A 57671-nucleotide genomic window follows, 5' to 3' on the forward strand; every position below is an offset into this window, starting at 1 on the left:
ACCAACAAGGTAAAGAAATCGGTCATACCTCTGTTTATCAAAATTTAGAAGCTTTATCTAGTCAAGGTATTATTGAGTGTATTGAACGTTGCGACGGTCGTTTGTACGGTAATATTAGTGACTCTCATAGTCATGTTAACTGTCTAGATACTAACCAGATTCTTGATGTGCATATAGAGCTACCAGAAGATTTTGTTCGCCAAGTTGAACAGCAGACTGGAGTACGGATTACTGATTACAGCATCAACTTTTATGGTTATCGTAACCCGCAAGCAAGCTGAGTGGATATAGATCAATGGGACAGGGGAACAGGGAATAGAGACGAAAGTTGACTGTAATTGACTAAACGAAGTATTAGCTTAGTAGTCTAGAAAACTTTGACAGTTACGTAGTTAGCATTTTAGTTATTAAATCAAAGCTGCAGCTGTTGCTTGTAGTAACTATGATGCTGGGTGCGAAAACAAGTCACAATGGGTAGGACTAACCAAAATACCAATGCTGTTTTCTAGCTAAGGTAAAACAGCCTATCTGTTGTTGAACAGACTATGAGCGATCGCCCTTTAAAATTCTTGTTAATTGACCAAGACCCTATCTTCCGATTAGGACTGCGGGTAGCGTTGGCAGAAATTCCGAATTTGCAAATAGTATCGGAAGTTGAAACAGATACGGCTGCTTTGCAAGTTTTGGCAGAATTAGCCCAGCAAGACCCTAATTATGTCAATTTGGTGGTTTTGGAATTAGGTAATCCTCGCTTTCCTCAGCTTCAGCAGCAGGGATTACAATTTTGTAGACAACTAAAAGTTTTATACCCCAATCTTCCTGTATTACTCCTTAGTTCGGTTACAGAACCGGAATTACTTTTAGCAGCCAAAGCTGCTGGTGTAAATGGCTATTGTCCTAAAGGAACTGCTGTGTCTGAGTTGGTTACAGCTATGCAAGCAGTAGCACAAGGTGGTTCCTTTTGGTTTACAGTTGGGCTAGCTCAAAACTCAGCACTCCCAACTCAGAACTCAGTACTTACTCAAAATTCCCCACTTCCTTTTGCTAGGCTGCGAAATAATTGGCGTTTGTCAGGGATTGCTTACATTGAAGCTAGCCTCAACTCAGTAACAGCACAATTGCAAGTGCCAGGATTACCAGTGATGGATCAAGCGATTCTAGCAGGACGGCGACGAGAACTATTAGCAGCGCGTTGGTTGCTGAATCACTTGCTAGCTGCACCACAAGAAAGACAACCAGAACCGCAAGTCATACCTGATGCTATGCAATTACCGTCTCCTATGACTTCGCTGAATAATGCGATCGCTCCATCAAATACATCAAATTTAATACAACTACAAGATTCTTTACCTTTACTTAGCCCTAGAACACTGCAATCTAATTTATTTGCAGCTTGTATCACCAAATTACAATTACCTTTAGAAAATGTTACAGATATTCCTTTAGAGATTGATATTCTGCGTGTTGATAAAAAGCGAGAATTGCTTTATTTAATTTTGCAGAAACTAGCTAAACAGTTAGATGAACTGCGCGTTGCTGAGATATCAATCAATCAATTATATGATTTAAAAAATTCTCTGATATATGATTTGTGGCAATCCACAGTCGCAGATTTTTTTGGCAGATTTTCTCGTTTGCAAGTAGGCGATCGCAAATTAGAAATCGTCAATATATTGCTACAAAATCCGCAACCAATACAAACAGCAATTCTGCAAAAAATTCCTTTATTAATGGAGTTATTTACGTATTTGCTCTTTCAAAGAGATTTACAAATAGATAATACTTCTTACCCAGCAGATAGCCCAGAAGCACAGTCACAAGCATTAATGATTTTAGAAAACTTCTTAATTCAATTAGCAAATGGGGTAGTACAACCGCTACTTAATTATTTTGCTGATGTAGAAGTGATTAAACAAGATTTTTATGACCGCAGATTAATTTCCACGAGGGAGATTGAACGTTTTAGAAATGATTTGTCTTGGAAATATCGTTTAAATAATTATATTAATGAGCCAACGGCAATTTTTGAAAGCCGCTATGAGCTATTTGTATTCGCGCCACGTGGAATTGCGAAAACCTCAATTTACGCACCTCGTAATCAGGAATTAACCCAACTATCTGGGATGCCACTAGCGGTAACATTACTGTTAGAATTTAGGGATGCGATCGCACCTCGCTTAAAATCACTATTAGCGATTTTTGGTAGTGGTATTGTCTTCATTCTCACCCAAGTAATTGGTCGGGGTTTGGGTTTAATTGGTCGCGGAATTTTACAAGGAATTGGTAATGTTTCGTTAACAGACAAAAACCTGAGGCGTAATAGCGAAAAAAGACAGAGGGGATAAATAATTCAAAATTAAAAATTATGTTTTGTTCTCTGTTAGCTATTACAAACAGCAAACGCTAAATGACAAATGACCAACAATGATTTTATCGGATTAGCAGCATCTTATAGTTATGCGATCGCACTGCTTCTCTTTGGTGAGGGATTAGGGAGGCTATTTCATGTCCCACCAAATCTGACTCGGAAAATTATCCATGTGGGTGCAGGAATGTGGGTATTTGGGATACTGCTACTATTTCACAGTTGGGAAATAGGCATTGTACCGTTTGCTAGCTTTATTGTCGTTAATTACTTGCTTTATCGTTACCGAATTTTTAAAGCAATGGATACCGATGACAGTTCACCAGGTACAGTTTATTTTGCAATTTCCGTAACGCTGTTGTTTGGATTGCTGTGGCGACCATCTGGGCCAGTAGATAATGTTGCGATCGCGGTGGCTGGAGTCATGGCGATGACTTGGGGAGATGCGCTAGCAGCATTAATTGGTAGGCGTTTCGGACAGCATAAATATCAGGTGGGAAGTTCTATCCGTTCTTGGGAGGGTTCAGTAACGATGTTGCTTGTGAGTACGATAGTAATTTTTTTAGTATTGCTGTTACTACCAAGTTCATTACTGAGTCCTTTAGCAGTAACTTATAGTTTTGAAAAAGCTTTTTTAGCTGCTGTTATTAGCGGTGCTTTTGCAACCTTAGCTGAAGGTGTTTCACCTCACGGTACAGATAACCTCAGCGTTCCCTTAGTTACAGCAGGTGTTGTTTGGTTATTTAACTATTTTTATGTATAGCTTTAAGCTTCATCATTACCAAAAGTGACACAAGGACTGTCAATTTCTTGTGCTGGATTAAAGGAACTACAAAACATAACTCTAGCGCAATTAATACCTGATTCTTCGGGATGAATGCATTCGATAAAATCTTCTACTTTTATATGAAAAGCGCAGTCATGACAGATACTTTGAGATGGCGGTGTTTGCAGAGATTCTTCATTCATATTGGTCAAGTATTTGAAGATAAAAAATACTCCAAAACAGCAAATAATATAGAAAAATATTTTATAAATTCCAATCGCGACGAACAGCAAAGAAACTTTCGATAAATTCTTGCCAAGCAATGTTACTATTGGATTTTTGTTGAAGCCAATCTCTGGTACATTGCTCAATAATTTCTGTAAAACTGGGATACAAGGGAGACAAATTTTCTAAATGCTGAATTTTAGTATTTTGAGACATTGCTAAAGCGATGAAATTAATTAACTCTCCTGCTGTTGAGCCAAATATTTCGGCTCCTAAAATTTCTCCGTTGCGTAAAACAATTAATTTACAAATACCTGTAGTTTCACCACGAATTTGGGCTGATGCTAATGATTTAAAATATTGACGTAAAACTAAAATCTCATTGGGATTATATTGCCGTCTTGCTTGTGTCTCTGTTAAACCTATTTTTGCTAACATCGGTTGCAAAAATATTCCTAAAGGAATGCACCGATAATTAACTTGTAATTTTGAGAAAAAGAGGGCATTTTTGATGGCGATTCTCGCTTCATAATTAGCAACATTAGCAAAGTCATAACCACCAATCACATCACCACAAGCATAAATGCGGGGGTTGGTAGTTTGCAGTTTATTATTTACTACTAAATGCCGTTTATACCATTTCACATCTACTGCTGCTAAATTGAGAGATTCAACATTTGGTTGCTGTCCCGTTGCCACTATAATTTCATCAGTTTCTATTGCCTTATCTCCAGCTTGAATCCACTTTTTATTATCAATTCGCATGACTTGAGTGACGGGTGTATCTGTCAAGACACGCACACCATCAATTTCTAACTGTGCTTGCAATAGTTGGGCAATTTCTGGATCGATATCCGGTAGAATTTGCGGACGTTTGACAACCAGTGTCACATGACAACCCAAGCGTACTAAGGTTTGCGCTACTTCTATACTTTGGGGAACACCGCCAAGAATAATCCATTCTTTGGGCAATAATGTCTTGGATTTGCAGCGTTCATCAAGGAATTGCCAAATATTCCCTAAAGTAAGGTAATCGGTAGTTGATAATCCTTCAATTTCGGGTATAGCTGGACGAGAACCACTAGCTAGTAAATAAGTGCGTGCGCGTAGTAGGCGTTGGCTAACAGCAAATACGAGATGAGGGGAAGATTGAAATTGACCATTCTCACAAATAACATCAACTCCCATAGCCGCCAGGTGAGGAAGAGAATGTTGTGCTTCTAAATTAGCGATCGCATTTTTTGCATATAGTATCGCCTCTGGCAATGCCACAGATATTGGTGTTTGTTGTGGAGTTTCAACTTGTGAAGAATGAATATTCAGCCCAACTTGATTATTGAGATGCTGTGCTAAGTTGCCGATTTCGCTAATCGTTTGGTGATACACAAACCCATAATTAACTTTGGGTTCTACCAAAGCAACTTTAGCACGTAGTTGGGTAGCAACTAGGGCAGCGTAGCGTCCAGCCAGACTACCACCAATAATTACAACATCGTAGTCAATAGTCATTAGCTAAGTAGTTGTGCAAGATACATTTATGGAGAGGTAACAAGGAACAGAAGAACAATCTGTGTACTTAATTCTATGGAGATACTTAATATTTATTAATAATAATCAGGACTTATGCAACTGGCACAGTGATCCTCTGGCATAAGAGTCAAGGGTCAAAAATTTAGGTTTTTTGGACTTTTGACATTTGAACGCCAGTTCACTCAACGCAGGGAACCTCCGCACGTGACTGGCTCCCCTTGACAAACCTAAACGAAAAAAACATGACACTTGCGTAATTCCTAATAATGATTTAGTGAGTGGCCAGTTGAAAATCAAAAATCACTGGCCACTAAAAACTGACAACAGAACTCAGCACTCACTACTCATAACTGAGTGTAACGCCGTGAGTAAGCGTTGATTATCGACTTGAGTACGTACAGCAACTCTAAAAAAGCGATCGCCTAGTTCTTTAAAACTCAGGCAATCACGAATTAAAACCTGATGATGCTTGAGTAATTGCTGCTGTAAATGAGAAACAGACTCTTTTGACTCTACCAGTAAAAAGTTAGCAGCACCTTTTCCTGGTGTTAATCCTGGAATGGCTTCTAAACCCCCCAAGAGTTGATTTCTTGCAGGGGGTAACCATAACCAAGTTTGCTGTTGAAATTCCCTATCTTGAAGTGCCGCAATTGCCGCCGCAGCCGCTAACGTGTTTACTGGCCAGGGGTCACGCCACAATTGCCATCTTGATAGGCGGTGAGGATGAGCGATCGCATATCCCAGTCTCAGCCCTGGGAGACTGTAAAATTTTGTGAGCGATCGCAACACTACTAAATTCTCGTATTCCTGTATCAGCGAAATCAGACTTTGTTCCTCTTCGGGAGGTAAAAAGTCCATAAACGCTTCATCTACCACTACCAAACCAAACTGATCCAGGTAGGGAAGAATTGATTGCCGCAAAAAAAGTTTTCCTGTTGGGTTATGGGGATTATTGAGGAGTAGCCCTACTTCTTTTAAGTTTTGTGCTTTGTCAAGAAACAATGACAAATCTGCCTCAGATTCCCAATTAACAGGGAACTCCAGTAATTGAGCGTTATATGCCGATAGAGTTCGGTAGTAGTCGCCAAAAGCTGGAGTCATAACAACTGTTGCGGCTAATTCTGCCAATTCCCGACCTACTAAAGTAAGTAATTCTGCCGAGCCGTTACCTGGCAGAATAAACTCAGAAGGCAGTTCATGAAAGTGACTGAGAGCTAATCTCAGTTCACTGTAACTGGGATCTGGATAGTGCCGAAGATTACCAATATGGGACTGAATAGCCGCGATCGCGCTATCAGGTGGCCCCAAAGGGCTAATACTGGCAGAAAAATCCAGAATGGCATCAGGGGGACAGCCAGCCAGCGCTGCTGCCCAAGCTAAATTCCCCCCGTGTGCAGGTTGCCGCATCAAATCTAGGTTCCTAAGCAGAAAACCTATGATTTTGGGGGTGCAACCTTTTCCCTAAACAACTTCCCAGCAGAGAAAGCTGGAACTTTAGTGGCGGGAATTTCCATCTTTTCATTGGTTTTGGGGTTACGACCTTCACGGGCTTTACGTTCCCGTGATTCAAAGGAACCAAAACCAACTAGGGTTACCTTATCGCCAGAGGAAACAGCTTCGATAATTGTTTCCAAAGCAGCAGTTAAAACTGCGTCTGCTTGCTTCTTGGTAACGCTAGCCTTTTCAGCTACTGCATCAACTAATTCACCTTTGTTCATATAAACTCCTTGAGGTTTACTTGAGATTCTCTACAGATGCACCCTGATGCATCTTTACCAAAATCTCTGTTTTGGGGGATACAAAAGTCTGCCTTTGGGAGCATTTTTACTCAAAATGCCTGCAAATCCCATTGGCTCGACTTTTCAATGAATCATTCTAAGGTGAACAAGCCAGATGTGGATATATGAAACCATTAATTTATATAGATTTCAGGATTTTTTGTGATTTTAGGGTCAATGTTGCCCTCGAAACCAGCATTTTGGTAGGAAAAAATACTTAGTGAAAACTCTGGTGTCGGGGACTGGGGATTGGGGACTGGGGATTGGGGACTGGGGATTGGGGACTGGGGATTGGGGACTGGGGATTGGGGATTGGGGATTGGGGATTGGGGATTTGGGATGAGGGATGAGGGAGATGAGGGAGATGAGGGAGAATATAAATCTCTATTACCCATTACCCATTACCAATTACCCCATGCCCCATGCCCCATGCCCCATGCCCATTTCCTATTTACACCCTAAAGACTCGCGGGTATCTATGCCAGTTTTGGAATTTACGCCGCTGGCTTTGGCACAAAGTTTTTTAACTTGGACTCCGTCTAAGACGGCATTGGTAAAATCTGCGCCTGTGATGTCCACATCATCGAAGGTGGAACGCAACATCATGGCATCTGTTAACACCGCATCGCTTAAATTAGCGCTTCTGAATTTTGCTAAGTAGGCAATTCCGTTACTAAAATCAACACCATGAAAATTTACTCCCTGTAAGACGGTACCGTTAAAAACGCCGCCTCGGAGGTCAGCATTACTGAAATTGGCGTTTTCTAAATCAACGTTGGTAAATTCGCTGCCAATCAGGCTTTGCCCTGAGTAATCTTTGCCTTTGAGTTCATCGCCAGCAGAACGGGTAATACTGGAGGAACTTGCAGCTTCGGCTGATAGAGGAAACAAAAAAAGAACCAAAGCTAAGACAAAGCTAGCTAATAGTTGCCAATATTTCATAATTTCTGCTTAATAAATCTCAACATTTACATCTTTCAATATTAAACAGCACTGGAATGAAGGATGAAGTGTGAAATTTTCAGCCCACCCTCAAAGAATTCCCAGAGTCAAATCCTTTAGCTTTTAGCCTTCAGCCGTCATCCTTCAGCCTTTCTCGTAGGATATATACAATGTGAAAGTGCGATCGCAAAAGCAAAAGTACCTGTGGCTAATCAAAAAATAGAAATTGTTCCATCTTTGCTGCGAACCCCTTTATACCAGTTGGGGTTAAAACTCAAAGCCCGCTTTACTAACTTTAGTGGTTGGGAAATGCCAGTGCAGTATTCTGGCATTACTCGCGAACATGAAGCTGTAAGAAATGAAGCAGGAATGTTCGATATTTCCCACATGGGTAAATTTACTCTTCAAGGTAAAAACCCTATTGAGCAGTTACAAAAGCTAGTTCCATCAGACTTAAACCGCTTAAAGCCAGGTCAAGCGCAATACACTGTATTATTAAATCCCCAGGGTGGAATTATTGATGACATCATTATTTATTACCAAGGAGAAGACAGTACTGGTAAACAGCAAGTAGCAATTATTGTTAACGCCGGAACTACAGATAAAGATAAAGCCTGGTTATTACAACACCTAGATTTAAATGCCGTAGAATTCCAAGATTTGTCACAAGACAAAGCTTTAATTGCTGTACAAGGGCCAAAAGCTGTTCAATATCTTCAACCTTTTGTAGAAGCGGATTTAAATCCAATTAAAGCCTTTGGTCACCTGCAAGCGCCTGTACTAGGAAAAACTGCCTTCCTCGCCCGCACAGGTTATACGGGAGAAGATGGATTTGAGGTCATGGTCGATCCAGAGGTGGGTATAGAATTGTGGCAACATCTTGCTGATGCTGGGGTAATTCCCTGTGGGTTGGGTGCGAGAGACACTCTGCGCCTAGAAGCAGCAATGGCACTTTATGGGCAAGATATCGACGACACCACCACCCCCCTAGAAGCGGGTTTGGGTTGGTTAGTTCATTTAGATACTAAAGGTGATTTTATTGGTCGTGCTGTTTTAGAAGAACAGAAAGCCAATAAATTAAAGCGCCGTTTGGTAGGTTTACAGATGCAAGGCAGGAATATTGCCCGTCATGGTTACCAAGTATTATCTTCAGGTAAAGTAGTAGGGGAAGTTACCAGTGGCACACTGTCGCCTACACTCGGTTATCCTGTTGCCTTAGCTTATGTACCTTCCCAGCTTGCAACTATTGGTCAGCAACTGGAAGTAGAAATTCGCGGTAAAGCTTATCCAGCAGATGTAGTTAAACGTCCTTTTTATCGCTCAAAAAATCGGGGGTGAAAGGGCATAGGGCATAGGGCATGGGGCATTGGTAATAGGTAATGGGTAATAGGTAATGGGTAATGGGTAATAGGTAATGGGTAATCTGAAATATCCCCCTTATCCTCCTCATCTACCTCATCCCCCAATCACCAGTCCCCAATCCCTTTTTCAAAAATAATCTGTTGTGAATTAGTAAATCTACAGTATGGTTAATTACCAGATATGCCTTGGAATCATGTATTAGCCATAATGTTTTTGATGTGGAGGGGTCAGTAAATATGTCTTTTGAATATCCTCAGGATTTAAAATACCTGGATACTCATGAATACGTACGCTTAGAGGGCGAAATTGCTACCATTGGTATTACTGAGTTTGCTGTCGATCAATTAGGTGATGTCGTATTCTTGGAATTGCCAGAAGTTGGCGATGCTATTACCAAAGGTGATACCTTTGGCTCGATTGAATCAGTCAAAGCTGTAGAAGACCTGAATGCACCAGTTACCGGCACAGTTATAGAACGCAATGATGATTTGATTGATTCTCCAGAACAGGTGGCTGAAGACCCTTACGGCGAGGCTTGGTTAGTCAAAGTTCGGGTCAACGATCCTGATGAGGTTCATGATGCTTTAAATGCAGATGAATATCGCGCCCAGGTAGAAGGGGAATAGTGGGGATTGGGGATTGGGGAACTCGGGGCCCCCTCTGGGGATAAGGGGTAATGGGGATTGGGGATGAGGAAGATGAGGGGGATAAGGGGATATTTCCGATTACCCATTATCAATTACCTATTACCAATGCCCAATTCCCCATGCCCCATGCCCAATTCCCAATTCCCCCAACTTATTTACATTAGTTATTGCAAAATATTAAATAGTAATATCGGGAGAGCAATTTAGTGGTAAGCTACGCCCCTATTCCTAAGTCTAGCGATCGCCAAATCGCGACTGAAGGGAAACAAAATTTAGATAATTTTAGAAAAAGGCATATTGGGCCTAACTCTGATGATATCGAGCAAATGCTTGGTGTCTTAGGCCTTCCCAGTCTAGATGTGCTGATAAACAAAACTGTGCCCCAAGCTATTCGTTTGCAAGGGGCATTAAATTTACCAGAGGCGCAGACTGAGTACGCAGCCCTGGCAAAATTAAAACAAATTGCTGAGAAAAATCAGGTTTTTCGCTCATTTATTGGGATGGGATATTACGATTGCATCACGCCTGCGGTGATTGCGCGTAATATTCTGGAAAATCCTGGTTGGTATACTGCCTATACTCCCTATCAGCCAGAAATTGCCCAAGGGCGCTTGGAAGCGCTGCTGAATTTCCAAACGATGATTATTGATTTAACGGGTTTGGAAATTGCTAATGCTTCGTTACTCGATGAAGCTACAGCCGCAGCAGAGGCAATGAGTTTGAGCTACGGTGTTTGTAAAAATAAGGCAAATACCTATTTTGTCTCCCGTGATTGTCATCCTCAAACTATCGATGTGCTGCAAACACGGGCTGAACCTTTGGGGATAAATATTATTATTGGCGATCATCAAACCTTTGATTTTGAAAAACCAATTTTTGGGGCGATTCTCCAATACCCGGCTAGCGATGGCACAATTTACGACTACCGCGCTTTTATCGAAAAAGCCCATGCTAACGGTGCATTGGTGACGGTAGCAGCTGATCCTCTCAGCTTAACTTTGCTGACACCTCCGGGTGAATTTGGTGCTGATATTGCTATTGGTAGTACTCAGCGTTTTGGTATTCCTTTGGGATTTGGCGGGCCTCATGCGGCTTACATGGCAACCAAAGAAGAGTATAAGCGGCAGGTGCCAGGGCGAATAGTTGGTGTATCCAAAGATGCCCAAGGAAAGCCTGCATTGCGCCTGGCTTTACAAACCCGCGAACAACATATTCGCCGGGAAAAAGCTACGAGTAATATTTGTACTGCCCAAGTTCTGTTAGCTGTGATGGCGAGTATGTACGCAGTCTATCACGGGCCAGATGGACTGAAGGCGATCGCAGAAAATATCCACAACCTCACGGGAATTTTGGCAGATGGCTTAAAACGTCTGGGTTACAAAATTAGTTCTGAATCTTTCTTTGATACCTTGCAGGTAGAGTTAGGAACACACAGCCTAGAAAAAATTCTGGAAGGTTGCCAAGAACATAATATTAACCTGCGAATTTTTGATGAGACTGCTGTGGGTATCTCTTTAGATGAGACAACTACAGTAGATGACGTTCAAGATTTGTTAGAAATCTTTGCTTTGGGTAAAGAACTATCTTTTACCATCGCCGAACTAACTGCTGCGCCGCTTCCTCTATCCCGCAGTAGCAGTTACCTCACTCATCCTGTATTTAACCGCTATCACTCGGAAACTGAGTTATTACGTTATCTACACAAACTAGAAAGTAAGGATTTGTCTTTAACGACATCGATGATTCCCTTGGGGTCATGCACGATGAAGTTAAATGCCACATCAGAGATGATACCAGTCACCTGGGCAGAATTTGGCAAGATTCATCCTTTTGCACCACCCTCGCAAACACGGGGTTATCAAATCCTCTTCCAGCAACTTGAAGCTTGGTTAGCAGAAATTACTGGATTTGCAGGAATTTCGCTGCAACCAAATGCAGGTTCCCAAGGCGAATACGCGGGGCTGTTGGTGATTCGTCACTATCACGCCAGCCGCAACGAAGGACACCGCAATGTCTGCTTAATTCCTACCTCCGCACATGGCACAAACCCTGCTAGTGCGGTGATGTGTGGCATGAAAGTTGTCGCCGTCGCTTGCGACGCAGACGGTAATATTGATATTGCTGACCTCAAGGCAAAAGCAGAGAAGCATAGTCATGAACTCGCTGCTTTGATGGTGACATATCCCTCAACTCATGGGGTGTTCGAGGAAGCAATTCAAGAAATCTGTGAGATTGTCCATAAGCATGGCGGACAAGTTTACATGGATGGCGCGAATATGAACGCCCAAGTTGGAATTTGCCGTCCGGGTGATATTGGCGCTGATGTCTGTCACCTAAACTTACACAAAACCTTCTGTATCCCTCATGGTGGCGGCGGCCCAGGTATGGGGCCCATTGGGGTAGCTTCCCATCTTGTCCCCTTCCTTCCTGGACATCCTGTTATCTCCCTCAATAAAACTCAGCACTCTCAGGGTGCTGTGGCGGCTGCGCCTTGGGGAAGTGCCAGTATTTTGGTGATTTCCTGGATGTATATTGCGATGATGGGAGCAGATGGATTGACAGAAGCCACCAAAGTGGCAATTCTCAACGCTAACTATATAGCCAAGAGACTTGAGGAATATTATCCCGTTTTATACAAAGGGAAAAATGGCCTAGTTGCCCATGAATGTATTTTAGATTTGCGATCGCTCAAAAAATCTGCGGCTATCGAAATTGATGATGTTGCCAAACGGCTAATGGACTACGGCTTCCATGCGCCGACTGTCTCCTGGCCTGTGGCAGGTACAATCATGGTGGAACCCACAGAAAGCGAATCAAAAGCAGAATTGGATCGTTTTTGTGAGGCTTTGATTTCTATTCGCCAAGAAATTGCCGAAATTGAAAATGGCAAGATGGATGCTCAAGATAATCTCTTGAAAAATGCACCCCATACTGTTGAAAGTTTAATTACTGGAGAATGGCATCATTCTTATTCTCGAGAACAAGCAGCCTACCCTGCACCTTGGACAAGAGAACATAAATTCTGGCCTGCTGTTGGGCGCATTGACGCTGCATTTGGCGACAGAAATTTTGTTTGTTCTTGTCTGCCAATGGATGCTTATTCCTAGCAATCGCTGCTGTTAAAAATTAATCATTAAATCTCACGCAAAGGCGCAAAGTCTTTGCGTGATTTTTTATTTTTGCATGAATACCAATTTGAAAAAAGAACGCGACAGATGAGTAGGGGCACGGCACCAGTAAGATATTTTATATGCCAAAAGATTGCGAATGCCGTGCCCTTACAGAGAATTTATCTGTCGCAAATATTATTTGAATTAGTATTACCCTTTCACTTTTAAAACTACTATTCTTTGTATTATTAATAATTATGTTATAATTTCACACTAAAGGTAGAAGAATTTGAAAATTTGACCCCTGCCCGACTACACTAGAAACGTTAATTTGTCCTCCATGAGCTACTACTATTTGTTGAGCGATCGCTAATCCTAATCCAAACCCACCAGTTTTACGGGAACGCTCCTTACTCACGCGGTAAAATCGCTCAAATATATGGGCTAAATCACTTTGTGAAATACCAATACCATTATCTGCAATTGCAATCACAGCTAGATGATGTTGTGTAAACAACTGTAATTTAACTTCACCACCAGCAGGAGTATATTTACAAGCATTATTCATTAAATTAGTTATAGCTTGACGCAGTAATTCAGCATTTCCATAAATATTTACACGCTCTCTATTTAGTTCGCTTTTAAAATTTAGATGCTGTGCAATCTCATGTTTCGCATAATCATCAATTAACTGCTGTACTAAATTTTTTAAATCAAATTTTTGTAAATTTTCTTCAGATAATCTACCTTCATGACGGGCTAAAAATAGTAAATTATCTACCAAGTTACTCATTGACTTGGCAATATCAACTATTTTTTGAAAGCGTTGCCGTTGTGCTTCTAAATTATGAGTAGTAGACAATGAACCATACTGAGCATTACTAATTAGTGCAGCTAAAGGAGAACGCAGTTCATGGGAAGCATCTGCAGTAAATCGCATCAGTTGCGAGTAACTGTGGAGAATTGGTTGCATGGCTAATCCTCCCAACCACCAACCTGTTAGTGCAATGACTCCTAAAGTTGTTGGTACTGCAATAGATAAAACTAACCGTAACTGAGCCAGATTCTCTTCCATTGCTGTCATTGGTATTGCTGCTTGTAAATAACCAATTAACAATCCATTTTGGTAAACAGGCAAAGTTACTTGACGCAGCCAAATGTGAGCATTTTCAGTTTCTAATGTATGGAAACCATTCGCGATCGGTATTTGTTGTTTTGGCAGATCTCCAAAAAATTGTACTAATTGCTTTTGCTCATCATACCAACGCACATAAACAAATTGGCTATCTGGTGGTAGTTGTGCCCGACTTCCTAATAAGGGGACATTTTCTAAATCTACTTTCTGTTGCTGATTATTAAATTTATATTTAACATTAGCTGCCATTACTGTGGTTTTTTTATAAATTAATCTATCAAGTTCCTCTAGTTCATCTTTAACCTCCATAGAATAAACTATCGCCGCAAATGCTATTAAAATACTCCCCATCGCCAGGGTAAACCAAGTTGCAATATTGCGACGGCTACGATTAAACATAATTGAAATTGGGCATTAGCGAAAAGGCAGATAATAATATTTTTTTAACCTATTACTGTTTCAGGCGATTTTAAACTGTATCCCATACCGTAAACAGTTTTAATCCAATCTCCTGCACCAATGATTTGTAACCTATGCCGCAATTTACGTACTAGCACAGTTAAAGCATTACTTTCTGGCTCTGCACCCCATTCCCATAATGCTTGTTCAAGTTGATCACGGGTTAAAATTTGATTGGGATGTCGCATTAAATATTCTAGTAATTGGGCTTCGCGGTGAGATAATTCCACTGTCTTAGAACCGCGCTCCAGAATTAAGCTATTTAAATGTAATTGTAAATCTGACACAGATAGCGAATCTCCTTGCCAAGAAGGAATTCTTCTTCCTAATGCACGTACTCGCGCCAATAACTCGATTAAATCTGCTGGTTTAACCAAATAATCATCGGCTCCTGCATCTAAACCCATGACTTTATCAACTGTAGTATCCTTAGCTGTAAGCATGAGTACAGGTGCATTTTTACCAGCACGCCGATACTGTTGGCAAAGACTCAAACCGCTAACATTTGGTAACATCCAATCTAAAATTAATAAGTCATAATCTTTGTTCGCTAATAACCACTGAGCTGTTTCGCCATCTTCAACACCATCAACGGTATATCCAGCTTCGGTTAAAATCCCTTGTAATGGTTCTAACTGTTCAAGGTCATCTTCTACAAGTAAGATTCGCATATATCCGTCGGTTGAAATCTATTTATGTCAATTTCTTCTCAGAAAATCTTAAAAAAGTCTCGGGCTATTCACATCTTCCGATGGTGATAAAGTAGATTCATTCTTAATGTTGATATTTAATGTTAAGGACACTGATGCTTTACGCTGTCGCTAACGCATCCTACTAAGTCAAATTCAAAAATAAAATATGAGTTCCAATATTGCTCGGTTAAGGATTTTCAAATTGGAATTTGGTAAGGGTAAAAGGTGAAAGGTTTTTTCTTGGCCTTTTTCCTTACCCTTTTACCCTTAAGAAACAAGTATTGATATGAGTTCTATATACGCAATATAAAGTGGCTGAGAAAAATTAGATTTGGTGTTGATTCAATTTAATTTTTAAATGTAAAAATGCCTAGATTTAAAGTCAGATATTTACTAGTTATACTAACTTTGGTCATGATTGGTATTGCTTTTTGGTTGTTTAGTGGTGTAACAACCAAACAATTATTGCGGCGCAGCTATGGAACAGTAGATCAACTAGAAGCTGATACTAGACCACAAGTGGATTTAAAGTTAAATTTAACAGTAGTTGCGACAGAAATTGACAAAGAGCCAAGTTTTACTCAGGTTGAAGTCAAAACAGAATCCTCTAATTATAAAAAATTAGAATTTGAATTTTCACATCAAGCATTAACGCCAGAAGAAGCCATAATTGCACAAGAACTGGGTTTAGCTAATTCATCAGCTAAAAAGTTTAACGGTAAGAAGCAAATTTTGATAGAACTACCAGTTATTTTGCGAGTTATGAAAGCTGAAATTGATCGAGCGAACAATTTAACTGAGATTGAAGTCAGTACTACTAATTCTATCCTTACCAAATTTAACTTAGAGTTTAACTCTATAGATATTGACCAAGTAGAGGCAATGATTGCCCAAGAATTAGGATTATCTTTAGCAGAAGTTAAAAAATTGATCCGCTATCGAATTAAAAAATAAATACCGACAAAGATGAAACAGCAGAGTTGTCTGTGTTCCCCTGCAAAAGATATTCCCCAAAGTTTTATGATGAATAAAACCAGTGCGATCGCTCATGATGAATATTTTGATGTTGGATGACCTGCAACTGAATTTATCTACCAATTGGCAAGAATGGGTAACTGTCTTTGGATACTTAGGTTTAACAGCCGTTGTGATCTGGGGTGTGTTTACCGCACAGAAGAAATGAAAACTACTTCTTGAAGAAATTGCATATCAGATTACCAGGGTCTTGAGGCGCAAATGGTACAGTATCTCCATCTTGTAAAATTTTAACTTGAGTGCGGCAGTTATAAACTGTCATAGGCTTTTTCACACCATCCACACTAATGGCTGCTCTATATTCCCAGTAATTTTTAGCGCTTCGTTGAATACTGAGAACGCAAATTTGATGTCCGTTGTAGTTTCTACATACAGATGCAGCGGCTGGAAAGGCTATTGACAAAGAAAGTATCAATACCGCCAAAAGAGTTATGGATCTGCTCATGCTGATCTCAAATGTTATTTGCGGGCAATCATATCACTTACCCAATACCTCGCCAAAAAGTCTTGAGATTGAACAAGGCATATGTTTTGAAACTATGAGAATTCACGGTGATTTTTGTATCAAAACTAACATATTTTGCCTTGTATTGCAATTTACGCATTGAAAAAATGTATTTATTGAATAGTAGAGTGTTAATATGACCCTAAAAAATGCGATCCTCGTGAGTGGGAATAAAGATGAACGCCCCCGGTAATTACCGGGGGCTTTTTGTTTGCTTGTGCAAAAGCGCTACATTGAACCCAATTTAAGCTTTAAAAGTCAATATAGGACTCAACCTTGCAACGACATCCACCATATTTGCTTCTACCTGCACATCAATTACAGACTGAATAGGTTTGTAAGCGGCTGGTGCTTCCTCAATGCGGCGTTCTTCCCGTAAGGTAATGCAATCAACTCCAGTTAATCCTAATTCGGCTTCAGTGTGGGATGCGCCTTTGCGGTTCAATTCAAAACGCGATCGCACTCTTCCTGCGCCATGTGATGCAGAATGGCAAAATGCGGGATTACCTTTACCCACCATCAGGTAGGAATAAGCACCCATAGAACCAGGGATAATGACTGGTTGTCCTACATAGGCTGGACAAGCGCCTTTGCGTGTTACCCACCTAGCGATTTTAGATTGGGAATTGGCTTTGTCTCCCGAGTCTGCTGAAGGCAAGGTGATGTTGTGTGGTAAGTCGTAAACTAATGGTGCTTCTATATCGCCATAGACTTCTCGCAAACGCAGACGTAACAGTTCTGCTAACAATAGGCGGTTAATAAAACCATAGTTAGCAGCCGTTGCTTCCGCTGCTAAATAACTGGCGACTAGTTCCGGGTGAGAATGAGCAGAAAGGGGAAATATATGAGATTCAGGGTATTTTAAACCTTGAGGCCAAGCAGCCTTGGCTCTATCTCGCCACATTCCGCCAATGTACTTACCTACATTCCGCGAACCAGAGTGAATCATAAAGGCTAATTGTCCTTCGCGTACACCCCAAGCGTGAGCAAGGGCGCGATTTTCGACTTTATCCACTCGTTGCACTTCGACAAAGTGATTTCCCGAACCGATGGTTCCTAGTCCGCCATCGCGCACCAATCCATCATCGGGAACCAATTCTGCCGGTGCAAGTTTCCAGTTACCATTCATTGAACCATCTAAGAAAATGCGATCGCACTCTTGGGATAGCTGTTGTAAATCAGACTTAACTACACTCCCCGTAGCGTTATCTAGCATCGCATCCAACCAACCGGGAACGCCATACTGAAATAATGCACGCATTGTATGAGCAGTCATGGTGACATCGCGAGTACCAAAAAAGTAATCGCCTTTCATGCGTTCTACAAATAAATCACGCTTTTTGAGGAATTCATCGATTGTTAAATCAGCAACATGGAGGCGCATCCCACAATTAATGTCAGAACCAACAGCACCAGGAATAACTTGATCAACAGTTTCCACCACCGAACCAATAGCAACCCCAGCATCACCAGGGTGAAAATCAGGGGTAGCACAAGCACGACAGACACATCCACCTGCGGGATGGCGCACGTTAGCAAGATTTGCTAATTGTTTGAGTGCTTTAGCTTCCACAGGAAAGCCTTCCGGTAACAGAACTTCTGCTGCTGGGGTATCAGGAGAATTAGCAAGCCGAACAGAATAGGTGCGTAGGCGTAGCCCGTCGTAGACATCGCTATAAGTAACATCTAAACCTTGCCGTCCTAAAGCACGCAAGAGACGTTGAAGATTTTTTGGCTGCATGAAAAGCTTACGGGAGTCTTGAACAAGACTCTTGAGATTGAAGAGATTAAGAGACTGGGGTTCAGCAGCCGCGTCTCAAGTGTAGTAGGAGGTTTTTCCCAGGCTTTTGAGGAAAATTATATTTTAATTCTTTCTAGAGTTGAGGTCAATCAGCATAGGGCGCAGTGGTTCAAGCTCCCCTCGTTATCGCAGTGAATTTATATTTATTCTTCCTTGGGAGGGATGCATGAAATCTTACCTTACCTACCTTATAAGATTAGCGATCGCACCCCAATATCCCAAATTTCAGCCTGTGATTTTTCATGGTTTCACAAAGTAAATAAGGATTTTATGATGACAACTGAAACCAACAAATTAACGGCATATCACTTTATATATGCAACATTTTATATTCTCCTTGTACCAGGATTAGTAATCTTGATTTCTGGTGATTGGCTTTGGATTGAAGGATGGATTTTTGCAATTTGGTTTCTGGTGCTATCGTTAACGACAATGATTTATCTGTATCGTCAAGACCCAGGATTATTGCTAGAAAGATTTAAACCTCCTGGTTCAGATAATCAAAAAACATGGGATAAATATTTTTTGTATGCGATTCAAATATTATTTTGGGTTTGGCTGGTAGTTATGCCTTTGGATGCTAAAAGATATGCATGGAGTGCCAACTTTCCATCATGGTTAAAAGTTGTAGGGGGAATCGAACTGCTAATATCTTTATTCTTTTTATATCGCTCGTTTACCGATAACAGTTTTTTATCACCTCTAGTCAGAATCCAAAGTGAGAGAGAACATAGAGTAGTATCAACAGGAGTTTACGGCTTTGTCCGACATCCTATGTATCTGGGTGCAATTTTCCTATTTATCGGCACGCCTCTGTTACTCGGTTCTTTATATGGGGTCTTAATTGGTGTAATTTTCTCTTTGGTTTTAGTAGCCAGAATATTTGGTGAAGAAAAAATGCTAGTTGAAGAATTACCAGGTTACGAAGATTATCAACAGAAAGTAAAATATCGGCTGATACCATTTATTTGGTAATAATTAACAAATAGTAGGATGCGTTAGCGATGGCGTAACGCATCCGTGTTAACTGTTGATTTTCATCATTTTTCATATAAAGTCCATTAAAAATAAAAAGACCTGGAAATTATTTAATTCCAAGTCTCAAACCTAAATTTATTTTTTTAAAGAATCTCTGTTACATAGTCAAAGATTGTGGATTTGTCTCAATTAACTTAGCTAAATCTTGCAAGAATGCAGCAGCATGAGCACCGTAAATAATGCGATGGTCGGAGGTAATATTTACCTGCATTTGTTGACGTACACCAAATAAACCATCAGAGGTTGCTACAACTTGCGGGCGAGATGCGCCAATCGCTAAAATCGAACCTTGTCCAGGGGGTAAAATTGCGTCAAATGTATCTACGCCAAACATCCCCAAGTTGGACAAAGTAAAAGTACCACTGTTGTATTCGTCTGGTTGCAGTTGTTTGGCTCTAGCACGTTCTACCAAAGACTTCCAACTGCGGGATAGGGAATAAAGATCTACTATGTCTGCATTCTTTAATACAGGTGTAATCAATCCGCCATCATCCATTGCTACAGCTACGGAAATGTTGATGTCAGAATGATAAACAATTCCTTGATCGGAATAGCTAGCATTGATTAGTGGGTGTTTTTGCAACGTTACTGCTACGGCTTTTGCCAATAGCGCTGTCATTGTTACCCCTTTGGACTTAACCTGCTTATACAGCTTGTCTAGTGCATCGGTGGTAATTGTATAACCCACACGGAAAACAGGTACAGATAAGGTAGCTACCATGTTCCGTACCACTGCATTTTGGAAGGTAGTTAGAGGTACTACCTGGCCAGGAACAGCGCTAGCTGCTGCGGGAACAGGTGCAGGTGCGGGTGCAACTTTTGGAGATGGTGGTGCAACTGGGGCGGTTGTTGGTACAGATGGTGGCGGTGTAACTGGTGCGCTAGCGGCTGGCTTACCTTTATTTGCAGCAGCTTCCACATCTTCAGCCACAATGCGACCGTAGGGGCCACTACCTTGAAGCGTCTTTAAATCGATTTTTAACTCTTTTGCCAATTTACGAGCCCGTGGAGAAACTACGAGCCGTCCTTCTTGATGGTTTGAGCCGTTTTGAGACGCTAAGGCTGGTGTTCCACCAGAAACAGAAGCGGCGACTGGCTGAGGCGCAGCAGGAGCCGGGCTAGCAGCACCACTAGAACTAGCAGTCGCCTTAGCAGCTTCGATTTCAGCTTCTGTTTCTACAATAAAAGCGATCGCATTTCCTACAGCCGCAGATTCACCAGCTTCCACTAAAATGTGAGCCAGATATCCTTCATAGAAGGATTCCACATCCATATCTGCCTTATCTGACTCGACAACCACCACTGTTTCGCCTTTTTCCACTTTATCGCCTGGAGACTTCACCCAAGAGACAATTTTGCCTTCGGTCATGGTGGAACTCAGCGCCGGCATAAATACTTCGTAAATGCTCATAGGGTGGTTTCAGAATCAATGAATTTTATGGACTTTAACAGCTTTCACCAGATCGAATTGTATCTTGGTGTGAGAATTTTCGGTTCAGGATTTTTGGGGATTGGGGATCGGGGATTGGTGACTGTGGGGACTGGGGACTGGGGACTGGGGACTAGGGAAATGAGAGAGAAGCTAATTACCCATTACCCATTACCCATCCCCAGGAACTTAAAGCCAAGATAAAGGTCTACATATAAATGCAATTCTCAAGGGGTTCCTGTATGATGCAATTGCGATCGCCTAATTTGGTGATATATCTTAATTTTCTGCGCGATCGCTCAGGGGAGCAAGAAGGCTGCCCATAATCTCAAGATAGAAGCTTAGTAGTTAGGCTTCCATTTACAATTCAAAATTGATAATTTACTGTTTGAAATTTTTGTTTGATTTTATGTCAGTAAAGTGGAAATTGTTCTTGATTTTGATACTCAGTATGTTTGCCACTGCTGGCGCTGGAGTTTATCTCTCCCAAAACCAGCCATTTGCAACCAGTATTGATATAAGTCATGGTCAAACTCAGCAGGTAGCAGCAACTCAAATATCTCAGAATATTGCAACTGAATCAGAGCGTATCCACTATAAAACTATACCCCTGGAAAGTATTAACTCTAATCTTCAAGGTAGCGATCCGGCTACATTGGCTCTGAATGCATTTGAGGACACAGCATCAGATATCGGAACACGTAAAGTAGAGGTGGTATATCCGCAACGCAATCAGGCTTTAGTAACCGTTACGCAAATTTCCCATAGTAATAATTTAGTTGGTGCAGTTAAATACCGATTTGAGATGACTACCTTTGGGCGATCGCTATTAGTCACTTCGCCCCCTGTATGGCAAATTGTCTGGGCTGGTTCTCAAGTGCAATGTTTAAGTGGAAATCGTTCCAGAAAGAATTTCACCCAAAATTGTCAACCATCTTATCGAGAAATCAGCAACTAGTAGTTAGTCGCAAAAATTGCGCCCAGCCTCTATATTTTTGTGATTAGAAATTAATTTTGCAAAAATTGCTAAATCGGTGCAATTAGAGCGATATAGTTTTATTTTTGTAAAATCTATGAAATCATATAATTTTTTCAGGTATTTGTTGACTTTGCATGTTTTTTTGTTGTGTACGTTTACCTGAAAAAATTAGCAGGTTGATTCATTACTGAACTAAAATCCAAAATTGATTGACTCTACAACATCTTTAACATTTAATTATCAAGTTCAGTATCAATCTGCATTTGAATAGTCAGCTAGACATCAAAAGAATTGGCTAAACTATTCATTCAAGCTAAAAAGTCACATTTCTATGTCTGCTCAACTTCAATTTAAGCGATCGGCTCCTTTGTTAGCCCTAATTGCTGTTTCGTTGAGTATTTCTTCCTGCGCTGCTGATTCTAAAAGCGTCAAGGCTGTTTCTGTTGTGGGTGCTGGGGCAAGTTTTCCTGCACCTTTATATCAGCGCTGGATTGCAGATTACCACCAACGAAATCCCCATGTAGAAATTAACTATCAGTCTTTAGGAAGCAGTGTAGGAATACAACAACTCATCCAAGGTACTGTAGACTTTGCCGCCAGTGATGTAGGAATTACACATGAACAAGCCGCTCAAGTCAAAAGAGAAGTGGTTGCTTTACCCATGACTGCCAGTTCAATAGTGTTAGCTTACAATATTCCGAATTTGCCAACTCAGATGAAGCTATCACGTTCAGTCTACACAGATATCTTTTTAGGAAAAATTACCAATTGGAACGATCCAAAAATAGCAATAGCTAATCCAGGAGTAAATTTGCCGAATCTGCCAATTCAAGTTATCCACCGAACCGATGGTAGCGGTACAACTAGCGTCTTAACACAACATCTCAGCGCTATTAGCCCAGAATGGAAAAACAAAGTTGGGGCTGGTAAATCTATACAATGGCCAGTAGGGATTGCAGCTAGGGGGAATGAAGGCGTTACTGCTCAGATACAACAAACCCCAGGAGCTTTTGGTTATGTCGAGTATGTCTATGCCATACAAAATAAATTATCTGTAGCGACTTTAGAAAATAAATCTGGGAATTACATTCAGCCCACACCTGAGTCAGTAGCTAAAACTTTAGAATCGGTAAAATTGCCCAGTGATACATTAATTGCTTTTATCGCCGATCCAAGAAATCCTCAGTCTTATCCAATTGTCACTTATACTTGGCTGTTAACTTATAAACATTATGAAGACTCAGCCAAAGCCCAAGCAATGAAAAATTTTGTTGACTGGGCTGTGACTGAAGGGCAAAAGTCTAGTGGAAAACTGGGATATATTCCTCTGTCTCAAAAAGTTGTAATTCAGGTGAAGTTAGCAGCAAAGAAAATATCTCATTGAAGATATTATTTTGCTAGCTTTTGATGACGCACTTCCACTACTGTATGCACATTCCCACGGGGAGTAAAATCTGCTTTTACTGTAGCTTCTAAAGGGTCACAAGCTGCCACAAAATCATCAAGAATTTGATTAGCAGATTCTTCGTGGGAAATATAGCGATCGCGGTAACTGTTAATGTAAAGCTTGAGTGCTTTCAATTCCACTACACGCTCATCAGGTACGTAGCTAATATAAATTGTGGCAAAATCCGGATACCCTGAAAACGGACATTTACAAGTAAATTCCGGTAACGTAATACTAATGTCATATCTTCTACCCACACGCGGATTTGGAAATGTAATCAGCTGTCCTTCCGCAATCTCGCGTTCGCCGTATTTAATTTCTGTAGTGTTATTTGTCATTTGTTATTTGTCATGTGGTAATGGGTAATGGGTAATGGGTAATTGGGTGTTTAGCGTTTGTCATTAATTATTTCTCCCCCTGCTCCCTGCCCCCTGCCCCCTTGCTTTTCCCTGTCTCCCTCATCCCCCTCATCTTCATTACTGTTCCCAGTCTGGACAATTATTATCATCCCAGCCGTGAGGGTGCATGGCACAGACTAATAAGTTACCACCATAAACTTGACCGTGGTAGTTAGTGCAACCAATACAGGCGGGATTTTTTTCGGGTGTGGGTTCTACTGGATAAGGAAAACCTGGATCTACATCAGCCATGACATCTTCTAATTCCCAATAAACTTCCATCATGGGTTCAGTCAAGTCATGTAAATACTGGTCAACTTCAGTGGCAATTGTAGTCTGTACTTGTTCTGTAATTTCTTCTGTCATTTCCAGAAAAGCGTCTACCATTTCACTCATTCCTAGGAAAAAGTGCTCTACTTCAACAGCCACAGTTTCAATGATGTCAATTAAATCTTTTTGCCACTGATCCATAAACTTTATATCTTTTCTGGCTATAAATAGAGCATTTAGTACAGCTTTACTGGCAGCAATAGGCTATACCCTAGGCCAAGTATATTCAAAAAATTGCTATGTTTTGCTTTATTAATCAACTGCTTACGAGTTATTTTTACTCGTCACGTTGCAGTCGTTTTAACTCTTCTTGTAATTCTAGGACTTGAGCGCGCAATCCATCTACATCATTAGTTGCAGAGGTTGCGGTATTTTTCACCGTTGGCTCTTCATCATCTTCTAAAATTTCTATGCGGCGGGGTTCAGCAGGTGGTTTTTGCTCTGCATCTGCACCAGATGTAGGCGGCTGTTGAGCTTGCTTCATCATATCTTCGACAAAGCGACGGGCTTCATCTGTCGTCATTTCGCCCTTTGCCACCATTTCATCTGCCAGTTTTTGGACTTGCGATCGCAGTTCCGCTAATTTTCCTCCTGCTTTCTCACCTGCGTAAGAAGCTAACCCAACACCGAGGTAAAAAGCTTTTTGAACAATATCTCCAAAACCAGGCATTGCTGCTGAACGCTCCTAAAAATAGGGCGACCCGGAGACTACGCCTACCACAAGCATCCCGTATTGCTGCTACCTTCCGGTCCTGACAAGATTTGGGCGTTGAAGTCGCATAGATCCAGGTCTATAAATCATCATAACATCAAAATTTAGTAATTTAATGTTATTCCATAACAATTCGCCATTCGTGTAACTGATATTTCACACAGCCGTTTTTTACCAAGGGATCAAGGGCTACAATCGCTTGGGCTTCCGCCATCGATTCTGCCTCAAACACCATCATTCCCCCTCCCAATTCTGCCCAATAACCGGTCTTGGCTTTGTGTCCTTTGGCAATTAAATCCTGAACATAAGCTTTATGGGCAGGAACGTATTGATCAAAGGTAGGTTTATCAACTGTACCTTCTTCAATCTTCACAAAAGTTGGCATTTGCTTGCGACCTCTAGAATTTTCTGTATCGTAATCTAGTAGGGATTGGGGATTGGGGACAAGGGATGAGGGGGACTGGAAAAAGCAAGGGGGCAGGGAGCAGGTGAACCAGCCCCCGTCTTGGCGGTCTCCGTCACGATGGGGGACTGGTGAACCCGAAGGGGAGCAGGGGGAGAAATAATTAATGACAAACACCCAATTACCCATTACCCCATGCCCGATGCCCGATAACCTTTGACTTTTGACTTTTGTAAATGAATCTCTTTTTTATTGCATTGCTACCACCGCAAGATATTCAAGATTACGCAAACCAAATCAAGCAATATTTTGCTGATAATTATGCTAGCCGACACGCGCAAAAGTCGCCCCCACATATTACTTTGCAACCACCCTTTAAATGGGCTAATAGCGATGTGTCACGCTTAGAAGCATCTGTGGCAGAATTGGCGATGAGAAAACAGGCAGTATCGATTAACCTCAAGGGGTTTGCTGCCTTTGCGCCCAGTGTCATATATATAAATGTATTGAGAACGCCAGAACTGTTGAATTTGCAAGCCGATTTAATGGCTCATGTCGAAGCAACATTAGGTATTGTGGATGAGGTTGGTAAAACTCACCCCTTTGCACCCCACATGACAGTTGCATTTCGGGACTTAACAAGACAAAACTTTAAAGCAGCTTGGCCAGAATTTGAAAATCGTCAATTGCATTTTGAATTTATTGCCGACAAGTTAACACTATTAATGCATGACGGTAGAAGATGGAATATTAAATCTGAGTTTGCTTTATTAACAGATTAAATACCAAAGTTAATCGGCTAATATGAGCCTATATAAAATATTTTCGTGATTTCTTGAGTGTAAAATTTTGCTGGCGATCGCATTTTAAATTCAGTTACATAATCTGCTGTAAATGCAACACAAATCCAGGTAAAACATCTTCGCCTGATAAACTTTCAGGGTTATCTAATATCTCTACATCTTTTCCTGGACGATAAATTTCTACACGCTGATTTTTGCGATCAATTAACCAGCCTAAGCGAGCGCCATTTTCAATATATTCCCGCATTTTTTCCTGCAAATCCTTTAAAGAATCGCTAGGGGAACGTAACTCGACAACAAAATCAGGACAAATAGGGGCAAACTTTTCTTGTTGTTCTGGGGTTAAAGCATTCCAGAGATCAATTTTTACCCAAGAAGCATCAGGGGAACGTTCTGCACCATTGGGTAATTTAAAGCCACCATTAGAGTCAAAAGCGATTCCTAAATCATTGGTATCTACCCAATTAAACAGCTTTTGAGTAAGTCTGCCGTTACGATTACTAGTTTCTCCACCAGTTGGTGCCATAATTAGTACTTCCCCTGATGCCGTACGCTCAAATCGATAATTGCGGTTTTTCTGACACATCTGGAAAAACTGCTCATCAGTCAAGTCGATTTCTAATTTTAGGGTAGAAGGCAAAGTGATTGTCGCTGTGTCCATAAACTTAGCCCAACATCTTACTTTCTATTTTAGTAGAGTTTGGGGAGCGATCGCATAAAAGTAAGCTTACTTATACTAAGCGATCGCGCTTTGCAAACCAACATAAAGGCGATCGCTAAATATTATTCGCACCTTTTAGTATATGCAAATATGTCTTAGGGGCTAAACTGAGCTAGATTCTCACTAATTATCTTTTCTATTTTTACAAAGTCATCTTTGATAAAATTGTCCCAAGAGTTATGAATCTTTTGCATTAAATCCTCAACGTTTGCATCTTTATAATCTGTACTATTTAAAATATCTTTTTGATAAATAGTTATCCACCTCTCAGACCATCTAGTATTTTTCTTAAAAATTGTCTGGCTACTTAGGGAAAATTTATGTAGCTTTTCACGTATAGATGTCTCACCAGCACTAATTCCTAACTGTATTCCAAAATATTCTAAATTATTATCCAAATAAAAGTATAGTGGTAAATTGCTATTTTTCCATTCTTTGACATCAACTCCTATAGATTTACTTTTAAATAAAATTACCGTGAATTTTTGCTTTTCAATATCTCTACTTAATAAGTCATAAACCTTGGTGACTATTTCGGATTGTAAATCCGGACGATGTTCAAAGATTAAATCAAGGGCTTTTTTATGCTTAAAATATATTTTACGGCAGAGTTCAGCAACTTCTGAATTATTCATAATCTGTCTCCTAATTAATGTAGAATAATGAGTTATCAATGTATAAACATCTGTACCAAGGGTCGATTTATAATTATTGGAAATACTATCAAGTATTTCAACCACATTAGAGTACTTATATATTCTCCAATTTTCGTCAGATGGTTGCTCACCTTTTGGCGTTAAATAAATCAATATTTTTCGATAATGTCTATATTCATTCTCAATAATTTCGCGATATCTTTCTAGTTGATTTGAATGTTCTCCAGAATCAACCTTGTTTTCTATCGCACAAACTAATTGATGACGCGGTGATTGTATTAAAATATCAATATTTTGCCACTCTCGTCTAACCTCAGCATCTTTTAAATCAGCTATATCAATATCAACAGCGCTAATATTTGCATACTTTTCATCTTTAGGCTTCTCTGTCTCTAGCAATACTCGCTTGAGAAATCGCTTCAGAAAAATATCATCTAGTCTGTGATTTTGAGATGGGTTTAACAAGAATGCTAAAAAGTTTGAGTGACGTATTTCCTGGCGCACTACGCCAATTGCTTCAAAAATATTGAACTGTGCGAGCTTTGATTCCAGTTCTTCTAATTCTTCATTATCAACAATAAATTTTTCTAGTAATGCTCGGTCTTTTGTTGTTATTGTCATTACTAATGAATTTTCTGATGAACAACAGTTGTATTGTTCCCAGAAATTAAGCAAAGATAACCTTGATACCAAAAATCAGGTTTTTACCGAATTTTCAACAGAATAGTTCCGTAAATAATGACAAAACGCTTTTTTTGATTTATAGTCTCCGCTCAGGGGAAAAAGTGTCAGAATCGAGGAAGCGATCGCAATTTTCTATGATCGCACTGTTCCTCAAGGCAAACTCTGGAGGGTAACTTGCCTAAATCGATTCAATCTGTTCAACCACCACTCAAATTTATCCCCCAACGCTTGAACCGCATTGTCCTCCAGATTTCTCAGTGGTTGTTACCATTTTTTCTACGGTTTCGCACTCGCCCCTGGTTAGTGGCGGGTATTGTTGAGATTGAAGCTAAAAATGCTGAGGTGTTAGCCCAGCTTTATCAACAGTTTCAATCTGGTAAAGTTCGCTTTTTGTTGGCGTTTCGACATCCAGAGGTGGACGATCCTCTGTGTATGTTCTATTTACTGTCTCGGATTGTACCCAAGGTTGCGAAGGAAAAAGGAATAGCCTTGCAATACCCCGTTCACTCCCATTTTCTTTATGATCGCGGTATGACTTTGTGGGCTGGGGACTGGCTGGGGTGGTTTTTCTCGCGCATGGGAGGTTTGCCAATCCGTCGCGGTAGGCGATTAGATAGACAAGCTATCCAAACAGCAAGGGAGTTATTTGCTAATAGCGGTATACCGATCGCAGTAGCACCGGAAGGTGGAAATAATGGTCATAGCCAGATTGTTAGTCCCTTAGAACCTGGTGTGGCTCAATTGGGGTTTTGGTGTGTAGAAGATTTACTCAAAGCCCAACGTTCTGAGACTGTTTTTATTGTCCCGGTTTCTGTTCAGTATCGCTTCGTTAATCCACCTTGGGCAAAGTTACATCGGCTGTTGAGGAAATTGGAAATTGATAGTGGTTTATCAGTACAATCATCCGATCAATTAAGTGGCGATCAACCGCAAGAAATTGATTATCAACGCCTCTGTCGGCTAGCAGAATATGTGATTTCTGAGATGGAGGAGTTTTATCGCCGTTTCTATCATCAACATTTACCAGATACACCCGAACTGGAAATTATTGAGCGACTACATCGCCTCATGGATACTGGTTTGAAAGTAACTGAGCAATATTTTAATATCCAGTCGCAGGGAAATTTTATTGATCGCTGTCGCCGCTTGGAAGAAGTAGGCTGGAGTTATATTTACCGTGAAGATATAGCTGATATTCATGCTTTACCACCCTTCAAACGGGGATTAGCTGATTGGATTGCGGAAGAAGCAGATTTGCGGATGCGACATATGCGCTTGGTGGAAAGTTTTGTTGCTGTTACTGCTAGCTATATTCAAGAACAGGCAACTGCTGAACGATTTGCCGAAACATTATTAATCATCTTCGATATGCTATCTCGAATTGGCGATCGCCAAAAAATGCCCGCCCGTCCCCGCTTAGGATGGCGAAAAGCCCAAATCACTATCGGCGAACCAATTTCGGTAAGCGATCGCTATTTTAAGTCCCAAGGCGATCGCCAAGCATCTAGACAAGCTGTCAGTCAGTTAACTAAGAATTTAAAAACTGAATTAGACCAATTGATTGAATAGTTGGGGTTTGGTAATTGGTAATTGGTAATTGGTAATTGGTAATTGGTAATTGGTAATTGGTAATTGGTGATTGGTAATGGGAAATCGGTGATGAGAAATTCTTCTTATATCGCTCATCTACCAGTCCCCATTACCCCTTATCCCTTGCTGTTTTTCTAGCCACCAATCAAGCTGTTAGCTTCAGAAAATAGAATGAGGAGGAAAGCAACTAATAATACAAAACCGATCAAACTTAAGCTAGTAGTCCAGTTAGCACGGGCGATGAAAACTGAGAGACTAAAACGCTCAGATTGGGCAAACATACCCGTAGGAATCGTAAAGTAGGAACGGGGAAGCTTGTCTCGGTAATCTGTACCATAACGCGCCATCCGCGCAAAAGGTAATTCACCTTGTGTGCGTTGTGGTAGGATGCGGCGGCGTTGATAGGGAACAGTATCATACCCAAAGTTGCTGAGGTATTCTTCGGTGTTGAGTAACTCATCAATTAAGCCTTGCAATCCTTTAGTTGCTAGCACAATCGACCAAGCATGTTTTTCGCGATCGCTATAAACATTACGACCGAGAATCCGCTGAATGCAAATCTCCGCAAAGCGATAGTTATTGTTACTGTCGTAGATCAGTCTTCTAAAGGAATCTGACATTAGCAATCCGCGAATAAAGTCTCTGACAGTAATTTGACCTGCGCGTAATTGAGACTCTAAAAATCGCTGGCGATAGCTATCTAACATTTGTTGCTCGTTAAAAATCTGGCGATAGGCTGCGGCGATTAATACATCCATTTCAGTAGCAGCAAGGATGTTGTCGGTTGTATAAATCCTGGGCTGCTCATCACTGGGAACTTCAAACCCTTTTACTCGATGATTTTGAGATAAGGGTGCATACTCTAACAGAGGAATCGACATCAGGGTTCTCCAATCAAATTGGTTGATTAAATTTCCTTGAAAAACTTGTGTATTTAATCCAAATATTGTGTTTAGCCACGGTGAGCAGTTTGCAGGCCGATGGGAGAATTAATACCAATTCAAAGTTAAGCAAGGTAGATTTCACTAGTACAGAGGCTGCGTAAATCCTGAGACCTTTTAAAATGGCGCAAAAGCCCAAATACAATTGTTGAGTACAGACGTGATTAATCGCGTTTTTACTTCCAAAGCAGCGTTACTAGAGTTTCTCTGTGAAGATGGGTTTTCCGCTTTTAGAGAATTGATATCACTTCGTCATCAACGCCTCTGACACTGGATGATCGCATACCAGCAGTAAGGAAAATGGTTTGGAAACGGTAAAGAAATCGGAAAGAATTACTAATAGTAATAAATATTGATAGATTGTTATATTTATTTGAGAAAAATAGTCACGTTATATGATAGAAATTTTTCAATTAAAAAGAACTAAATTTACAGGAAATTTGCAGGACAATTTCTCGTAAAATTTATGTAGGGAATCTCAGATTTAAAGATGCAAATTTGTTAAACATATTGCAATTTATTATGAGGATTCTCCTAGTTGAAGATGATGTGCTGCTAGCAGAAACTTTGGCAGAGGCCCTAACTAACCAGCTTTATGTGGTTGATGTAGTCCATGATGGCGAAGCTGGTTGGTATCAAGCAAAAACCTTAGATTATGATTTGCTATTGTTGGATGTGATGTTACCAGAATTGGATGGCATCAGTCTTTGTCATCGCTTGCGATCGCATAGTTATCATTTGCCTATCCTCATGCTCTCAGCTTGTGACACAATCAACGAGGAGATTAATGGGCTGGATGTGGGAGCAGATGACTATGTAGTGAAACCTGTAGAGTTACAAAAACTCTTTGCGCGGATTCGCGCCTTGCTGCGGCGAGGATCTATGACTTCATCACCAATCCTTCAATGGGGAGATTTACGTCTCAATCCCAGCACTTATGAAGTCAGCTATGGAGAAACACCCATCCATTTGACACCCAAAGAGTACGGAATTTTAGAACTGCTGTTGCGAAATGGTCGCCGGGTTCTGAGTCGCCGCGTCATGATTGAACATATTTGGGGATTAGAATCACCACCAGACGAACATGTTGTGAAAGTTCATATCCGGGGACTACGCCGAAAACTGAAAGCAGCTGGTGCTGCTGAAAACCTAATTGAAACAGTTCACAGCATGGGTTATCGTTTGAATCAACAGAATGATTAATTCGTAATACCCTTCGGGAAGCCGCTACGCGTCTACGTAATTCGTAATATCATTTACGCCTGCAGCTTGTCGTATTACAAGTGAGAGCTTGATAGTTTCCTATTTAGCTCAATTCTCAACTATTTTGTCTTTTCCAGGCGAAGTAAGAATTTAAATCTCTATTGGTGACTATATAAATCAGGATGATGATACTCAGAACAGCCATAATCAAACTTCCGATGCTAAGAAAAAGGGAAAGTTTGCCACTCAGTAAAATAACCATTGTGACTAGAATGACAGCCAGGAAACTACAAAGACTCATCATCACCCATTTTGCCCATTTATGCCCTTGCAGCACAAAGTACATGACTACAATTGTGAGTAAAATCCGTCCAATAGCCCATCTATCTCGTGCAGCGATCACCAGCGTAGTATCTAAAATACAAAGCAAGATAAACATAGCCAGTAATGTATTTCGAGCTTTTAAGGCAGCTTGATCTATCTGGAGCATGGCTTTTTTATGGTAGTAGGATATTGATAGTTATTTTGTCATAACTATATGAATCTGATTTAATTTCTGAAAAAATCTCAGTCAGCCGTAATGTACTAAAAGCTTTGGGGCTGATGCGTTACGCTATCGCTAACGCATCCTACATGAACTTCAAAAATCAAATATGAGTCTTATATATAGGCAGATAAACAATTCTTCATTATGTTATTTTCTGCCCATATCCGAATTAATTAAATATCAATTTTGCGCTGCAAATCGATGCAAAACAGAAAACAAATTATCGCCGCATTTCTACTATGCTCATCAGCGAATTGCTTTCAAAGCTTGCATTAATTAACTTGAAAAAACTAGCTTTAGCTAATATCGTTTCATATTATGACAGATTGTATACAAACAGCCTGTTAATTGATATTAGAATGCTTAACATCTGCAAAATTCGGGATGTTGCCCATCAAATTTGAAATTTTAGATTTTGGATTGAACATTCACAACTTAAGATTTAAAAAAGTCTGGTTGCTTGATAACAGTATGAAAGCAAGCAAGATTATTTGCGAAATAAATCCAAAATCCAAAATTGATTGGTTGAGTTATCACCATTCTTCTGTAAAAGAATATTCTCCTGAACTGAAAACTGGAATCGGTTGTGGTTCCTGTTTTACGGGAGTTGGTGGTTTAATCTCACAACTTTCACTAGAGTGGTTCTGTTCTTGATGGTGAAGCGATGAAAAGGGAGATTCAGCGTAATGTGCTGAAGTTGGGACATGGCTTTCAACAATGTCAGATTGTGGTTGCAGTAACTCAATATGTGCGACTTGAGTATGGGAAGGTGATAAGGTAACGCGGGTAATCTTACCACCGAGGCGATTAATACCCTGAATAGTTTGAGACAGACAACTATAAGGAATTGTCTTGATGTACTTAGCCTTCCGCATTAATGCTCGATGACAGCCCCCTGTCACTTCAATTGTCACTTGGCGATCGCTATAGTCACTAAAATCGCCAGGATCAATTATTGTGGTCGCCATACAAATCACCTTGAATTTCGATGCTGTTAGCAACTTATCATCAACCTGAATCGATGGACAACCGAAGTATTAAGTAAATGAATTACACACTGTAATTAAATGGGAACAGAGAAATATCCCTAATCAAAATTAGGCTGTAATTAAATACGGATTCTAATACTGCTCGGTTAAGGATTGTCAACTCTTAATTTGGTTTGGGGAAAAGGTTAAAGGGGAAGGGTTAAAGGTTTGTTCTTACCCTTTTTCCCCTTTCCCTTTTGCCCTTAACCGACAAGTATTGGTACGGGTTCTTGATTTTTCTTAATAAGGTGTGCCGTCTTTATGGGTAAACTGCCACTTACCTTCTACAAGTAAAGCTTGAATATCATCATCGGGATATGTTCCTTCATCCCCTGGTGTGCGATCGCCTATTTCTAAATATAAAACTTCCTCTGAGGTTTCGTTGATCAGGTTGTGGGCGTTTCCAGTTCCCGCTTTGAAGCCTGCACACATCCCTGGTGAGAGCTGAGTTCGACCTTCATCGGTTTGTAGGGTAGGATTCCCCTTTAAAATGTAGATAAACTCGTCTTGCTTGGAGTGAGCATGACGCAGGGCGGAAATTGCGTGAGGAGCTAATCTTGTGAGGTTGACACCAAAGTTCGTCAGACCGAACAAATCGCCCAGTGGATGTTTCTCTCTACCCGCTATGCGAGAAGCAAAAGGCTCTGGATAGTTTGTCAGCTTAGTGCGTGGCGGTGCTTCAGTTACGTGGATGGCGATGGGATTGATTGGTGATGCCATAGAAGCGCTCTGAGAACATAAGACAAGGGTTAATTATAATTATTATGCGTAAACAAGCAACCTCGAAAGCGATCGCCATGATTGACTGTCTGATTTTTCAATTTGAGAGGTTTTGGTTAACAAGCTATCCAAACTGACTACACCCAAAAACCATTCTTCATTGGTAGCCGCATCCATGAAAATCTTGCTTGTAGAAGATGATGACGTATTAATTAAAGTTCTGTCCAAAAATTTGACAACCCATCACTACATTGTAGATGTTGTAAAAGATGGGGAAATGGGCTGGACTTACGGCTCTACCTTTGAGTATGACTTGATCATACTGGATATCATGCTGCCAAAGTTGGATGGCATCAGCTTATGCAAGCGTTTTCGGGCACAAGGTTACACAGTGCCAATTCTGTTACTAACGGCTCAAGATAATATTACTGCCAAAGTACAAGGATTAGATGCAGGTGCAGATGACTATGTTGTCAAACCCTTCGATCCCATAGAATTAATTGCTAGGATTCGGGCATTACTGAGGCGTGGCAGTAACAATCCTTTTCCCTTACTGACTTGGGGAGATTTGCTGCTTAATCCTAGTACTTGTGAAGTCACTTACAATGGCCGTTCCCTGAACCTGACAACGATGGAATATGATTTACTAGAACTTTTGCTGCGAAACTGTCAGCATGTGTTCAGTAGCGAGGAACTTTTAGATAAATTATGGTCTTCAGAAGATTTTCCCTCTGAAGCAACAGTACGTTCTCATATTCGTCGCCTGCGGCACAAACTTGTAACTGCTGGTGCGCCCCATGATTTTATTGCTACCATGCATGGAAGGGGTTACTACTTAAAAGCACCAAGTACAGAAGAAGCGAATGATTTATCAGCAACCCCAGAGAATAATTCTCATAGTGCTGCTGTTATAGCTAAATCTAAAGAAACCGAGAGCGATCGCCCACAGCATTTAATACCATCGGATTCGCAACAGCAATACTTGGCATTTCTCAACGAGACTTGGACGAGGACTAAACCACAAAGCCTCGACCAAATGGGGATTTTATTACAAATCATCAGAGACTTACAAACCAATCAACTCACACCCCAGCAACAAACACAGGCGCAACAGGTGGCTCACAAACTCGCAGGAACTCTGGGAATTTTTGGGTTAACCAAGACAATGCATATTGCACGGCAACTAGAGTATTGGTTAGGCGGTAGGGAGCGACTGCAACCAAAACACGCACCATTAATGAAAACTCTGGTAACGGCTCTCCAGCAAGATATAGATCATACTACACTGATCCAAATGTCCCAGATTCCGGCTGGCCAGTCACCGCTATTGCTGATTATCAGTCCAGACAATGAATTCAACCAGTCAATCGTAGCTGTAGCAGCCAGTCGGGGGATTCGCATTCAAATTGCGCCTGCGCCGGATGTAGCGCAAGCAATGCTTACCAATGAATCTGTCTTGGATGCTTTCGGTGAAGATCCTGATGTTATCCTGATGCGGTTACCCTCAATTCCATCGAGAGCAGAAGTCATCGATCAGCCTAATTCAGAGTTAAGTAACTTTTGGGAGACATTGCAGACATTCGCCGAACGTTACCCGAAATTACCTATTGTTGTGATAGGCGATCGCGGTGAGATGAGCGATCGCTTAGAAGCAATGCGGCGGGGTGGCAAACTATTTTTGGTAACGCCGACTCCACCAGAACAAATAGTTGACACTGTCGTGAATTTGCTGCGCGATCCAGAGATTCCCAACAAGATAATGATCCTGGATGACGATCAAGATTGGTTACGCACTCTCCCCACCTTGCTGAAACCTTGGGGATTTAAAGTAACTACCCTTGCCGATCCGCAACAATTTTGGGCAGTACTCCAAGCAGTTACTCCCGATGCTCTGGTATTAGATGTAAATATGCCACAAATCAATGGATTTGAACTCTGCCAAATTCTCCGCAGCGATCCGCATTGGCAGCGGTTGCCAGTATTATTTTTGAGTGTACTCACAGATCCTACTACTCAGAATCAAGCTTTTGCTGTTGGCGGTGATGATTATCTATGTAAACCCGTGAAAGGGGTGGAATTAGCTAACCGGATTCTGCGGCGTTTACAAAGAGTTAGAGCTTGGGCGAATTGATGATAGGGCATAGGGCATGGGGCATGGGGCATTGGGCATTGGGCATTGGGCATGGGGTAATTGGTAAGTGGAATTTTATCTCCTGATCCCCTAATCCCCAATCCCTAATCCCCCTTATTTTTACCCAAAGCATTACGGCTAAGATAGTTAACTTAATTCAGGCTCATCAAATACAACAACTGTTGATGGTAGCTGAACCCCAAATATTAGGTATGATGCGCGATGTGATCGCGCCTTTATTAGGGAAAAATATTAAGATACATGAATTAGCAAAAGAGATTTGTCATCTGAAAACTCATGAAATACATGAGTATCTTGCTAGTAAAAACTTGTTACCACCACACAAAAGAGCTTCAATCTAGTGATTGCCAATGGCAATCACAAAAATTCAGTCCATTAACTAAATGAACTGATAGTTTCGCAAGGCTAAAAAATGTTACTTAAAGTTTACTGAACATTTAATGTAGCAATTCTTGAGAGACAATAATCTTATGAGGAAGCTGAGATTAACAACGTAACCTCAGCCTTTCCTTACCAATCTCCTTAAATGTTTTTTGTGTTGTACAGACACACACATGGAGGTAGAAATGTTACACGATATTTTAGTACCAGATCCCGGCACGTACCTCATCATCAAAATTTCTGTGTTGATTTTGGCACTGTTAGTATTGATGATTGTAGCTGCGGCTCCAGTTCTTTAAGAATTAACTCAAAAATTAAGGTTCTCACTCCGATATCTCACAGATGTGAGTAGTCTTTGCTGCTTGATTGGCAAAATCGTTAATTGCGTAAAGATGACTGTATCTGCTTTGGGGTACAGTTGATGGCAATCGAATCGCAAGTGAAGCGGTAGCGATATTATGGGCGTGAAATCAGCAGAATAAAAACCTGAATCTGGATTTAAATAGAATTCACCAGAGAGTCTGACAATTAGCCTAGGAATGATCTTTCGTATTACCAAAGATGGAGAAGATACGATTGAGAGGATTCTATATCGCAATGCTTAGTGAAATATCGATGGTTGGAATCAATATAATGACCTCGGATGACAACTGCTAATCAACTGTTTAATTAGGATTTGCATGGACTAGATTTAACTAGCGTGTTCCCAGTCGCTGAGTAACTCATGTTGTTGTGGTTTTGTCTGACGTTTCTTCAGGGGAACTCGAGGCGAACCGATATCAACCTTGGGGAAAGACTGTTGTTTCTTCTTAGGAGATTGGTTACCTTGGGTTTTGGAATTAGTCGGTGTGTTTGTCATGGCTTTATGAACCTGTAATGAAAACTTCAGCACTACTGTATATCATCAATTTTAAAACTGCAAATTTCGGAAGAAATATTTTATTTTTTTCAGTATTCCTACGGGAATAGCAATCTCTTCATTTATTCAGTATTTATTCACTATTTTTTCACATTATCAGGACAAATATAAGATACTGTTAACAACTGCTTAAGAATTAGTTCACAGTAAAATTCCTGAGATGTGGAGTTTAAAAGTAACAATACATAGTGATACAAGCGTTGCGTAAGAGTTTCCGCGATCGCGCTTATGGCTGTTTATTCATCTGAGAATTAACAATTGAGAAACCTCTTCTTGTAGATTTGCTTTTGGCTACCTGCACTTGAAAGCTGATGCGATCGCTTTTTTCTCCACTTCGCGCTTCCAATGTCCATTTACCAGGATGCAGATGCCAAAATACAGAATTAGCTGAATCTATAGCTAGCTTTTCACCATTTAACCGCCACTCTATAGGCTCAACTACCTTTCCTATTAGCTTAAACTCTAGTTTCTGGCTTGTTTGTTCCCCTGGATACAGCAAAAATAAATCGCCATTGTGAGGAGATAGAATTCTCAAGTTGCTAGTATTAAAAGTTGCTTGTTGCTGTCTTGCTAACCATTCGTCATATTCTGGCGATAAATTGCCTGGTTCTTGATTTTCATAGGCGATTTTGTCTTCTGGATAAAAGTATTCCTGCACCACAGAAGTACAATCTGGTGTAGGTTTTAACCCAGAAATTGCACAGATGGGTAATTGCACTAAACCTTGAGGCGGCAGAAAATTTTCTGGTTCTTGATGTTCGTGCAAATGTAACATAATCCGATTCCACAAAGGCGCTGCCCCAGTCACCCCTGATACTTGGCGCATCGGTTCGCCTGTGAAATTTCCTACCCAAGTGGCGACGGTATAATCTGTAGTGAAGCCTACAGTCCAAGTATCGCGGAAATTGGAAGAAGTCCCAGTTTTAACTGCTGCTGGGAAGGGCAGATTTAATATAGAATCTACACCAAAAGCTGTGGCGCGGGCGTGGTTGTCGCGCAGCATATCGGTGATTAATTGCCATGTTGTTGGGTTGGTGTTTGGTGTTTGGTGTTTGGTGTTTGGGGATTGGGAAAATGTAGAAACTAGGGATGTGGCTTTACCTTGTTGGGCTATGGTGACGTAAGCCTTGGCTAATTCCCAAAGGCTGACTTCGCCACTACCAAGAGTTAAACCTAAGCCATAATATTCGGGGGTTTGGTTGAGGTGTTCAAAGCCTAATTGACGCAGATGTTCGAGGAAAGCTGGTACGCCTATTTTTTCTAATACCCTGACAGCGGGGACATTGAGGGAGTTTGCTAAAGCTACCCGCACTCGCACTGGGCCGAGAAACCTTTGGGTATAATCTGTAGGGCTATAAAGTTTGGCACCAGGAATGGCGTAATGTGCTGGGACATCTGCCAAAATTGTATTCGGGCGAATTATACCTTTTGCTAACGCCAACTCGTAAACGAACGGCTTGAGAGTAGAACCTGGTTGACGTAGCGCTTGTACTCCATCATTGCGTCCGAGTTTGGCTTCATTAAAATAATCGGGGGAACCAACATAAGCTAAGACTTCCCCAGTGTGGTTGTCTATTACCAAAGCTGCTGCATCATGGACGTTATTTGCAGCTAGGGAAGAAAGTACTTGCTTTACCTGTGCTTCGACAAATTGCTGTAAAGGTCTATCTATTGTAGTGTGAATCTGACCTTCCCCTTGTGGGGTGCTTTGCTGATTTGCTAACCAGAATAAAAAGTGGGGTGCAGCAATAATTCCCCGTTGGCGAGACTGAAATACTACCTTTTCTGTGTAGGCGCGTTCGGCTAGTGCGGAAGTAATATAACCATCCTGTACCATGCGATTGAGAACGTATTTTTGACGCTGCTTTAACCGTTGCCAATGTTCTAGCGGGTCAAAATATGTGGGATTATTGGGGATGGCAGCTAATAAACTAGCTTGGGCAAGATTTAAATCACTAGCTGGGAGAGAAAAATAAGTTCGGGATGCGGCTTCCACACCATAGATATTTCCTCCCATAGGTAAGCGATTGATATATGCAGAGAGGATTTCATCTTTATTCATCCCCGCTACTAACCGCCAAGATAGCCAAATTTCTTGTAGCTTTCCTGAGAGATGGCGCGGAACAGGATCTAACATCCGCGATAACTGCATGGTAATTGTAGAAGCACCAGAGACAATTTTTTTGGCGTGAATTGCTTCTTTAATCGCGCGGGCTACTGCTTTTAAATCTAACGCGCCATGATGATAGAAGCTGCTATCTTCAGCCGCTAAAATTGCCTGAATAAATTGAGGAGAAACTTGATTTAAGGGGACTACAGCAGTATGCTCTTGGTCACGGGTGAGTAAAGTTCCTAAGGGTAGTCCATTGCGATCGCTAAATTGCAACGCTAGCTGATTTTGTTGAATATCTGTAGCCCGAATTGGCGCAAAATAGGGCAGTAAGCGCACTTCCAAGCACATCAACAGCAAAGCTAAGATTACCTTACCCTTTTTGCTGCGATTCAATACTCGCCAAAATTTTTGCGTAATTTGGATTAGCCTGCGTGAAGTTACTTTCATTAGCGAATGCGCCACCCTGTCAAACTTACTTTAATTTTGACGTAGCGATCGCACTGTAATCAGGAAATATTACTAACAATTTACAACTGATTTGTCATTTGTCATTTGTCATTTGTCATTGGTATGTATTCACAAATTTTTATCTATAAAAAATCAATACTTCTTAATATAATTTTCTCCTCTTCTTCCTCTCTGTGTCCTCAGCGCCTCTGCGGTTCATTACCTCTTCTCTTCTTGTCCCGCACGGCTTCTCGGCGAGACGCTTTGCGAACGCGGTTTATTTAAAAAAATATCACAACTGCCGCCCGATTCCCATCATTAAGAATTGTAGTTATTACTAGGAACAATCATATTCTATTGGTTATCTATATAATAATCTCACGCAGAGTCGCAGAGGCGCAGAGAGAAAAGAGATATCTATTTTAAATTTATGATAATTAAAGTTTTAATTAAATTTCTACTTAGCTTAACACTGATGCTAGGCATAGCAGGGTGTAGCTTGTTCGGAATTAATTCTGGTAGAGAACAACTACCAACAGTTGCGCCTCTCGCACCGCCAAAATTACCAGATTGGATTGAACAAATTAGTCCTATTGGTGATGCTAAACCCTTAAATCAAATTCGCATCCGATTTAAAGAAGCTTTAATTCCAGTAGAAAGCTTAGATAGTCCAGAACAGCAGAATTTACTGCAAAAATTTGAACTTACACCACCTTTACCCGGTAGATTTCGCTTTTTAACACCGCGTATGGTAGGGTTTCAAGCTGATAAAGCCTTACCACAAGCAACCAGATTTCAAGTCACTCTCAAATCTGGTTTAGCAGATTTAAAAAAACATCGTTTAGATAAAGATTTAGCTTGGACTTTCAATACAGAACCAATTAATCTGAGTAATTTACCAGGCGTTAACCCAATGGAAAAGGCTGACGAGCAACCGATTGATTTACAGCCAAAATTACAATTTACATCGAATGTGGAACTAGATGTAAATTCTGTACAGAAACATTTACAGTTGATTCCTGAAGGTAAAACCGATGGTGTTGGTTTTAAAGTCATCTTAGATAAAGAAGAAAAACCACAAGAAAGCGAAGATCCGTTAGAAAAATTTGACCCTGCACAACGTAACTGGGTTTATCAGCTAATTCCCCAACTCAAGCTGGCATCAGCAACTCGTTATCGGCTTAGTTTTGCACCTGGAATTTTGCCAGCTTATGGTAATTTACCCAGCGAAAAAGAATTTGCTAGTAAATTAGCTACCTATTCACCTTTAGCATTTCAAGGCATAAATTTCTATGGACAACCAGACGCAGGTGGAACCTACGGTAGATTTGTTAAAGGTAGTCCACAGTTAGAATTTAATAACATCTTAGTTGCTGATTCTGCGATAGAAAATATTAAAATTGAACCGAAACCAAAAGATATTGATCGAATCATCCAAGTTAACGATGAAGATAGGATTGTCAATATTAATCCTTATGCTTTAGCACCAGCTACAAGTTATACAATTACTGTTGGTGGAAATCTCAAAGATAAATTTGGACAGACTTTAGGTAAACCTGTCAGTTTAAAATATGATACTGGTGATTTAGCTGGTGATATTTGGGTTCCTGCAGATTTAAATATTTTTCCTGCTGGTAAAGACTTACAACTAAATATCAATACAATAAATTTGCCAGAGGCGAACTATAAAGCTGCTTATAAAGTAGTGCAACCAATAGACTTAGTTTACGATAATAATGCTAGCAATTTATTACCGAAACCTGTTGAATGGCAAAGTTTCTCCATAGCGAGGAAGAATAATCAAGCAGTTGATATTAATGTGCCGCTGCGGGAAAGGCTATCTTCTCCCACAGGGATGTTAGCTTATGGTGTACAAGCACGGACTAACAAATATCAGGAGAATGGTAAGGAATTGTGGCGAGAACCCACCACTTACGGCTTAGTACAATTAACAAATTTAGGTGTATTTTCTCAGTGGTTTCCTGATTCCGGCTTAATCCGTGTTCATCATCTTAGTGATGGTTCGCCTGTGAAAGCTGCGGCTGTAGAAATTTATCAATCACAATTAAATGCCAAATCTCGTCCCCCAGCTTCACCTTGTGCAACTGGGAAGACTGATGATAGTGGTAATTTAAGTATTAAAACCGCCGATTTAAAGCAGTGTTTAGGTGGTAATCAAACCTTTGTTAAAGCACCAGAATTTTTAATAATTGCCCGGGAAAATCAAGATTGGGCATTTACCCGCACAGAAGAATATAGTGGTGTTTATGGTTATGGTGTTGATGCCGGTTGGCAAGATGGTAAACCAGAATCACGGGGAATTATCTTCTCAGATAGACAGTTATATCAACCTGGTGAAAAAGCTTGGTTAACTGGTTTCGCTGACTATTTACAAAATGGTACAATTCAGCAAGATAAAAATGCTGCTTACCAAGTAACTCTAGTTGATCCTGATGGAAAAAATACTAGTTTAGGTACAAAAACTACTAATGAGTTTGGTACATTCTCGTTAGAGTTACCAATTAGTAAAACGCAACGCTTAGGATATTATACAGTCCAAGCCAAGGGTAAAAGCGGGCAAGAAATATCTGGAGAGTTTCGAGTTGCAGAATTTAAATCGCCTAACTTTAAAGTTGAACTGAATTTAGATAAAGAATTTGCCTTCATTGGCGATAAAGTTGAAGCAAAAGCTGCTAGTAATTATCTTTTTGGTGCGCCTGTTCAAGGAGGCGAAGCTAAATATTTTGTGACTCGCCAACAAGCTAATTTTATTCCTAAAGGTTGGGAAGAATTTAGCTTTGGTAGACAATGGTTTTGGCCGGAAGAAAGTCCTACCTTAACTAGCGACGTTTTACAAAATACTTCTGTACTTGATGCTAACGGTAAAAGCGCCCAAAGTCTGACAGTAGCGAAGGATTTACCCTACCCCATGACTTACCAGGTAGATGTGCAAGTCGCGGATGTTTCTAATTTATCGGTAGCGGATTCCCAAACTTTTACAGCTTTACCAAGTAATCGTTTAATTGGCTTAAAAACTAATTTTGTGGCTGATGCGGGTAAGCCATTTAATATCGAAGCTGTTGTAACTGACCCTACAGGGAAACCTCTCACAGGTCAACGGCTACGTCTAGAATTACAACAGATGAAATATAGTAGCGTTACCAAATTAGTAGAAGGTAGCCGCACAGCAAAAAATCAAGTTGAATATAAAACAGTTGCACAAGCAGAAGTTACATCTGCGAGTAATCCCCAATCGGTAAATTTAACGCCAAGAGAATCTGGTTCATACAGAATTAGAGCGAATTTTAGCGATACTAAAGATGAAATCAGCGCTACAGATTTACAAATTTGGGTAACTGGAAATAATCAAGTATATTGGGGTTCGCCAGAAGAAGACAAGCTAGAAGTTAAACTCGATAAAAAAGAGTTTAAACCTGGTGAAACTGCAACCGCATTAATTCAATCTCCCTACCCTGAAGCCGAATTGTATTTTGCAGTCATTAAAGACAAACCTATCTATCAACAAATTACCAAAGTTAAGGGAGGCGCACCCCAAATTCAGTTTCAGGTTACGCCAGAAATGTTACCCAATGCAGCAGTACAAGCTGTATTAGTCAGACAAGGTAAACCACTCAATCAAGTGGAACCGGGAAGCTTAGATAAATTAGTAAAAATTGGCTTTGCACCATTTAAAGTCAACTTGCAGGATAAATATTTAAAGGTAGAAGTTAACCCACTGCAAGCATCACTCGAACCTGGTGCTGAGGAAACTGTACAACTAGAACTCAAGGATAATCAAGGTAATCCCACCCAAGGACAAGTTACAGTCATGGTGGTGAATGAAGCAGTACTGCAACTATCTGGCTATCGTCCACCGGATTTAGTAAATACAGTATACGCCGAACAAGCGATCGCCACTCGTTTCAGTGATAATCGTCCCGATGTCGTCATTCAACCCCAAGATATTCCCAAACCCAAAGGCTGGGGTTATGGTGGTGGCTTTTCTTCTGGTGCAGCTAATACCCGTGTGCGTACAGATTTCCAAGCCTTAGCTTATTACAATGGTGCTGTCCTCACCGACGCTACAGGGAAAGCACAGATAACCTTTAAACTTCCCGATGACTTAACTACCTGGCGAGTCATGGCTGTAGCTACCGATGGTAATTTGCGGTTTGGCAATGGCGATCGCACTTTTATCACAACAAAACCATTGCTAACTAATGCCATCTTGCCACAATTTGCCCGTCCAGGCGATCGCCTTCTGGCTGGTTTATCCGTCACCAATAACACGGGAAATAGCGGAAATCTTTCAATTAACGGCGAACTTAGCGGTACAGTCAAGTTTGCAGAGAATAACCCTACGACGACAAATTTACAAACCCAAGCCGAAGCTACTACCCAAGCTTATCGCTTCCCCATGCTGGCGGAGAATGTGGGAGAAGGGAAAGTTCGCTTTACCACACAGTTAAATAATGCAGCCGATGCTTTTGAAGTACCTTTAGAAATTAAGCCGCTAGAAATTACCGAACAAGTTGTAGAAAGCGGAATCACCGAAAAGCAAACCAAGATTCCTTTAAATGTTGATAAAAATACCATCCCCAACGAGGGAGGTTTAGATATTCAACTGGCGAGTAGCTTAGTTCCAGAAATTAAAGCACCAGCCAAACAGGTTTTAGGCGATGATGAATTACCATTTGCAGAACCCGCAGCCAGTCAGTTGATGATTGCGGCAAATTTGCAAAATCTGTCACAAAAATATGGACAGACATTTGCCGAATTCAATACTAATCAACAAGCCAATCTAGCAACTGAACAACTGCAAAAACTGCAAGTAGCCGATGGTGGTTTTGCTTCCTACCCCGGACAAGAAAAATCCGATCCTTGGGTGTCTTCTTATGCGGCGGAATCTTTAGCAAAAGCTAATCAAGCTTTCCCCAGTGCGATTAATTCCGCAATGCTTTCTCGCCTCAAGAGTTACTTACAAAAAGTCCTCGCAAACCCTGGACAGTATGACTTTTGTAAACAGCAAATTTGTAAAAATCAACTGCAACTCAACGCCTTGATAGGATTAGCAGAACTAGGCGATAAACGCAATAGCTTCTTAGCAGATATTTACCAACAACGTAATAACTTTGATGTCGTCAATCAAATCAAATTAGCACGGTATTTATCTCAATTTGCTGAATGGCAAGATGAATCGCAAACCATGCTGAACCAGTTACAACAAAATATCTATGAAACTGGACGCACAGCAGTTATTAGTTTACCGAATAGCTGGGGATGGATGAGTTCGCAGACTACAGCACAAGCGCAAGCTTTACGGTTATTTATTGCTAATAAAGCGAAGCCGGAAGTTGTCGATAAATTATTCCAAAGTTTGCTAGCACAACGTAGAGATGGCACATGGCAAACTAGTTATAACAACGCCCAAGCACTCACAGCTTTAGTAGAATATAGTCAACTCCAACCTACACCACCTAATTTTGTCTCTTCTGTACAATTAGCTGGTAAAAAGTTAGGTGAAAATCGCTTTGAAGGCTATAGCAATCCTAACTTACAGTTAAATGTACCAATGGATAAATTACCTCGCGGTCGCCATGATTTAGTCTTACAAAAATCAGGTAGAGGTAAATTACATTATCTGGTTGCTTATAATTATCGCTTGCAAGGAAATCAACCCGGGAGATTTAACGGGTTAAGAGTTTCCAGAGAAATTCAAAAAGTTGGCGAAGCAGAAAGTCTTCTACAAAAATTCGGACTGTTCGCCTTTGATAAACCCTTAACTTTACAACCAGGACAAGTATTTGATATTGGTGTAGAACTGATTACCGATCATCCTGTGAATCATGTAGTGATTACAGATCCGCTACCAGCAGGATTAGAAGCAGTAGACGCAAGTTTCCAAACTACAACCGCTGCATTGCAAGCAAAAGCCGATAGTTGGCAATTAGGGTTTAAGAACATCTACCGCGATCGCATTATCGCCTACGCTGACCACCTGGAACCAGGAGTTTACAGCTTGCATTATTTAGTCCGTTCCGTTACCCCTGGTAAATTCCTTTGGCCTGGTGCGGAGGCGCATTTACAATATGCACCGGAAGAATTTGGACGTGCGGCTGAGTCTACACTAATAGTTGAGGAGAAATCGTGAATATTCATCACCTGCTTGTTTACTCATCTGTAGAATAACAATAAAGCAAGCTATAGCTTTGAGGAGAAGCTTTGCTATGACTGTAAATATTAATATTCAAGAGGCAGAAGTTACATTTTCTGAACTTCTAAATCGGGTAAGTCAGGGTGAAGAAATTACAATTCTTCAAGATGGCGTTGCGATCGCTCGTTTAGTAACTGTGAATCAAAATCTCCCAAAAAGAATACCAGGAAGCGCTAAAGGTTGAATTACCATTGCTCCGGATTTTGATGATCCCTTACCTGATGATTTACTTGCGAGTTTTGAAGGATGAAAATACTGTTTTGAAAAAAATAAGTAACCTGTTATAAACTTTGTCAGAGGTATAAAAATGAAAACTGAACACGAGCGTCAAGAAATAATCAATGCAATCAACGTACTGTTACATCAAGCTTATGACAGTACGCTAGATGAGATTTACGCACTACTCGAGAAAATTGAAGATCAAGAGGATGAAGAGGATTTAAAAACTGTTAAAGAAGCTAGAGAAGAGATACGCTTACACGGTACATTCTCTTGGGAAAAAATTAAAAAAGAAATTGCCGAAGAGAGAAAACAAGACGTGGCTTAATTGATGACTTACACAGTCGAATTCTCCCCTAGTGCAAGAAAGATTTTTAAAAAATTACCTCAAGACTTGCAAGACCGTATACAACCTAAAATAGATGCTTTAGCCACAGAACCCCGTCCTAGTGGGGTTAAAAAGTTAAAAGGCGAAGAAAATACTTATCGAATTAGAGTTGGCAATTATCGAGTAGTTTATGAAATAGAAGATGATGTATTGTTGGTTACTGTGATTAGAGTGGGTGGTCGCGGGGAGGTTTATAAAGATGAAAGTTGACAGATGAGAAAAATTTAGAGCTATCCCCTACAGTTCGGTAAATTCCTCTAGCTAATAAACTTGATGCTGAACCAACTCGTTCACTGTTACATCGCAGTGCTGCAACCCTTGCTATTGAATATGGTGAATTTTGCGTAGCAGAACGTTTGATTGCGATCGCCCTTGGCGCTGCGCTTCGCGCAATCGCATTATCGCTTACGCCGACCAACTCGAACCAGGAGTTTACAGATGGCATTACTTGGTACGTTCTGTTACTCCCGGTAAATTACTCTGGCTTGGTGCGGAAGCGCTTTGTCAGATATGTGGCAATTACGATAAAATAATACTCACATATAAGGCAATGGCAATGACAACTAACAAGCTACCAAAAAAGAAACATAAAAAAACTCCAATTCCCGAACATCCCTTAGCAAAGCTTGCTGGTAAATTTGAAGGTGAGTTTTGGGAAGATACACTCTTAGAAATTGAGAAATTGCGAGACATAGAAAAAGAAGAAATCAACAGAAGTTCAGATAGTAAATAAGTTGTAGGTTTTAATTTAGTGTATCTGCTCGATACCAGCATTGTTAGTAATTACCTTGATAAAAGACGCAATATTCCACAATTAACAGAGCGTATTTTAAGCACAGATCCCGAACTGATATTTATTAGCATTATTACTGTTGAAGAAATTATACAAGGGGCTTTGGCAACTGTTCAAAGGGTAAGACAAAAACCATCTGTTACGGATGCATATAGATATTTTTCAGAATTATTTTCCGCGTTACATTATTTTCAAATCCTGCCTTATACTATCGAGGCAGAAACTATTTATCAATCTTTGTCTCCAAAAACCAAACGTATTGGCACACAGGATTGTCGCATAGCTGCTATAGCTTGCTCAAAAGGATACATTTTAGTGACAGCAAATGTAGCTGATTTTGAAAAAATAGGGAATCTTCAAATAGAAGATTGGACACAGTAAAAAATTGTAATTTATCGTCGCGCACTTCAGGCGATCGCATGATGGACTAGACCTAGAACTTTAAGTTGATAGGTATAAGTTAAGTATGTTTTGCTATTGATTGGCGCTTTTAAACATGATGCTTATAATTGAGTGGCAGTGAAACAATCACAGCTACTCAGCTTTGGCGATGGAAATTTTTACTATTGGACATTCCAATCACAGCATTGAAGCATTTATGACATTGCTGCAACAGCACGAAATAACAGCTTTAGCGGATGTGCGATCGCATCCCTATAGCCGCTATTTACCACACTTCAGCCAAGCACCACTCAAAGCAGCTTTAGTCAATGCAGGGATTTCTTATGTATTTTTAGGCAAAGAATTGGGAGCAAGACCGAATGATCTAACCTGCTATGTTGATGGTAAGGCTTTGTATGAAAAGATTGCTGCTACTCAACTATTTGCAGATGGCATTCAGCGATTATTAAAAGGAGCAGAAACTTATAAAATTGCACTGATGTGTGCCGAAAAAGACCCAATTACCTGCCATAGAGCAATTCTGATTTGTCAAAAATTACGTAGCTTAGGTTTAAAAATTAACCATATTTTAAGCAATGCTCAGTTAGAAAGTCATGAAGCTTTAGAAGACAGACTTTTAGAATTACATCAACTTCAAGAACCAGAGTTACCGCAACAAATTCAATTGTCTTTATTTGAAACTATTTCTTTTCCTGAACCATCGAAAATGCAGTATTCACGTGCAGAATCGCTGCACAAAGCTTATCATCAACAGGGAGAACAAATCGCCTATGTAGAAAAAACAGAAAAATAAATATGAGTAATTCTATTAATTTATTTACTATTGGTTTTACCCAAAAGACTGCTCAACAGTTTTTTGATACTTTAGTGAAGTCTGGCGTAAAAAGAGTTGTGGATACCCGACTTAATAATATCTCCCAACTGGCAGGATTTACTAAAAGAGGAGATTTAGAATATTTCTTACGCAAAATTGGTGATATCGAATATGTACATATTTTAGATTTGGCACCAACAAAAGATATTTTAGATGATTATAAAAAAAATAAAGGTGATTGGGAAACCTATGAGAATAAGTTTTTAGCATTGATGCGCGATCGCCAAATTGAACAGAAGGTTTCACCACAGCTATTGGATGGTAGCTGTTTGCTTTGCAGCGAAGCCAAGCCTCATCATTGCCATCGCCGCTTAGTAGCTGAATATTTGCGTGACAAATGGGGAAATATAACCATAAGTCACCTATGACAAACTTTTATGGTTCAAATCATCTGCCTTGCCAATTCTAAAAAATATGGCGATCGCTGCATAGCAGGTATTGAAATTGCGACTGGCAAATGGATTCGTCCTTTCTCTAATTTAGAGTATGGGCAAATTCCGCTAAATATGTGTTTAGTGGATGGTGAGGAGCCGAAATTGCTCGATATCTTAGAAATACCTTTAGCTGCTACTAGCTTAGGATATGAATATGAAAATCGAGCGATATTACACGGTAAATGGCAAAAAATTGGTCAAGCTACTGTCAGCGATTTAATTCCTTACTGTGAAGGCGAAATTATTCATCGTCAATGGCTCAATTCTGTACCACTGGATTTCATCCAATCATTACCGTATGAACAACGGCGGACATTACAACTAATTAAAACAACTAAATTTCATCTCTATAACTATCATCATAGTGGCAAATGGGAGGCTGATTTCACAACATCCGGCGGTGAATCAATGCGAGCAAAAATTACAGACTTAAATCTCATCGAGAAGCTGAACACAGGTATTCGTATTACACATGAATGCTTACTTACTCTTAGCCTCAGCCAACCTTGGCGCAAAACCGATTTAGATGAGTTTGCTTGTTGGAAACTAATTGCTGGCGTGATTCAATTATCCAGTTATGATTTGATTCTGTGGGAAATGCAAAGATTAGGCTGGAGTATAGATAAAGGAAGGTCTTACCTCAAACAAACCTACAATAAGCGATCGCGTCAGGAATTGACTAAGACTGAAATCGCTCAATTTTTACATCACCTCAAAAGCCTGAAAGCGTAACAGATAGTATTATCCTTTATATTCTACTTATCGCTAGTATTTGATTTTATTATTGCAATAATTGCTTGTATATCTGGGTTTTTACACCAATTATCCAGAATTCAGCAACAAATGCAAACTCGGGAATCTATACTATTGTTTTAGGATGAACGCCATCAACAATTGTAGTGTCCGAAATAGCAATTGTATTATCAAAAGCAGCAATTGTATTATCGAAAACAGCAATTGTATTATCAAAAGCAGCAATTGTAGTGGCAAAAACAGTAATTGTATTATCAAAAACAGCAATTGTATTATCAAAAGCAGCTATTGTAGTGGCAAAAGCAGCTATTGTAGTATCAAAAGCAGCAATTGTAGTATCAAAAGCAGCAATTGTAGTGGCGAAAGCAGCAATTGTAGTGGCGAAAGCAGCAATTGTAGTGGCGAAAACAGCTATTGCATAGGTATAACCAGCTTTTGGCATCGCTTATACAGTTGTAATATGATGCGTTACTTTTTTGAATTGGCGAATATATCAAGAAGATGGGACACAATCAGAAATTGTAGTTTATTATGACGAAGATTAAGACACCTGAGAGCCAATATTGAGCTTGCATTCCGGCTATGGTATCAAATTCTCGCCATTTCCCCTGGAAAATGAGTAAAATGTTGAATGATTTTATCCAAGAAAATACTTACTTTAAGATGCCTCTTGTATAAATAAGTTGCAAAAAAGGCTTCTGGGGCAATACTGACATGATTTTATCTACTCGTCAGCAATTATGGCAATTGAGATTGGTAATTGTATTAATAATCACTAGTTTTACTACTGCATTGACGAATTCTGCACGCGCTCAAATTACACCAGATAGCTCATTAGGTGCAGAAAGTTCCATAGTTACACCAAATGCTACGATTAAAGGATTACCAACAACCTTAATTGAAGGTGGCGCTACCAGAGGTACAAACCTATTCCAGAGTTTCTTAAAATTTAATGTTGGTGATGGACAACGAGTCTACTTTACTAATCCTGCGGGGATTGAAAACATCTTCACTCGAATTACAGGTAATGAAGCCTCAAATATTCTGGGAACTTTGGGTGTAGATGGTCAAGCAAATCTATTTTTTCTCAATCCCAATGGTATCATTTTTGGTTCAAATGCCCGCTTAGATGTTGCAGGTTCATTTTTGGCGACCACTGCTAATAGTTTTGTGTTTGAAAATGGTTTAAAGTTCAGTGCTACCAATCCTGAAGCTGCGCCACTGCTAACAGTAAGCTTGCGTCCGGGGTTACAATTTGGCGCGAATTCATCTGTAAGTATTAATAATACTGGAAATTTACAATCTGGGCAAGATTTAACTTTAGTAGCTGGTAATCTCGACTTACAAGGTCAATTACAAGTAGGCAGAAATTTAACCCTAGAATCTCAAAATGATATCACAGTCAAAGATATTATCTCTGATAATTCTCTAGGTCTGAGCGGAGATATAGCTATTACGGCATCTGGTAATATTAATGTAGGTAATATCAAAGTTGCTCGTAATTCTAATAATAGTGATTTTAGTAGCATCAGCATAAAGTCTACTGGTGGTTCTGTCTACTTAAATAACTCTAATTTAAATACTAATAATCTTGCTTCCGGCTTTGCAGGCGATATCGCAATTAGTGCGCGCCAAGAAGTAAAAATTGAGAATGGCAGTAAAATATCTACTATAGGTAATCTAGGCAGAATCTTAATTGGAGCCTCAGAATATGTAGATTTTTCTCCTCAAAAAATCACGATTACCAACTCTCAAATCAATAATAGTAATTTTTCGACTAGTAATGATGCAGGCAATATCATAGTTAAATCTCTAGGAGATTTATTGATAACTAACAGTACTCTGGAAACATTAACTAATAGTTCAGGAAAGGGAGGAAACATTAATGTCGAGGCTGGTTCAGTATCTCTAATTAATAAAAGTTCTCTATTTGCTAATACTCTGGGAAATGGCAAAGCTGGAAGTGTCACTGTAAATGCAACTGGTGGTACAGTCTCATTATCAGACAGTAGTATTAATACAGGTAGCAATAAACTGGCAGTAGATATCCAAAATTTAACTGAACAAATAGGCGGTGGTGGCGGTGATATCAATATCAATACTGCTTCTTTATATTTAACAAAAAGTTCTTTTTTAAATGCTAGTAGTTTGGGTGCCGGAGATAGTGGAAATGTTTCTATTACGGCAGAAAAAACAGTATCTTTTACAGAAAATTCTATTTTAAATGCCAGAACTTATGTGCGGGGAAATGCAGGTAATATCAATATCAAGGCACAGGAACTTTCTTTTAGTAAAGAATCGCTGATTCAAGCCACAACTTTTGGCAGTGGTAACGCAGGTAATCTGAATACAATCACGCAATCATTTTCTTTAAGTGATACATCCAGAATAGAAGCCCAGACTTTTGGCAGTGGTCATGCTGGTAATATCAATATTAAAACTCAATCTCTTTCCCTAACAGAGGGAGGAAAAATCAATGCGGAAACCTTTGATAGTGGCAACGGTGGGAATATTATTATTAATCCTCTCAACGATGAAAACCAAGCTACGGCTGCTGTGACAATATCTGGTTCAGCACCTTTGCTCGGAATTTCTAGTGGCTTATCTGTGAATACGGAAAGCGAAAAATCAGATGCTGGGGCTGGTGGTAATATCACTATTAAAACTGGAACATTAAATATCAGTGATGGCGGAGTTTTAAGCGCTCCTTCTAAAAGTAGCGGCAGAGGTGGAAATATCAATATTAATGTGAACAATCTTAATCTGACAAGCGGTGGACAAATTACCACCAATGCTTATAGAAGCGGACAAGCAGGTAGTGTCAAAATTAATGCGACTGATAATATTATCATTGCTGGACAAGATTATCAATATGAGCAAAGACTGAATGCGCTGAAAAATAGACTTGATATCTTGAAAGCTATCTATGATGTTTTTTTAGTTGACAATAACCAAGGAACTCAACAGATATTAGAACCAATTAGTAATTTAATTAATAAATTGACTGCATTACTAGCTGATCCTAATTCTGCTGAAATACTTAATGAACTAAAAGAAAAATTTGAGCTATTTAAAAATAGCTACGATTTTAGTCTAATTGCAAATAACCCAGAACTGAAAAGCATATTTGAACCTATTAGTAATTTAATTGATGACTTTAATGGATTGCAGCAAATTCTGATTGCGGCGCAAGACTTTACTTTTGTGCAAAAACTTAATGAACTAAAACAGCAAATTAATCAACTTCAATATGCCTATAGTTTTGTTTTACCGCAAACTGATGGCGAACTGAAGCGCATACTTGGTTCTATTAATCAATACAGTGGACTATTCGCCAATACAGAAGCAAATTCTACTGGCAACGGCGGTACAATCAACATTGACCCCAAGCAAGTCACCATTAAAGATACTGCGAGAATCTCTGTAGATAGCCAGGGTACGGGTGTAGCTGGTAATATTAGCATTACCGCTAATCGGCTAACTCTGGATAATCAAGCCGCAATTACAGCCGATACAAATAGCGGTCAAGGCGGTAGTATAAACCTCAACTTGCAAGATTTACTGCTGTTTCGCCGCCAGAGTGTAGTATCTACTACCGCAGGAAGACAAGGTGCGGGTGGTGATGGAGGTGCGATCGCCATTAATCTAGATAATAATCAAGGCTTTATCGTCTCCCCTGCTTCAGAAAATAATGATATCGCTGCCAACGCTTTCTCTGGTAGCGGCGGTACTATCGAAATCAACGCTAAAGGAGTGATTGGATTAGCAACTCTCACTCGACAAGAACTTGAGCAGAAATTAGGTACAACCGACCCAGAGAAACTTAACCCGCAATTTTTAGCCAGCAACGATATTACAGCCATTTCCCAAACTAATCCGCAGTTAAACGGTATAGTCAGCATCAGTTCTCCAGATATTGACCCTAGTAAAGGAATTGTTTCCCTACCCACAAATGCTTCTGACCCCTCCCAGCAAATTGCTCAAAGCTGTGGCGCTGTCAATCAGAAAGCAGGTAGTGCATTTACTGATATAGGACGTGGTGGTTTACCTCCCAAACCAGACGAACTTCTCAGTAGCGATACTGTGTGGGAAGATATTCGCCTGAGGAATAGTACGACAGAGAGGGGAAATACAACTCAGGCTACAATCAACCCAGTTAAACCAAAGTCGGTATTAATTATGCCTGCAACTGGTTGGGTATTTAACAACAAAGGCGAAGTAACGCTGATATCTCATACACCTCAATCTTCTGCTTCCTGGTTGAATTCTTCTAGCTGCGCTGTTAAAAGTCAATGAATGAAAGAAGACTTGTCGGTTAAAGGGTAAAGGGAAAAGGAAAAAGGGGAAAGGAAAAGAGAAATTCAAAACCTTTAACCCAGTCCCCAATCCCCAGTCCCCAGTCCCCCCAATCCGCTAAAATATAACTTCCGCCGGTCAGCGTTGTTGTTCGGTGAGATTTGTTCTACACCTGGCTAGGCCGGAAAGGAATCGCTATGTCGTGGATAGAATTAAGCCTCGACACCACCAATGAGGCGGCTGATTGGGTTTGTACGCTACTAGCTAAAAATAACTATACTGATGAAATTCAGATTACAAAATATAGTGAACCAGATATAAATGCATCTCCTGCATGGGATTTAAGCATTAACTTGTACTTACCTAATGATGTTTATGCAAATAGCCGTAGTACAGAAATTGCCAATTTGCTTTCATCATTAGAACGCACAGGACTTTCTACTGCTCTGCAGATGGCTGTAGTGGAAGAAAAACCAGTAAAATCAGAGCTAGCAAATCCCCTGATACGGCGAATTGGGGAAAGATTTGTGGTTATCTCAGCTGATACATCATATAGTTCGGAATCAACTGAGGAAATCACCTTAAGACTTAAACCTAGTTTGGCTTTTGGTAGTGGTTTACATCCTGCAACCATACTCAGCCTGAAACTATTGGAACGTTATATTACCCCAGCCATGAACGTGCTGGATTTAGGTTCGGGTTCTGGTATTTTGAGTGTGGCGATCGCAAAACTGGGCGCAAATGTTTTAGCTTTAGATAATGACACAATTGCTGTAGAAGCAACTCAAGATGCTGTATTGCGTAATGGTGTAGAACAGCAAGTTACAGTCACAGAAGGTAGCCTGGGATGTGGTAGCGAGTTAGGACATTGGTTAGGTGGAGATTCTATTAACAATGTCCCGACAGTGGAAGCAAAAGCGGAATTTGACCTGATTGTGGCAAATATCCCAGCAAGAATGCATATTGCTTTGGCTACTGATTATCAACAAGCGCTGCGTTCATCAGGATTAGTCATATTAGCTGGTTTTACCAGCGATTATGAGGAAGATTTGGCGGTAGCATTCACAAATGCAAAATTTGAATATGTTGATTGTGAACGCCAAGATGAATGGCTGGCTTTGGCTTATCGATTGAAATAAATTCGTAGCTAGCTGCGAAGCAATTAAAAGGTGCGTTGGGCTATAGTTAGCACAATCTCTTCAAACCCTCTTGACTTCGTGTTCTTTGTGCCTTCGTGCTTAATTAATGGCTTTTAGCAATTAAAAGGTGCGTTGTCGCGCAGCGCAACGCACCCTACGTTTACAAACTAGCGACGGATTCACCGACTAGCTTGGATATATAAGGTAAAATTGCTCTGCTTCTAGCGTTAGCTTTGCCTTCAGTAAATACTACCAACAGGTAGGGACGGCGTTCGGGGATTTCGATATATGCTGCATCATGGCGCACTTGGCTTGTCCAGCCGGCTTTTGACCAAAGTTGAGCATCTTGGGGAATTCCACCGCCTAAAAATCCTGTAACTTGGTCTTCATCAACATCGGTGGGTAAATCTTCGGGTTTGAGGCTGCGTTTTAATAAAGCCATCATTGCTTGCGATCGCACGCTGGAAACTGCGACTCCGCCGACGATACTATGTAATAATCGGGCGATCGCATTGGTGGTTAGCATATTCCGATTTTCTAGCATTTCTCCATAAAATGCCCTTTCTCTACCATAAGGGCCATCACCCCAGGTTTTTTGGCAGACGTTAATTGTCTCCATGTCTTCCCAGCCTAAAGATTGATAATAGCGGTTGACAAAATTACGCTGGGTTTTCCAAGTTTCAAAGGGGCCGGGGGGTAATTCTGGGCCGGAAGTTGTGCCAGTTAAAACATCTACAACTAAGCTGGTAGCATCATTACTGGAATCAACAATCATATCGCGCATGGCTTTTTCCAAATCCTTGGAAGTTTGCACCATGCCTTTTTCTAACCATTCTTGCACCGCTACTAAGTAAAACAATTTCACCACACTAGCTGGGTAAATGCGCTCTACTCCCCGATACGTAAAACCACGTACACTATGGTTCCAAAAAGCATCGGGAGTTAACGCCCCACCAGTATTTACGAGAACTGGGGGATCGTAGACAATCCAAGTCAAAGCAATTTGGTTTCGCGCTAAGGTGGGAAATGCTGCCCAAGTTGCTTCTAAAATACTTAATCCGAGATTTTCGAGTTGTTCGTCTTTTCGGAAGAAAACCATATTTAGTTATTAACCTTAGAGAATGGTCATTAATTTAAAATCTCCAATCCAAAATCTCAACGCGGCTGAGTACAATTGTCTGGCTGACCTCAACTTATATGATTCTCCTGAATGTAAGCGCTTGGCGACTCAAGCCGCAGCTGGACGACATCTGCGGGTAACATCAAATCATCAGGATGCCGCTGTTGAAGTTTGTTTATGTGAAGATGACTATCCAGGGTGGGTATCCCTTAGTGATTTGGATTTATTACAACCTGCTACTTTACCTTATCGGGCAGCAAAATGGACGGAAGCAGAAATTAAAAAACTGCTACCAGGGGCGATCGCTTTTACGCACCAAGCTATGCAACAATCAAATTATTACCTTTGGGGCGGTACGGTAGGGCCGAATTATGATTGTTCGGGGTTGATGCAAGCGGCTTTTGTGTCTGTAGGAATATGGTTACCGCGCGATGCGTACCAGCAAGAAGCTTTTACCCAAGCAATTACCATTGCAGAATTAGCACCCGGAGATTTGATATTTTTTGGCACTCCCCAAAAAGCAACTCATGTGGGACTTTATTTAGGAGATGGCCGCTATATCCACAGTTCCGGGAAAGACCAAGGACGCAATGGTATTGGCATTGACCAATTATCGGAACAGGGAGATGCTGTTAGTCGGTCATATTATCAACAACTACGCGGTGCTGGCAGAGTTGTCAAGAGTTATGAACCACAGGGACGCTGAGGATAGGGAAAAAATATGACGACTGGCTGGGTTTCAGAGAGAACAGAAGGGGAAAATGGCACAAGCTTGGCGATTATCCCTGAGATTTCGGTAGTAGTGCCAGTACGTGATGAAGTGGAAAGTTTGCCATTATTATTAGAGGCGATCGCATCTGCTGTCAGTGACAATCAGTTAACCTATGAAATTATCTGTGTCGATGATGGTTCAACTGATGGTTCCGCCGAATTACTTAAGGAACTAGCACAAACCCGCAATGATTTAAAAGCAGTGATTCTGCGGCGTAACTACGGACAAACTGCGGCGATGGCGGCGGGGTTTAACTATGCTTTGGGTAAGGTGA

The 57671-nt window shown here is 40.5% G+C and carries 54 protein-coding genes and 1 other RNA gene (2 of these 55 running past the window's edge); 30 read left to right on the plus strand and 25 right to left on the minus strand.

Annotated elements, in window-relative coordinates; genetic code table 11:
- From AACU25_RS07170 to AACU25_RS07180, 3 genes are all read left to right on the plus strand, one after another.
- Positions 1 to 281 carry the 3' portion of a Fur family transcriptional regulator gene (locus AACU25_RS07170; protein ID WP_045872930.1) on the plus strand. Its footprint begins 166 nt before the window's first position, so the window shows 281 of its 447 coding nt (coding positions 167–447); its start codon lies off the left edge, out of view; it ends in the stop codon at positions 279 to 281.
- A gap of 264 nt (positions 282 to 545) precedes the next feature.
- Complete coding sequence (locus AACU25_RS07175) at positions 546 to 2345, plus strand: DUF3685 domain-containing protein (RefSeq protein WP_096574537.1); 1800 nt, start codon at positions 546 to 548, stop codon at positions 2343 to 2345.
- Positions 2346 to 2414: 69 nt separating this feature from the next.
- Positions 2415 to 3128, plus strand: coding sequence for a diacylglycerol/polyprenol kinase family protein (locus AACU25_RS07180; RefSeq protein WP_096574538.1), 714 nt, complete (start codon positions 2415 to 2417; stop codon positions 3126 to 3128).
- A 2-nt stretch (positions 3129 to 3130) separates the two neighbouring features.
- Here AACU25_RS07180 and AACU25_RS07185 read toward each other — a convergent pair whose 3' ends face one another.
- From AACU25_RS07185 to AACU25_RS07205, 5 genes are all read right to left on the minus strand, one after another.
- Positions 3131 to 3334: a hypothetical protein gene (locus AACU25_RS07185; protein ID WP_096574539.1), complete on the minus strand. Its 204-nt coding sequence runs from the start codon at positions 3332 to 3334 to the stop codon at positions 3131 to 3133.
- A 61-nt stretch (positions 3335 to 3395) separates the two neighbouring features.
- On the minus strand, positions 3396 to 4865 hold the full coding sequence (locus tag AACU25_RS07190; protein WP_096574540.1) for a dihydrolipoyl dehydrogenase family protein: 1470 nt from the start codon (positions 4863 to 4865) through the stop codon (positions 3396 to 3398).
- Positions 4866 to 5216: 351 nt separating this feature from the next.
- Positions 5217 to 6293, minus strand: a complete 1077-nt coding sequence (gene cobD / locus AACU25_RS07195) for a threonine-phosphate decarboxylase CobD (protein WP_096574541.1) — start codon at positions 6291 to 6293, stop codon at positions 5217 to 5219.
- Between the two features lie 26 nt (positions 6294 to 6319).
- Positions 6320 to 6604: an HU family DNA-binding protein gene (locus AACU25_RS07200; protein WP_009457351.1), complete on the minus strand. Its 285-nt coding sequence runs from the start codon at positions 6602 to 6604 to the stop codon at positions 6320 to 6322.
- 507 nt (positions 6605 to 7111) lie between these two features.
- Positions 7112 to 7606 carry a pentapeptide repeat-containing protein gene (locus tag AACU25_RS07205; protein WP_096574543.1) on the minus strand — a complete coding sequence of 165 codons (495 nt, stop codon included), beginning with the start codon at positions 7604 to 7606 and terminating at the stop codon, positions 7112 to 7114.
- A 204-nt stretch (positions 7607 to 7810) separates the two neighbouring features.
- On the opposite strand from AACU25_RS07205, the gene gcvT reads away from it, so the two are divergent.
- From gcvT to gcvP, 3 genes are all read left to right on the plus strand, one after another.
- Positions 7811 to 8944 carry a glycine cleavage system aminomethyltransferase GcvT gene (gene gcvT, locus AACU25_RS07210; protein WP_096574544.1) on the plus strand — a complete coding sequence of 378 codons (1134 nt, stop codon included), beginning with the start codon at positions 7811 to 7813 and terminating at the stop codon, positions 8942 to 8944.
- A 260-nt stretch (positions 8945 to 9204) separates the two neighbouring features.
- Positions 9205 to 9594, plus strand: coding sequence for a glycine cleavage system protein GcvH (gcvH, locus tag AACU25_RS07215; protein ID WP_096574545.1), 390 nt, complete (start codon positions 9205 to 9207; stop codon positions 9592 to 9594).
- A 227-nt stretch (positions 9595 to 9821) separates the two neighbouring features.
- A complete protein-coding gene (gene gcvP / locus AACU25_RS07220) occupies positions 9822 to 12722 on the plus strand; it encodes an aminomethyl-transferring glycine dehydrogenase (protein WP_096574546.1) in 2901 nt (966 codons plus the stop codon).
- Positions 12723 to 12993: 271 nt separating this feature from the next.
- On the opposite strand, the gene AACU25_RS07225 is transcribed toward gcvP, so the two are convergent.
- Entirely contained in the window at positions 12994 to 14259 is a 1266-nt protein-coding gene (locus AACU25_RS07225; protein WP_096574547.1) for a sensor histidine kinase, read from the minus strand.
- A 44-nt stretch (positions 14260 to 14303) separates the two neighbouring features.
- Positions 14304 to 14990: a two-component system response regulator RppA gene (gene rppA, locus AACU25_RS07230; RefSeq protein WP_096574548.1), complete on the minus strand. Its 687-nt coding sequence runs from the start codon at positions 14988 to 14990 to the stop codon at positions 14304 to 14306.
- A 387-nt stretch (positions 14991 to 15377) separates the two neighbouring features.
- Here rppA and AACU25_RS07235 point away from each other — a divergent pair, with 387 nt between their 5' ends.
- Together AACU25_RS07235 and AACU25_RS07240 are read left to right on the plus strand one after the other, a co-directional pair.
- On the plus strand, positions 15378 to 15965 hold the full coding sequence (locus tag AACU25_RS07235) for a hypothetical protein (protein ID WP_190445615.1): 588 nt from the start codon (positions 15378 to 15380) through the stop codon (positions 15963 to 15965).
- Positions 15966 to 16059: 94 nt separating this feature from the next.
- A complete protein-coding gene (locus AACU25_RS07240) occupies positions 16060 to 16194 on the plus strand; it encodes a hypothetical protein (RefSeq protein WP_321206586.1) in 135 nt (44 codons plus the stop codon).
- A gap of 3 nt (positions 16195 to 16197) precedes the next feature.
- Here AACU25_RS07240 and AACU25_RS07245 read toward each other — a convergent pair whose 3' ends face one another.
- Both AACU25_RS07245 and AACU25_RS07250 read right to left on the minus strand, forming a co-directional pair.
- Positions 16198 to 16491 (minus strand): hypothetical protein, encoded by a 294-nt coding sequence (locus AACU25_RS07245; protein WP_096574550.1) that lies wholly within the window; start codon positions 16489 to 16491, stop codon positions 16198 to 16200.
- Positions 16492 to 16795: 304 nt separating this feature from the next.
- Positions 16796 to 18292, minus strand: coding sequence for an RtcB family protein (locus tag AACU25_RS07250; RefSeq protein ID WP_096574551.1), 1497 nt, complete (start codon positions 18290 to 18292; stop codon positions 16796 to 16798).
- A 222-nt stretch (positions 18293 to 18514) separates the two neighbouring features.
- Between AACU25_RS07250 and AACU25_RS07255 the strand changes: the two genes are divergently transcribed.
- On the plus strand, positions 18515 to 19327 hold the full coding sequence (locus AACU25_RS07255) for a methyltransferase family protein (protein ID WP_321206585.1): 813 nt from the start codon (positions 18515 to 18517) through the stop codon (positions 19325 to 19327).
- A gap of 160 nt (positions 19328 to 19487) precedes the next feature.
- On the opposite strand, the gene AACU25_RS07260 is transcribed toward AACU25_RS07255, so the two are convergent.
- Entirely contained in the window at positions 19488 to 20801 is a 1314-nt protein-coding gene (locus AACU25_RS07260; protein WP_096574553.1) for a dihydrolipoamide acetyltransferase family protein, read from the minus strand.
- Between the two features lie 427 nt (positions 20802 to 21228).
- Between AACU25_RS07260 and AACU25_RS07265 the strand changes: the two genes are divergently transcribed.
- Positions 21229 to 21777 carry a hypothetical protein gene (locus AACU25_RS07265; protein WP_096574555.1) on the plus strand — a complete coding sequence of 183 codons (549 nt, stop codon included), beginning with the start codon at positions 21229 to 21231 and terminating at the stop codon, positions 21775 to 21777.
- A gap of 352 nt (positions 21778 to 22129) precedes the next feature.
- Entirely contained in the window at positions 22130 to 23182 is a 1053-nt protein-coding gene (gene pstS / locus AACU25_RS07270; protein ID WP_096574556.1) for a phosphate ABC transporter substrate-binding protein PstS, read from the plus strand.
- A 5-nt stretch (positions 23183 to 23187) separates the two neighbouring features.
- On the opposite strand, the gene queF is transcribed toward pstS, so the two are convergent.
- The 5 genes from queF to AACU25_RS07295 all read right to left on the minus strand — a co-directional run bounded on the left by queF (position 23188) and on the right by AACU25_RS07295 (position 25070).
- Positions 23188 to 23583 carry a preQ(1) synthase gene (gene queF, locus AACU25_RS07275; protein ID WP_096574557.1) on the minus strand — a complete coding sequence of 132 codons (396 nt, stop codon included), beginning with the start codon at positions 23581 to 23583 and terminating at the stop codon, positions 23188 to 23190.
- A gap of 138 nt (positions 23584 to 23721) precedes the next feature.
- A complete protein-coding gene (locus AACU25_RS07280) occupies positions 23722 to 24114 on the minus strand; it encodes a hypothetical protein (protein WP_096574558.1) in 393 nt (130 codons plus the stop codon).
- A gap of 136 nt (positions 24115 to 24250) precedes the next feature.
- The gene (locus AACU25_RS07285; protein WP_096574559.1) at positions 24251 to 24643 is read right to left on the minus strand and encodes a phasin family protein; all 393 of its coding nucleotides are present in this window, start codon (positions 24641 to 24643) and stop codon (positions 24251 to 24253) included.
- Between the two features lie 25 nt (positions 24644 to 24668).
- Positions 24669 to 24765, minus strand: an RNA gene (ffs, locus tag AACU25_RS07290) — signal recognition particle sRNA small type.
- Between the two features lie 38 nt (positions 24766 to 24803).
- Entirely contained in the window at positions 24804 to 25070 is a 267-nt protein-coding gene (locus AACU25_RS07295; RefSeq protein ID WP_096583561.1) for a YciI family protein, read from the minus strand.
- A gap of 254 nt (positions 25071 to 25324) precedes the next feature.
- Between AACU25_RS07295 and AACU25_RS07300 the strand changes: the two genes are divergently transcribed.
- Positions 25325 to 25870: a 2'-5' RNA ligase family protein gene (locus AACU25_RS07300; RefSeq protein ID WP_096574560.1), complete on the plus strand. Its 546-nt coding sequence runs from the start codon at positions 25325 to 25327 to the stop codon at positions 25868 to 25870.
- 94 nt (positions 25871 to 25964) lie between these two features.
- On the opposite strand, the gene AACU25_RS07305 is transcribed toward AACU25_RS07300, so the two are convergent.
- Together AACU25_RS07305 and AACU25_RS07310 are read right to left on the minus strand one after the other, a co-directional pair.
- Positions 25965 to 26552, minus strand: coding sequence for a Uma2 family endonuclease (locus AACU25_RS07305; RefSeq protein WP_096574561.1), 588 nt, complete (start codon positions 26550 to 26552; stop codon positions 25965 to 25967).
- Between the two features lie 155 nt (positions 26553 to 26707).
- Entirely contained in the window at positions 26708 to 27889 is a 1182-nt protein-coding gene (locus AACU25_RS07310) for a PDDEXK-like family protein (RefSeq protein ID WP_096574562.1), read from the minus strand.
- 237 nt (positions 27890 to 28126) lie between these two features.
- On the opposite strand from AACU25_RS07310, the gene AACU25_RS07315 reads away from it, so the two are divergent.
- Complete coding sequence (locus AACU25_RS07315) at positions 28127 to 29521, plus strand: lysophospholipid acyltransferase family protein (protein WP_096574563.1); 1395 nt, start codon at positions 28127 to 28129, stop codon at positions 29519 to 29521.
- A 155-nt stretch (positions 29522 to 29676) separates the two neighbouring features.
- Here the strand turns inward: AACU25_RS07315 and AACU25_RS07320 are convergent, their stop codons facing one another.
- Entirely contained in the window at positions 29677 to 30423 is a 747-nt protein-coding gene (locus AACU25_RS07320; protein ID WP_096574564.1) for a phycobilisome rod-core linker polypeptide, read from the minus strand.
- Positions 30424 to 31005: 582 nt separating this feature from the next.
- On the opposite strand from AACU25_RS07320, the gene AACU25_RS07325 reads away from it, so the two are divergent.
- A complete protein-coding gene (locus tag AACU25_RS07325; protein ID WP_096574565.1) occupies positions 31006 to 31686 on the plus strand; it encodes a response regulator transcription factor in 681 nt (226 codons plus the stop codon).
- 115 nt (positions 31687 to 31801) lie between these two features.
- On the opposite strand, the gene AACU25_RS07330 is transcribed toward AACU25_RS07325, so the two are convergent.
- The 4 genes from AACU25_RS07330 to AACU25_RS07345 form a co-directional block, all read right to left on the minus strand.
- Entirely contained in the window at positions 31802 to 32176 is a 375-nt protein-coding gene (locus tag AACU25_RS07330) for a hypothetical protein (RefSeq protein ID WP_096574566.1), read from the minus strand.
- A gap of 590 nt (positions 32177 to 32766) precedes the next feature.
- Positions 32767 to 33201: a phycobilisome linker polypeptide gene (locus AACU25_RS07335; protein WP_096574567.1), complete on the minus strand. Its 435-nt coding sequence runs from the start codon at positions 33199 to 33201 to the stop codon at positions 32767 to 32769.
- Positions 33202 to 33501: 300 nt separating this feature from the next.
- Complete coding sequence (locus AACU25_RS07340) at positions 33502 to 33981, minus strand: cupin domain-containing protein (protein ID WP_096574568.1); 480 nt, start codon at positions 33979 to 33981, stop codon at positions 33502 to 33504.
- A 42-nt stretch (positions 33982 to 34023) separates the two neighbouring features.
- Positions 34024 to 34158 (minus strand): hypothetical protein, encoded by a 135-nt coding sequence (locus AACU25_RS07345; RefSeq protein ID WP_321206584.1) that lies wholly within the window; start codon positions 34156 to 34158, stop codon positions 34024 to 34026.
- Here AACU25_RS07345 and AACU25_RS07350 point away from each other — a divergent pair.
- Entirely contained in the window at positions 34157 to 36112 is a 1956-nt protein-coding gene (locus AACU25_RS07350) for a response regulator (protein ID WP_096574569.1), read from the plus strand. The genes AACU25_RS07345 and AACU25_RS07350 overlap by 2 nt on opposite strands.
- Positions 36113 to 36243: 131 nt before the next feature.
- Positions 36244 to 36474, plus strand: coding sequence for a host attachment protein (locus AACU25_RS07355; protein ID WP_339382112.1), 231 nt, complete (start codon positions 36244 to 36246; stop codon positions 36472 to 36474).
- 731 nt (positions 36475 to 37205) lie between these two features.
- Here AACU25_RS07355 and AACU25_RS07360 read toward each other — a convergent pair.
- Together AACU25_RS07360 and pbpC are read right to left on the minus strand one after the other, a co-directional pair.
- Complete coding sequence (locus AACU25_RS07360; protein ID WP_190445614.1) at positions 37206 to 37373, minus strand: hypothetical protein; 168 nt, start codon at positions 37371 to 37373, stop codon at positions 37206 to 37208.
- A 286-nt stretch (positions 37374 to 37659) separates the two neighbouring features.
- Positions 37660 to 39993, minus strand: a complete 2334-nt coding sequence (gene pbpC / locus AACU25_RS07365; RefSeq protein ID WP_096574572.1) for a penicillin-binding protein 1C — start codon at positions 39991 to 39993, stop codon at positions 37660 to 37662.
- A 430-nt stretch (positions 39994 to 40423) separates the two neighbouring features.
- Between pbpC and AACU25_RS07370 the strand changes: the two genes are divergently transcribed.
- The 12 genes from AACU25_RS07370 to AACU25_RS07425 all read left to right on the plus strand — a co-directional run bounded on the left by AACU25_RS07370 (position 40424) and on the right by AACU25_RS07425 (position 55505).
- Positions 40424 to 46144: an alpha-2-macroglobulin family protein gene (locus AACU25_RS07370; protein ID WP_190445613.1), complete on the plus strand. Its 5721-nt coding sequence runs from the start codon at positions 40424 to 40426 to the stop codon at positions 46142 to 46144.
- A 76-nt stretch (positions 46145 to 46220) separates the two neighbouring features.
- Positions 46221 to 46391, plus strand: a complete 171-nt coding sequence (locus tag AACU25_RS07375; protein WP_199347169.1) for a type II toxin-antitoxin system Phd/YefM family antitoxin — start codon at positions 46221 to 46223, stop codon at positions 46389 to 46391.
- 123 nt (positions 46392 to 46514) lie between these two features.
- Positions 46515 to 46754 carry a hypothetical protein gene (locus AACU25_RS07380; protein WP_096574573.1) on the plus strand — a complete coding sequence of 80 codons (240 nt, stop codon included), beginning with the start codon at positions 46515 to 46517 and terminating at the stop codon, positions 46752 to 46754.
- A gap of 3 nt (positions 46755 to 46757) precedes the next feature.
- On the plus strand, positions 46758 to 47024 hold the full coding sequence (locus tag AACU25_RS07385; RefSeq protein ID WP_096574574.1) for a type II toxin-antitoxin system RelE family toxin: 267 nt from the start codon (positions 46758 to 46760) through the stop codon (positions 47022 to 47024).
- Positions 47025 to 47154: 130 nt separating this feature from the next.
- Entirely contained in the window at positions 47155 to 47547 is a 393-nt protein-coding gene (locus tag AACU25_RS07390; RefSeq protein ID WP_190445622.1) for a hypothetical protein, read from the plus strand.
- Positions 47548 to 47565: 18 nt separating this feature from the next.
- Positions 47566 to 47988 carry a type II toxin-antitoxin system VapC family toxin gene (locus tag AACU25_RS07395; RefSeq protein ID WP_096574576.1) on the plus strand — a complete coding sequence of 141 codons (423 nt, stop codon included), beginning with the start codon at positions 47566 to 47568 and terminating at the stop codon, positions 47986 to 47988.
- Positions 47989 to 48157: 169 nt separating this feature from the next.
- Positions 48158 to 48802, plus strand: coding sequence for a DUF488 domain-containing protein (locus AACU25_RS07400; RefSeq protein ID WP_096574577.1), 645 nt, complete (start codon positions 48158 to 48160; stop codon positions 48800 to 48802).
- Between the two features lie 2 nt (positions 48803 to 48804).
- Positions 48805 to 49251: a DUF488 domain-containing protein gene (locus tag AACU25_RS07405; protein ID WP_096574578.1), complete on the plus strand. Its 447-nt coding sequence runs from the start codon at positions 48805 to 48807 to the stop codon at positions 49249 to 49251.
- 9 nt (positions 49252 to 49260) lie between these two features.
- On the plus strand, positions 49261 to 50049 hold the full coding sequence (locus tag AACU25_RS07410) for a dual OB domain-containing protein (RefSeq protein ID WP_096574579.1): 789 nt from the start codon (positions 49261 to 49263) through the stop codon (positions 50047 to 50049).
- A 167-nt stretch (positions 50050 to 50216) separates the two neighbouring features.
- The gene (locus tag AACU25_RS07415) at positions 50217 to 50492 is read left to right on the plus strand and encodes a hypothetical protein (protein WP_190445612.1); all 276 of its coding nucleotides are present in this window, start codon (positions 50217 to 50219) and stop codon (positions 50490 to 50492) included.
- A gap of 292 nt (positions 50493 to 50784) precedes the next feature.
- Complete coding sequence (locus AACU25_RS07420) at positions 50785 to 54366, plus strand: two-partner secretion domain-containing protein (RefSeq protein ID WP_096574581.1); 3582 nt, start codon at positions 50785 to 50787, stop codon at positions 54364 to 54366.
- 197 nt (positions 54367 to 54563) lie between these two features.
- On the plus strand, positions 54564 to 55505 hold the full coding sequence (locus AACU25_RS07425) for a 50S ribosomal protein L11 methyltransferase (RefSeq protein WP_096574582.1): 942 nt from the start codon (positions 54564 to 54566) through the stop codon (positions 55503 to 55505).
- Between the two features lie 160 nt (positions 55506 to 55665).
- Here AACU25_RS07425 and AACU25_RS07430 read toward each other — a convergent pair whose 3' ends face one another.
- Positions 55666 to 56604: a serine hydrolase gene (locus AACU25_RS07430; protein ID WP_096574583.1), complete on the minus strand. Its 939-nt coding sequence runs from the start codon at positions 56602 to 56604 to the stop codon at positions 55666 to 55668.
- A gap of 22 nt (positions 56605 to 56626) precedes the next feature.
- Between AACU25_RS07430 and AACU25_RS07435 the strand changes: the two genes are divergently transcribed.
- The gene (locus AACU25_RS07435; protein WP_096574584.1) at positions 56627 to 57331 is read left to right on the plus strand and encodes a C40 family peptidase; all 705 of its coding nucleotides are present in this window, start codon (positions 56627 to 56629) and stop codon (positions 57329 to 57331) included.
- Between the two features lie 15 nt (positions 57332 to 57346).
- Positions 57347 to 57671 carry the start of a glycosyltransferase family 2 protein gene (locus AACU25_RS07440; RefSeq protein ID WP_096574585.1) on the plus strand. 689 nt of this gene lie beyond the right edge of the window, so only the first 325 of its 1014 coding nucleotides appear in the window; it begins with the start codon at positions 57347 to 57349; its stop codon lies beyond the right edge, outside the window.

This window comes from Tolypothrix tenuis PCC 7101, from assembly GCF_963874875.1.
In the GTDB taxonomy this organism is placed as follows: Bacteria; Cyanobacteriota; Cyanobacteriia; order Cyanobacteriales; family Nostocaceae; genus Aulosira; species Aulosira tenue.

Bases quoted from the DNA above. Each gene is read 5' to 3' on its own strand.
- AACU25_RS07175 (WP_096574537.1), top strand. From the start codon at position 546: ATGAGCGATCGCCCTTTAAAATTCTTGTTAATTGACCAAGACCCTATC.
- AACU25_RS07180 (WP_096574538.1), top strand. From the start codon at position 2,415: ATGACCAACAATGATTTTATCGGATTAGCAGCATCTTATAGTTATGCG.
- AACU25_RS07185 (WP_096574539.1), bottom strand. From the start codon at position 3,334: ATGAATGAAGAATCTCTGCAAACACCGCCATCTCAAAGTATCTGTCAT.
- AACU25_RS07190 (WP_096574540.1), bottom strand. From the start codon at position 4,865: ATGACTATTGACTACGATGTTGTAATTATTGGTGGTAGTCTGGCTGGA.
- cobD (WP_096574541.1), bottom strand. From the start codon at position 6,293: ATGCGGCAACCTGCACACGGGGGGAATTTAGCTTGGGCAGCAGCGCTG.
- AACU25_RS07200 (WP_009457351.1), bottom strand. From the start codon at position 6,604: ATGAACAAAGGTGAATTAGTTGATGCAGTAGCTGAAAAGGCTAGCGTT.
- AACU25_RS07205 (WP_096574543.1), bottom strand. From the start codon at position 7,606: ATGAAATATTGGCAACTATTAGCTAGCTTTGTCTTAGCTTTGGTTCTT.
- gcvH (WP_096574545.1), top strand. From the start codon at position 9,205: ATGTCTTTTGAATATCCTCAGGATTTAAAATACCTGGATACTCATGAA.
- AACU25_RS07225 (WP_096574547.1), bottom strand. From the start codon at position 14,259: ATGTTTAATCGTAGCCGTCGCAATATTGCAACTTGGTTTACCCTGGCG.
- rppA (WP_096574548.1), bottom strand. From the start codon at position 14,990: ATGCGAATCTTACTTGTAGAAGATGACCTTGAACAGTTAGAACCATTA.
- AACU25_RS07235 (WP_190445615.1), top strand. From the start codon at position 15,378: ATGCCTAGATTTAAAGTCAGATATTTACTAGTTATACTAACTTTGGTC.
- AACU25_RS07240 (WP_321206586.1), top strand. From the start codon at position 16,060: ATGATGAATATTTTGATGTTGGATGACCTGCAACTGAATTTATCTACC.
- AACU25_RS07245 (WP_096574550.1), bottom strand. From the start codon at position 16,491: ATGAGCAGATCCATAACTCTTTTGGCGGTATTGATACTTTCTTTGTCA.
- AACU25_RS07250 (WP_096574551.1), bottom strand. From the start codon at position 18,292: ATGCAGCCAAAAAATCTTCAACGTCTCTTGCGTGCTTTAGGACGGCAA.
- AACU25_RS07255 (WP_321206585.1), top strand. From the start codon at position 18,515: ATGCATGAAATCTTACCTTACCTACCTTATAAGATTAGCGATCGCACC.
- AACU25_RS07260 (WP_096574553.1), bottom strand. From the start codon at position 20,801: ATGAGCATTTACGAAGTATTTATGCCGGCGCTGAGTTCCACCATGACC.
- AACU25_RS07265 (WP_096574555.1), top strand. From the start codon at position 21,229: ATGTCAGTAAAGTGGAAATTGTTCTTGATTTTGATACTCAGTATGTTT.
- pstS (WP_096574556.1), top strand. From the start codon at position 22,130: ATGTCTGCTCAACTTCAATTTAAGCGATCGGCTCCTTTGTTAGCCCTA.
- queF (WP_096574557.1), bottom strand. From the start codon at position 23,583: ATGACAAATAACACTACAGAAATTAAATACGGCGAACGCGAGATTGCG.
- AACU25_RS07280 (WP_096574558.1), bottom strand. From the start codon at position 24,114: ATGGATCAGTGGCAAAAAGATTTAATTGACATCATTGAAACTGTGGCT.
- AACU25_RS07285 (WP_096574559.1), bottom strand. From the start codon at position 24,643: ATGCCTGGTTTTGGAGATATTGTTCAAAAAGCTTTTTACCTCGGTGTT.
- AACU25_RS07295 (WP_096583561.1), bottom strand. From the start codon at position 25,070: ATGCCAACTTTTGTGAAGATTGAAGAAGGTACAGTTGATAAACCTACC.
- AACU25_RS07300 (WP_096574560.1), top strand. From the start codon at position 25,325: ATGAATCTCTTTTTTATTGCATTGCTACCACCGCAAGATATTCAAGAT.
- AACU25_RS07305 (WP_096574561.1), bottom strand. From the start codon at position 26,552: ATGGACACAGCGACAATCACTTTGCCTTCTACCCTAAAATTAGAAATC.
- AACU25_RS07310 (WP_096574562.1), bottom strand. From the start codon at position 27,889: ATGACAATAACAACAAAAGACCGAGCATTACTAGAAAAATTTATTGTT.
- AACU25_RS07320 (WP_096574564.1), bottom strand. From the start codon at position 30,423: ATGTCGATTCCTCTGTTAGAGTATGCACCCTTATCTCAAAATCATCGA.
- AACU25_RS07325 (WP_096574565.1), top strand. From the start codon at position 31,006: ATGAGGATTCTCCTAGTTGAAGATGATGTGCTGCTAGCAGAAACTTTG.
- AACU25_RS07330 (WP_096574566.1), bottom strand. From the start codon at position 32,176: ATGCTCCAGATAGATCAAGCTGCCTTAAAAGCTCGAAATACATTACTG.
- AACU25_RS07335 (WP_096574567.1), bottom strand. From the start codon at position 33,201: ATGGCGACCACAATAATTGATCCTGGCGATTTTAGTGACTATAGCGAT.
- AACU25_RS07340 (WP_096574568.1), bottom strand. From the start codon at position 33,981: ATGGCATCACCAATCAATCCCATCGCCATCCACGTAACTGAAGCACCG.
- AACU25_RS07350 (WP_096574569.1), top strand. From the start codon at position 34,157: ATGAAAATCTTGCTTGTAGAAGATGATGACGTATTAATTAAAGTTCTG.
- AACU25_RS07345 (WP_321206584.1), bottom strand. From the start codon at position 34,158: ATGGATGCGGCTACCAATGAAGAATGGTTTTTGGGTGTAGTCAGTTTG.
- AACU25_RS07360 (WP_190445614.1), bottom strand. From the start codon at position 37,373: ATGACAAACACACCGACTAATTCCAAAACCCAAGGTAACCAATCTCCT.
- pbpC (WP_096574572.1), bottom strand. From the start codon at position 39,993: ATGAAAGTAACTTCACGCAGGCTAATCCAAATTACGCAAAAATTTTGG.
- AACU25_RS07370 (WP_190445613.1), top strand. From the start codon at position 40,424: ATGATAATTAAAGTTTTAATTAAATTTCTACTTAGCTTAACACTGATG.
- AACU25_RS07375 (WP_199347169.1), top strand. From the start codon at position 46,221: ATGACTGTAAATATTAATATTCAAGAGGCAGAAGTTACATTTTCTGAA.
- AACU25_RS07380 (WP_096574573.1), top strand. From the start codon at position 46,515: ATGAAAACTGAACACGAGCGTCAAGAAATAATCAATGCAATCAACGTA.
- AACU25_RS07385 (WP_096574574.1), top strand. From the start codon at position 46,758: ATGACTTACACAGTCGAATTCTCCCCTAGTGCAAGAAAGATTTTTAAA.
- AACU25_RS07400 (WP_096574577.1), top strand. From the start codon at position 48,158: ATGGAAATTTTTACTATTGGACATTCCAATCACAGCATTGAAGCATTT.
- AACU25_RS07405 (WP_096574578.1), top strand. From the start codon at position 48,805: ATGAGTAATTCTATTAATTTATTTACTATTGGTTTTACCCAAAAGACT.
- AACU25_RS07410 (WP_096574579.1), top strand. From the start codon at position 49,261: ATGGTTCAAATCATCTGCCTTGCCAATTCTAAAAAATATGGCGATCGC.
- AACU25_RS07420 (WP_096574581.1), top strand. From the start codon at position 50,785: ATGATTTTATCTACTCGTCAGCAATTATGGCAATTGAGATTGGTAATT.
- AACU25_RS07425 (WP_096574582.1), top strand. From the start codon at position 54,564: ATGTCGTGGATAGAATTAAGCCTCGACACCACCAATGAGGCGGCTGAT.
- AACU25_RS07430 (WP_096574583.1), bottom strand. From the start codon at position 56,604: ATGGTTTTCTTCCGAAAAGACGAACAACTCGAAAATCTCGGATTAAGT.
- AACU25_RS07435 (WP_096574584.1), top strand. From the start codon at position 56,627: ATGGTCATTAATTTAAAATCTCCAATCCAAAATCTCAACGCGGCTGAG.